This window comes from Streptomyces sp. cg40 (assembly GCF_050320165.1).
In the GTDB taxonomy this organism is placed as follows: domain Bacteria; phylum Actinomycetota; class Actinomycetes; order Streptomycetales; family Streptomycetaceae; genus Streptomyces; species Streptomyces hokutonensis.
Genome location: NZ_CP190128.1, coordinates 10176792 through 10231488 on the forward strand (window position 1 = coordinate 10176792; position 54697 = coordinate 10231488).

55 protein-coding genes and 2 pseudogenes (2 of these 57 only partly in view) are annotated in these 54697 nt (G+C 70.9%); 29 read left to right on the forward strand and 28 right to left on the reverse strand.

Going from position 1 to position 54697, the window contains the following annotated elements; genetic code table 11:
- The 4 genes in view from ACQHII_RS45825 to ACQHII_RS45840 are tightly spaced (at most 28 nt apart) and all read right to left on the reverse strand, a layout consistent with a single transcriptional unit that may run on beyond the window.
- A protein-coding gene (locus ACQHII_RS45825; protein ID WP_427924854.1) for an acetoacetate--CoA ligase crosses the window boundary here: on the reverse strand, positions 1-1429 show its 5' portion. 554 nt of this gene lie to the left of the window's left edge; 1429 of the gene's 1983 nt are visible here — the first part of the coding sequence; it begins with the start codon at positions 1427-1429; its stop codon lies off the left edge, out of view.
- Positions 1426-3030: a bifunctional 3-(3-hydroxy-phenyl)propionate/3-hydroxycinnamic acid hydroxylase gene (locus ACQHII_RS45830; protein ID WP_427924855.1), complete on the reverse strand. Its 1605-nt coding sequence runs from the start codon at positions 3028-3030 to the stop codon at positions 1426-1428. Before ACQHII_RS45830 ends, ACQHII_RS45825 begins: the two co-directional genes overlap by 4 nt.
- A 21-nt stretch (positions 3031-3051) precedes the next feature.
- A complete protein-coding gene (locus ACQHII_RS45835; protein WP_427924856.1) occupies positions 3052-3990 on the reverse strand; it encodes a fumarylacetoacetate hydrolase family protein in 939 nt (312 codons plus the stop codon).
- 28 nt (positions 3991-4018) lie between these two features.
- On the reverse strand, positions 4019-5140 hold the full coding sequence (locus ACQHII_RS45840) for a VOC family protein (RefSeq protein WP_427924857.1): 1122 nt from the start codon (positions 5138-5140) through the stop codon (positions 4019-4021).
- Between the two features lie 144 nt (positions 5141-5284).
- Here ACQHII_RS45840 and ACQHII_RS45845 point away from each other — a divergent pair, with 144 nt between their 5' ends.
- The gene (locus tag ACQHII_RS45845) at positions 5285-5920 is read left to right on the forward strand and encodes a TetR/AcrR family transcriptional regulator (RefSeq protein ID WP_427924858.1); all 636 of its coding nucleotides are present in this window, start codon (positions 5285-5287) and stop codon (positions 5918-5920) included.
- 74 nt (positions 5921-5994) lie between these two features.
- Here ACQHII_RS45845 and ACQHII_RS45850 read toward each other — a convergent pair whose 3' ends face one another.
- A complete protein-coding gene (locus ACQHII_RS45850; RefSeq protein ID WP_427924859.1) occupies positions 5995-6528 on the reverse strand; it encodes a hypothetical protein in 534 nt (177 codons plus the stop codon).
- 148 nt (positions 6529-6676) lie between these two features.
- Here ACQHII_RS45850 and ACQHII_RS45855 point away from each other — a divergent pair, with 148 nt between their 5' ends.
- Positions 6677-7600, forward strand: a complete 924-nt coding sequence (locus ACQHII_RS45855; RefSeq protein ID WP_427924860.1) for an expansin EXLX1 family cellulose-binding protein — start codon at positions 6677-6679, stop codon at positions 7598-7600.
- 12 nt (positions 7601-7612) lie between these two features.
- On the opposite strand, the gene ACQHII_RS45860 is transcribed toward ACQHII_RS45855, so the two are convergent.
- Genes ACQHII_RS45860 through ACQHII_RS45870 form a run of 3 tightly spaced genes read right to left on the reverse strand, consistent with a single transcriptional unit; the run spans position 7613 to position 10239 of the window.
- A complete protein-coding gene (locus ACQHII_RS45860) occupies positions 7613-8263 on the reverse strand; it encodes a hypothetical protein (protein WP_427924861.1) in 651 nt (216 codons plus the stop codon).
- Positions 8260-9300 carry a rod shape-determining protein gene (locus tag ACQHII_RS45865; protein ID WP_427924862.1) on the reverse strand — a complete coding sequence of 347 codons (1041 nt, stop codon included), beginning with the start codon at positions 9298-9300 and terminating at the stop codon, positions 8260-8262. Before ACQHII_RS45865 ends, ACQHII_RS45860 begins: the two co-directional genes overlap by 4 nt.
- A gap of 36 nt (positions 9301-9336) precedes the next feature.
- A complete protein-coding gene (locus ACQHII_RS45870; protein WP_427924863.1) occupies positions 9337-10239 on the reverse strand; it encodes a helix-turn-helix transcriptional regulator in 903 nt (300 codons plus the stop codon).
- An 88-nt stretch (positions 10240-10327) separates the two neighbouring features.
- Here ACQHII_RS45870 and ACQHII_RS45875 point away from each other — a divergent pair, with 88 nt between their 5' ends.
- A complete protein-coding gene (locus ACQHII_RS45875) occupies positions 10328-11026 on the forward strand; it encodes an SDR family NAD(P)-dependent oxidoreductase (RefSeq protein WP_427924864.1) in 699 nt (232 codons plus the stop codon).
- A 135-nt stretch (positions 11027-11161) separates the two neighbouring features.
- Entirely contained in the window at positions 11162-12943 is a 1782-nt protein-coding gene (locus ACQHII_RS45880; RefSeq protein WP_427924865.1) for an FAD-binding dehydrogenase, read from the forward strand.
- Positions 12944-13005: 62 nt separating this feature from the next.
- On the opposite strand, the pseudogene ACQHII_RS45885 reads toward ACQHII_RS45880, so the two are convergent.
- Both ACQHII_RS45885 and ACQHII_RS45890 read right to left on the reverse strand, forming a co-directional pair.
- Positions 13006-13664, reverse strand: a pseudogene (locus ACQHII_RS45885) (maleylpyruvate isomerase N-terminal domain-containing protein).
- 96 nt (positions 13665-13760) lie between these two features.
- Positions 13761-14549: a GlxA family transcriptional regulator gene (locus tag ACQHII_RS45890; RefSeq protein ID WP_427924866.1), complete on the reverse strand. Its 789-nt coding sequence runs from the start codon at positions 14547-14549 to the stop codon at positions 13761-13763.
- 292 nt (positions 14550-14841) lie between these two features.
- Here ACQHII_RS45890 and ACQHII_RS45895 point away from each other — a divergent pair, with 292 nt between their 5' ends.
- Entirely contained in the window at positions 14842-15135 is a 294-nt protein-coding gene (locus ACQHII_RS45895) for a putative quinol monooxygenase (protein ID WP_427924867.1), read from the forward strand.
- Positions 15136-15139: 4 nt separating this feature from the next.
- Here the strand turns inward: ACQHII_RS45895 and eno are convergent, their stop codons facing one another.
- Positions 15140-16423 carry a phosphopyruvate hydratase gene (gene eno / locus ACQHII_RS45900; protein ID WP_427924868.1) on the reverse strand — a complete coding sequence of 428 codons (1284 nt, stop codon included), beginning with the start codon at positions 16421-16423 and terminating at the stop codon, positions 15140-15142.
- 100 nt (positions 16424-16523) lie between these two features.
- Between eno and ACQHII_RS45905 the strand changes: the two genes are divergently transcribed.
- The gene (locus ACQHII_RS45905) at positions 16524-17387 is read left to right on the forward strand and encodes a winged helix-turn-helix transcriptional regulator (RefSeq protein ID WP_427924869.1); all 864 of its coding nucleotides are present in this window, start codon (positions 16524-16526) and stop codon (positions 17385-17387) included.
- A gap of 6 nt (positions 17388-17393) precedes the next feature.
- Here the strand turns inward: ACQHII_RS45905 and ACQHII_RS45910 are convergent, their stop codons facing one another.
- Positions 17394-18170: an SDR family oxidoreductase gene (locus ACQHII_RS45910; RefSeq protein WP_427924870.1), complete on the reverse strand. Its 777-nt coding sequence runs from the start codon at positions 18168-18170 to the stop codon at positions 17394-17396.
- Positions 18167-18970, reverse strand: a complete 804-nt coding sequence (locus tag ACQHII_RS45915) for a MerR family transcriptional regulator (RefSeq protein ID WP_427924871.1) — start codon at positions 18968-18970, stop codon at positions 18167-18169. Before ACQHII_RS45915 ends, ACQHII_RS45910 begins: the two co-directional genes overlap by 4 nt.
- 47 nt (positions 18971-19017) lie before the next feature.
- On the opposite strand from ACQHII_RS45915, the gene ACQHII_RS45920 reads away from it, so the two are divergent.
- The 4 genes from ACQHII_RS45920 to ACQHII_RS45935 all read left to right on the forward strand — a co-directional run bounded on the left by ACQHII_RS45920 (position 19018) and on the right by ACQHII_RS45935 (position 21919).
- Positions 19018-19470: a DUF6194 family protein gene (locus tag ACQHII_RS45920; RefSeq protein WP_427925552.1), complete on the forward strand. Its 453-nt coding sequence runs from the start codon at positions 19018-19020 to the stop codon at positions 19468-19470.
- A 73-nt stretch (positions 19471-19543) separates the two neighbouring features.
- Positions 19544-20269 carry a metal-dependent hydrolase gene (locus tag ACQHII_RS45925; protein WP_427924872.1) on the forward strand — a complete coding sequence of 242 codons (726 nt, stop codon included), beginning with the start codon at positions 19544-19546 and terminating at the stop codon, positions 20267-20269.
- Positions 20266-20841: a helix-turn-helix domain-containing protein gene (locus tag ACQHII_RS45930; protein ID WP_427924873.1), complete on the forward strand. Its 576-nt coding sequence runs from the start codon at positions 20266-20268 to the stop codon at positions 20839-20841. The genes ACQHII_RS45925 and ACQHII_RS45930 overlap by 4 nt, the downstream gene beginning before the upstream one ends.
- A gap of 19 nt (positions 20842-20860) precedes the next feature.
- Positions 20861-21919, forward strand: a complete 1059-nt coding sequence (locus tag ACQHII_RS45935; RefSeq protein WP_427924874.1) for a threonine aldolase family protein — start codon at positions 20861-20863, stop codon at positions 21917-21919.
- 47 nt (positions 21920-21966) lie between these two features.
- Here ACQHII_RS45935 and ACQHII_RS45940 read toward each other — a convergent pair.
- Positions 21967-23367: pseudogene (locus ACQHII_RS45940) on the reverse strand (glutamate decarboxylase).
- Between the two features lie 81 nt (positions 23368-23448).
- On the reverse strand, positions 23449-24039 hold the full coding sequence (locus ACQHII_RS45945; protein WP_427924875.1) for a CGNR zinc finger domain-containing protein: 591 nt from the start codon (positions 24037-24039) through the stop codon (positions 23449-23451).
- A gap of 26 nt (positions 24040-24065) precedes the next feature.
- Between ACQHII_RS45945 and ACQHII_RS45950 the strand changes: the two genes are divergently transcribed.
- Positions 24066-24563 carry a GNAT family N-acetyltransferase gene (locus ACQHII_RS45950; protein WP_427924876.1) on the forward strand — a complete coding sequence of 166 codons (498 nt, stop codon included), beginning with the start codon at positions 24066-24068 and terminating at the stop codon, positions 24561-24563.
- A 414-nt stretch (positions 24564-24977) separates the two neighbouring features.
- Here the strand turns inward: ACQHII_RS45950 and ACQHII_RS45955 are convergent, their stop codons facing one another.
- Positions 24978-25622 (reverse strand): TMEM175 family protein, encoded by a 645-nt coding sequence (locus ACQHII_RS45955; RefSeq protein ID WP_427924877.1) that lies wholly within the window; start codon positions 25620-25622, stop codon positions 24978-24980.
- Between the two features lie 197 nt (positions 25623-25819).
- Here ACQHII_RS45955 and ACQHII_RS45960 point away from each other — a divergent pair, with 197 nt between their 5' ends.
- The 3 genes from ACQHII_RS45960 to ACQHII_RS45970 all read left to right on the forward strand — a co-directional run bounded on the left by ACQHII_RS45960 (position 25820) and on the right by ACQHII_RS45970 (position 28191).
- Complete coding sequence (locus ACQHII_RS45960) at positions 25820-26287, forward strand: cupin domain-containing protein (protein WP_427924878.1); 468 nt, start codon at positions 25820-25822, stop codon at positions 26285-26287.
- Between the two features lie 49 nt (positions 26288-26336).
- A complete protein-coding gene (locus tag ACQHII_RS45965) occupies positions 26337-27257 on the forward strand; it encodes an alpha/beta hydrolase (RefSeq protein ID WP_427924879.1) in 921 nt (306 codons plus the stop codon).
- 64 nt (positions 27258-27321) lie between these two features.
- A complete protein-coding gene (locus ACQHII_RS45970) occupies positions 27322-28191 on the forward strand; it encodes a helix-turn-helix transcriptional regulator (protein ID WP_427924880.1) in 870 nt (289 codons plus the stop codon).
- A 13-nt stretch (positions 28192-28204) separates the two neighbouring features.
- On the opposite strand, the gene ACQHII_RS45975 is transcribed toward ACQHII_RS45970, so the two are convergent.
- Both ACQHII_RS45975 and ACQHII_RS45980 read right to left on the reverse strand, forming a co-directional pair.
- Positions 28205-28741: a hypothetical protein gene (locus tag ACQHII_RS45975; protein ID WP_427924881.1), complete on the reverse strand. Its 537-nt coding sequence runs from the start codon at positions 28739-28741 to the stop codon at positions 28205-28207.
- 99 nt (positions 28742-28840) lie between these two features.
- Positions 28841-29434, reverse strand: coding sequence for a TetR/AcrR family transcriptional regulator (locus ACQHII_RS45980; RefSeq protein WP_427924882.1), 594 nt, complete (start codon positions 29432-29434; stop codon positions 28841-28843).
- 87 nt (positions 29435-29521) lie between these two features.
- Here ACQHII_RS45980 and ACQHII_RS45985 point away from each other — a divergent pair, with 87 nt between their 5' ends.
- On the forward strand, positions 29522-30013 hold the full coding sequence (locus ACQHII_RS45985; protein WP_427924883.1) for an FBP domain-containing protein: 492 nt from the start codon (positions 29522-29524) through the stop codon (positions 30011-30013).
- Here ACQHII_RS45985 and ACQHII_RS45990 read toward each other — a convergent pair.
- Positions 29991-30743, reverse strand: coding sequence for an aminoglycoside phosphotransferase family protein (locus ACQHII_RS45990; RefSeq protein ID WP_427924884.1), 753 nt, complete (start codon positions 30741-30743; stop codon positions 29991-29993). The two genes, ACQHII_RS45985 and ACQHII_RS45990, sit on opposite strands and share 23 nt — an antisense overlap.
- 317 nt (positions 30744-31060) lie before the next feature.
- On the opposite strand from ACQHII_RS45990, the gene ACQHII_RS45995 reads away from it, so the two are divergent.
- From ACQHII_RS45995 to ACQHII_RS46005, 3 genes are read left to right on the forward strand one after another with little or no spacing between them, the layout of a single operon-like run.
- Positions 31061-32122 (forward strand): FecCD family ABC transporter permease, encoded by a 1062-nt coding sequence (locus ACQHII_RS45995; RefSeq protein WP_427924885.1) that lies wholly within the window; start codon positions 31061-31063, stop codon positions 32120-32122.
- Positions 32122-32889 carry an ABC transporter ATP-binding protein gene (locus ACQHII_RS46000; RefSeq protein WP_427924886.1) on the forward strand — a complete coding sequence of 256 codons (768 nt, stop codon included), beginning with the start codon at positions 32122-32124 and terminating at the stop codon, positions 32887-32889. Before ACQHII_RS45995 ends, ACQHII_RS46000 begins: the two co-directional genes overlap by 1 nt.
- 8 nt (positions 32890-32897) lie before the next feature.
- Positions 32898-33905 carry an ABC transporter substrate-binding protein gene (locus ACQHII_RS46005; protein WP_427924887.1) on the forward strand — a complete coding sequence of 336 codons (1008 nt, stop codon included), beginning with the start codon at positions 32898-32900 and terminating at the stop codon, positions 33903-33905.
- A gap of 25 nt (positions 33906-33930) precedes the next feature.
- Here the strand turns inward: ACQHII_RS46005 and ACQHII_RS46010 are convergent, their stop codons facing one another.
- The 7 genes from ACQHII_RS46010 to ACQHII_RS46040 form a co-directional block, all read right to left on the reverse strand.
- Complete coding sequence (locus tag ACQHII_RS46010; protein WP_427924888.1) at positions 33931-34413, reverse strand: WapI family immunity protein; 483 nt, start codon at positions 34411-34413, stop codon at positions 33931-33933.
- A 36-nt stretch (positions 34414-34449) separates the two neighbouring features.
- Positions 34450-36648, reverse strand: a complete 2199-nt coding sequence (locus ACQHII_RS46015; RefSeq protein WP_427924889.1) for a bifunctional serine/threonine-protein kinase/ABC transporter substrate-binding protein — start codon at positions 36646-36648, stop codon at positions 34450-34452.
- A 42-nt stretch (positions 36649-36690) separates the two neighbouring features.
- Complete coding sequence (locus tag ACQHII_RS46020) at positions 36691-38865, reverse strand: bifunctional serine/threonine-protein kinase/ABC transporter substrate-binding protein (protein ID WP_427924890.1); 2175 nt, start codon at positions 38863-38865, stop codon at positions 36691-36693.
- Entirely contained in the window at positions 38865-39689 is an 825-nt protein-coding gene (locus ACQHII_RS46025) for a hypothetical protein (RefSeq protein WP_427924891.1), read from the reverse strand. The genes ACQHII_RS46020 and ACQHII_RS46025 overlap by 1 nt, the downstream gene beginning before the upstream one ends.
- A gap of 192 nt (positions 39690-39881) precedes the next feature.
- Complete coding sequence (locus ACQHII_RS46030) at positions 39882-40748, reverse strand: RNA polymerase sigma-70 factor (protein ID WP_427924892.1); 867 nt, start codon at positions 40746-40748, stop codon at positions 39882-39884.
- Positions 40745-41311 carry a carboxymuconolactone decarboxylase family protein gene (locus ACQHII_RS46035; RefSeq protein ID WP_427924893.1) on the reverse strand — a complete coding sequence of 189 codons (567 nt, stop codon included), beginning with the start codon at positions 41309-41311 and terminating at the stop codon, positions 40745-40747. Before ACQHII_RS46035 ends, ACQHII_RS46030 begins: the two co-directional genes overlap by 4 nt.
- Positions 41312-41460: 149 nt before the next feature.
- Positions 41461-42102 (reverse strand): DUF4142 domain-containing protein, encoded by a 642-nt coding sequence (locus ACQHII_RS46040; RefSeq protein WP_427924894.1) that lies wholly within the window; start codon positions 42100-42102, stop codon positions 41461-41463.
- 661 nt (positions 42103-42763) lie between these two features.
- Here ACQHII_RS46040 and ACQHII_RS46045 point away from each other — a divergent pair.
- The 7 genes from ACQHII_RS46045 to ACQHII_RS46075 all read left to right on the forward strand — a co-directional run bounded on the left by ACQHII_RS46045 (position 42764) and on the right by ACQHII_RS46075 (position 50840).
- Entirely contained in the window at positions 42764-45085 is a 2322-nt protein-coding gene (locus ACQHII_RS46045) for a SpoIIE family protein phosphatase (protein WP_427924895.1), read from the forward strand.
- A 229-nt stretch (positions 45086-45314) separates the two neighbouring features.
- Positions 45315-45563 (forward strand): WD40 repeat domain-containing protein, encoded by a 249-nt coding sequence (locus ACQHII_RS46050; protein WP_427924896.1) that lies wholly within the window; start codon positions 45315-45317, stop codon positions 45561-45563.
- Between the two features lie 149 nt (positions 45564-45712).
- Positions 45713-46732, forward strand: coding sequence for a Ppx/GppA family phosphatase (locus ACQHII_RS46055; RefSeq protein WP_427924897.1), 1020 nt, complete (start codon positions 45713-45715; stop codon positions 46730-46732).
- Positions 46733-46986: 254 nt separating this feature from the next.
- A complete protein-coding gene (locus ACQHII_RS46060) occupies positions 46987-48234 on the forward strand; it encodes a PP2C family protein-serine/threonine phosphatase (protein WP_427924898.1) in 1248 nt (415 codons plus the stop codon).
- A 65-nt stretch (positions 48235-48299) separates the two neighbouring features.
- Positions 48300-49913, forward strand: coding sequence for a sensor histidine kinase (locus ACQHII_RS46065; protein WP_427924899.1), 1614 nt, complete (start codon positions 48300-48302; stop codon positions 49911-49913).
- Positions 49910-50359 (forward strand): response regulator, encoded by a 450-nt coding sequence (locus tag ACQHII_RS46070; RefSeq protein ID WP_427924900.1) that lies wholly within the window; start codon positions 49910-49912, stop codon positions 50357-50359. The genes ACQHII_RS46065 and ACQHII_RS46070 overlap by 4 nt, the downstream gene beginning before the upstream one ends.
- A 13-nt stretch (positions 50360-50372) precedes the next feature.
- Positions 50373-50840, forward strand: a complete 468-nt coding sequence (locus ACQHII_RS46075) for a MarR family winged helix-turn-helix transcriptional regulator (RefSeq protein ID WP_427924901.1) — start codon at positions 50373-50375, stop codon at positions 50838-50840.
- Here ACQHII_RS46075 and ACQHII_RS46080 read toward each other — a convergent pair whose 3' ends face one another.
- Positions 50841-52007, reverse strand: coding sequence for a PP2C family protein-serine/threonine phosphatase (locus ACQHII_RS46080; protein WP_427925553.1), 1167 nt, complete (start codon positions 52005-52007; stop codon positions 50841-50843).
- A 98-nt stretch (positions 52008-52105) separates the two neighbouring features.
- On the opposite strand from ACQHII_RS46080, the gene ACQHII_RS46085 reads away from it, so the two are divergent.
- Positions 52106-52591 (forward strand): MarR family transcriptional regulator, encoded by a 486-nt coding sequence (locus ACQHII_RS46085; RefSeq protein WP_427924902.1) that lies wholly within the window; start codon positions 52106-52108, stop codon positions 52589-52591.
- A 222-nt stretch (positions 52592-52813) separates the two neighbouring features.
- The gene (locus ACQHII_RS46090) at positions 52814-53557 is read left to right on the forward strand and encodes a class I SAM-dependent methyltransferase (protein ID WP_427924903.1); all 744 of its coding nucleotides are present in this window, start codon (positions 52814-52816) and stop codon (positions 53555-53557) included.
- A gap of 10 nt (positions 53558-53567) precedes the next feature.
- Here ACQHII_RS46090 and ACQHII_RS46095 read toward each other — a convergent pair whose 3' ends face one another.
- Entirely contained in the window at positions 53568-54065 is a 498-nt protein-coding gene (locus ACQHII_RS46095) for an ATP-binding protein (protein ID WP_427924904.1), read from the reverse strand.
- Between the two features lie 170 nt (positions 54066-54235).
- Here ACQHII_RS46095 and ACQHII_RS46100 point away from each other — a divergent pair, with 170 nt between their 5' ends.
- The gene (locus tag ACQHII_RS46100; RefSeq protein ID WP_427924905.1) at positions 54236-54598 is read left to right on the forward strand and encodes an STAS domain-containing protein; all 363 of its coding nucleotides are present in this window, start codon (positions 54236-54238) and stop codon (positions 54596-54598) included.
- Between the two features lie 86 nt (positions 54599-54684).
- A protein-coding gene (locus ACQHII_RS46105) for a maleylpyruvate isomerase family mycothiol-dependent enzyme (protein ID WP_427924906.1) crosses the window boundary here: on the forward strand, positions 54685-54697 show its 5' portion. 761 nt of this gene lie beyond the right edge of the window; the window shows 13 of its 774 coding nt (coding positions 1-13); the start codon lies at positions 54685-54687; its stop codon lies beyond the right edge, outside the window.

Genomic DNA, 54697 nt, shown 5'->3' on the forward strand with positions numbered 1-54697 from the left:
GCGGCATCGACGGCATGGGCCGGGTGACGACGAGCTCGCCGACCTCGTCCCGCACAGGGAAACCCTCGGGGTCGTGGGCGGCGAGCGCCACACCCAGGTGGGGTGCGGACAACTCACCCGCCCAGACAGGGGTGTTGGGCGCGCTGCCGGCGAACCCGGAGACGATGTCGGTGCCGCCGCTGATGGAGGCGAGCAGGGCGTGCCCGGCGACGTGGTCGCGGACCCACGGGTAGGCGGAGGCGGGCAGGGCGGAGCCGGTGCAGCCGACGACGCGGATCGAGGAGAGGTCGTGCGCGGCGGCGGGATCGATGCCGAACTTGGCCATGCCCAGGAGGAATTGGGGGCTGGTGCCGAAGACGGTCACGCGGTGCCGGGCGGCGAGTTCCCACAGGACGTCCGGTCGGGCGAGCGGTGCGGGGCTGCCGTCGTAGGTGCAGGTGGTCGCGCCGGTGAGGAGGGTGGAGGCGACCAGGTTCCACATCATCCAGTGGGTGGTGGTGTACCAGAGCAGCCGGTCGCCGGGGCCGAGGTCGGAGTGGAGTTCCAGGGTCTTGAGGTGTTCCAGCAGGACACCGCCGTGCCCGTGGACGATGCCCTTGGGGAGGCCGGTGGTGCCGGAGGAGAACACGACCCACAGCGGGTGGTCGAACGGCACGGCCGTACAGGTGAGTTGCTCGGTACGTGTGGAGGCGTCCTCCCAGGAAAAGACCGGCGACGGGTAGTTCCGCGCGGGCCACGACAGGCCCACGTGGTCCACGAGCAGAGTGGCCTTCAACGTCGGTAGCCTGCCGGCGAGTTCGAGGGCGGCGTCGCGGCGGTCGTGCGTGGTGCCGTTGAAGAGGTAGCCGTCGGCGGCGATCAGGACGGTGGGTTCGAGCTGGGCGAAACGGTTGGCGGCGGCCGTCGGCGCGTAGTCCTGCCCGCACACCGACCACACGGCACCCAGGCTCGCGGTGGCGAGGAACGCGACGATCGCGTGGGGGGTGTTGGGGAGGTAGCCGACGACTCGGTCGCCCGTGCCGACGCCCAGGTCGCGCAGGGTGGCGGCCACCGAGGCGACCTGATAGCGCAGCTGCTTCCCGGTCACCTGGTAGCCGGAGCCGGTCTCGTCGAGGGCGATGATCGCCACGTCGTCGTCCGCGAGGTTGCGCAGGGCGTGGTGGGCGTAGTTGAGGGTGGCGCCGGTGAACCAGCGGGCGCCCGGCATGATCTCCTCGGCCAGTACCTCCTCGTACGGCGTGTCCGCGTCGATGCCGAAGTACTCCCACACGGCACCCCAGAAGCCGGCCAGGTCGGTCACCGACCAGCGGTGCAGGGCGGCGTAGTCCGAACCATCCATTCCGACGCCGCGCGCGAAGTCCGCGATGCGACTGCCGGCGGCGACCTCGGTGTCGGGAGTGAAGAAGGGTTCCGGGTGGGACGTGGTCATCGTGTCGTGCTCCTCAACAGGATTGTCCGGGTGGTCCGTTGGGCGGGGAGCGGCCTTCGGGAGGTGTGCAGCAGGGACGCCCAGCCGGCCGTCCCCGTGAAGTCGTGGCCGCCGGTCGGGACGACGTCCATCACGACGCGGTCCGGGCGCAGCAGCACGGCGTCAGCCCGTCCCTCGCGTAGCCACGTGGCGAGGCCTCCGTCGTCGTCGAGGTCGGTCAAGGACAGGATGCGGGCGCCGAGGCCGTCGGCGACCGCCGTCACAGTGGGCGGCGGAGGCGCGAGGGCCAGTACGGCGAAGGAGTCGCCGAGCAGTTCGTCGAGGCGGGTCGGCCGACCGCCGACGTTCACCCAGGGCTGTGGGCAGAAGCCGCCGACCGGACCGCGTGGGCCGAGGCGTGACGGGCGTCGGACGAGCGGTCCCGCGGTCAGGGGCGGGGTGAGGTCGCGTGCCGCCGCCGTGCTGAGCCCGGGTATGCGGACGGCCGCGTTGAGTGCGCCGCGGCGGAGGGCGGCGGCGCCGTCCTGGCCGCCGGTCATGGCCCAGCCCATCGCGACCGCGAGGCGGATCATGCGGCGGGCGTGGGGCCTGCGTTCGCTTTCGTAGGTCTCCAACAGCCTTTTCTCTGCGCCCTGTTGAAGGACCCGGGCCAGTTTCCAGCTCAGGTTGTGGGCGTCGCGCAGGCCGGCGCACAGTCCCTGGCCGATGAACGGCGGCGTGAGGTGGGCGGCGTCACCGAGGAGGAAGACACGGCCACTGCGCCAGCGGTCGGCCGTGCGGGCCCGGAAGGTGTACTGCGCCTGCCGCACCACTTCGAAGTCGGCGCCGGTGGAGAGGTCCACCCAGGGCGCGACCAGCTCCCGCAGCCGTTCGTGATCCAGTTGTGCGTCGTCCGGCAGCCGGAACTCCCAGCGGTAGCGGTCCTCGCCGATCCGCATGAACGTCGCCGGGCGCGCCGGGTCGCAGACCTGGTCCACGCCCTCCCAGCAGCGGACCGGGAGGCTGGTGCGCACGTCGACGACCGTCCAGCGCTCTTCGAAGCGCAGGTCCTCCCATCGCGAGCCGACGGCGGCGCGGGTGACGCTGCCCGCCCCGTCGCAGCCGAGTACGGCGTCCGCGAGCAGCACGTGGTCGCCCTCGGCCCCGCGGTACGTCACTTGGACCGGTCCCGTGCCGTCCTGCTCGACGCCGGTGACCTCCGCCCCCGCCCGCAGCTCGCATTCCGGGGCGCGTGCCAGCGCGGCGCGCAACACGCGTTCCAGCGCGGGCTGGTCGAACATGCTGGTCTGCGGGAAGCCGTGCGCGCCCTGTGCGGCGCGGGGGAACTCGGCCATCACGCGGTGCCGGGCGTCCAGCAGCCGCAGCCCGCGCGCGGGCCGGGCGATGGCGTCGAACTCCTCGTCCACGCCCGCGGCTTGGAGGATCCGGCGTACCTCGTCGTCCGCGGCGACGGCGCGCGGCAGCGGGTAGACGTCCTGATGGCGTTCCAGGACGACGCTCCGGACGCCGTGCCGGGCGAGCAGGAGGGCGGCGGTCACGCCCACGGGCCCGGCTCCGACGATCACCACGGGTATCTCCGCCGAGTCGGTCTCGACAGTCATGTGCGGCTCACTTCAAGGGTTTCAGGTCGCGTCGGTCACGGGGGTGTGCTGCTCGCCCAGGTCGATGCGTCCGTCCGGGGTGGCGATGGTGGCGGTGATCCGGTCGCCGTGCCGCAGGTAGTGCGGGTTCTTCGCCTGGCTCTTGAAGAACGCCTTCCACTTCACCGCCGGCGGCAACAGCGCGCCGAGCTTCTCCACGGCCTTCGGCGGGGCCTTCAGCGCGGTGCCTCCCGGGGTGCCGGTCAGCAGCAGATCGCCGGGCTCCAGTGTCTGGAACCGGGCCAGCAGCGTCAGCGCACGTGCCGGACGCACGATCATGTCGGCGAGCGTGCGGTCCTGCCGCAGCTCCCCGTTGACGCTCAACTTCAGCCGCAGGTCGTGGAGATGGCCGAAGTCCTCGGGTTCCAGCAGGCTGAGGTAGGGCCCGGTCGGCGTGAACGTGGGATACGACTTGCTCTCGTAGAACTGCGTCTTCGTCAGCTGTACGTCCCGCGCGCTGACGTCGTTGGTGGCGACGAGCCCGGCGACGTACGACGGCAGGTCCCGCTCCTCCACCACGGTGCCCACGGGCAGCGATGCCCCCATGACGAGGCCGAGTTCGATCTCGTAGTCGAGGAAGTTCACGTGGGAGGGGCGGACGATCGCGTCGTCGGGGCCGCTGACCGAGCCGGACGCCTTGCGGAAGAAGGTGGCTGGGATGTCGCCGGTGAAGCCCGAATCGCGGGCGTGGCTGCGGTAGTTGACCATCTGGGCGACGACCCGGCAGGGCGTGGTGACGGGGGAGAGGGCCACGAGGTCGGCCACCGGGGTGCCCGTCTCCGTGCTCGCGGCGGTCTCTCGTACGGCGTCGCGGTCGGCGAGCAGTTCGGCGGTGGTGACGGCCTTGGTGTCGATGCGGACGGCGCGTGAGTCGCGCACCACCCACCAGCCGTCGGCGGTGCGCAGGACGTTGGTGCTCATGTCGGTGCCTCTGTCAGGGGGTCGGGGGTCAGGAGTTGGCGGCCCTGAGCAGGCCCAGCAGGCGGGCCGGGTCCATCTCGTTGTCGCCGCGCAGGGCCTGGACCACCTCGCGGACCCGTCGCGGGGAAGGGTTCGCGCCGAGGAAGTCGCGGGTGGCCGGCGGTCCCCACTGGGCGAGGCCGCTGGTGGACATGGGGGCCCAGCCGGGTTCCAGGTCGTGGGAGAAGAGGTCGCCGTCGGCGAAGTGCTCCAGCATGAAGTGGTCCGGGTCGCGCCAGTAGTCGAAGAGCTGGCTGCCCTGGATGTGCCGTCCGATGCCCCAACTCCGTTTGTAGCCGCGTTCGTTGAGGTATTCGCCGCCGGTCGCGATGGAGTCCAGGTCGGTGACCTGGTAGGCGGAGTGGACATAGCCGTTGCCCGGGCCGAGGTGCATGGCCAGGGTGTGGTGGTCGGCGGGCACGCTGCCCAGGTCGCAGCGGATGAACGCCATGGTGGGGCCACGGTCGCGCTGCCCGTCCAGGAACAGGAAGTCGGACACGATCATGCCGAGTGTGTCCAGGTACCAGTCCAGCGCGCGGCCGAACACCCTTGTCTCCAGGACCACATGACCCAGGCGCTGGATGCGGGACGGTTCTCGGGGCGGGCGCTGTGTGACGTTCGTGCGACGGTGGTCGGTGCCGAAGTTGAGGAGCAGCGGCCGCTGTTCGGGGAGTGCGGGCAGCGATTCGGCGCAGTGCACGACACGGACCGGGAAGCCCGAGGGGTCGAGGAGACTCACGGACCCGCCTCCGCCGGGGACGTCGGTGTCCCGTACGTCCGTGCCCGTCGCCCGGGCCAGCCGGTCCAGGTCGGCACGCTCGGCGGCGCGGAACGCCGGGCCGACGAAACGGGACGTACGGCCGCGCCGGATCACCATGCAGGGGGAGCCCGCGAAGGTGCCGCGCAGCCACAGCTCGTCCGGGGTGCGGGCGGCGACGCCGAAGCCGAAGTCGCGGGCGAAGACCTCGGCGCGGTCCAGGTCGGGTTTCTCGAACTCCAGCCAGGCGAGGTCCGCCACCCTGATCACGGGGTCCCGGGAGCGCCCGGGGTGCTCGCCGCGCAGGGCGCCCCGCGCGCTGTGGAGGTCCTGGTGGGCCGTCCTGACGTCCATGGTTCTCCTCCGGGCCTCCGGCTCGCCTCACTGATTGATGAAATCATCAGCTTTGATCCATCGGTCGTCAATAGTTTGGCCCGAGTAAATTGATGGATTCATCAGAACTGTGGGATGCGGGCCCCCGTTGCTAAGCTCTCGCGTATGCCGACGTCAGCCCTGCCCCGCAACCGCTTCGAACGCCGTCGCGCCGAGACCCGCCAGGCCCTGATCAGGGCGGCCCGGCAGATCCTCGCCGAGACCGGGGACACCAGCGCGAGCATCCAGACCATCGCGGAACGCGCGGACGTCGGCTTCGGCTCCTTCTACAACCACTTCGAGTCGAAGATGGAACTGTTCGACGCGGCCGTCGTCGACGCCCTCGACGAGCTCGGCCAGGCCTTCGACGAACACCTCCAGGACATCGACGACCCCGCGGAACTCGTGGCCGCCGGCTTCCGCCTCAGCGCGCGCCTGGCCGACTCCCGCCCGGAACTGATGCAGGTCCTGCGCCACCGCGGCCTCGGCCACATCCACTCCGACTCCGGCCTCGCTCCGCGTGCCGTGCGTGACCTGGAGGTCGGCATCGCCTCGGGCCGGTTCACCATCACCGACCCGACCGTCGCCCTGACCGCGCTGGGCGGTTCACTGCTGGCCCTGGTGGAGCTGCGATTCGCCCGCCCCGATCTCGACGGGGACGAGGCCGCCTCCCAGCTGGCCGAGATGCTGCTGCGCATGCTCGGTGTCCCCCCGGAGGACGCCCGCGTCGTCGCCCGGCGCCCGTTGCCCGATCTCGGCTGAAACCCGGCACGGTCCTGGAGGAGAACACCTCCGGACCGACCGACTGCGTCCGGCCGCCCGACAGTACCGCTCGCTCACGAACTGGTTCTCCAGCGCGGGGCGTCGATCTCGGGCTCGTCGGGGCTGGCGAAGTGGAACGGCACGCCGAACCGTTCGGCCAGCGCACGGCCGACCGTCTCCGCCTCCCGCGCTTCCGGCCACGGCGGGACCGTGCCGTTGAACAGCCGCAGGTCACCGCCGTGCCGGATGAAGGCGAGTCGGTGCTCGGCGACCGGAGCGTCCGTGTGGGCCATCAGGTCCACGCACCAGCCGTCGCTGTCGCCGTCCCACAGCGCCTCGATGGCCACGGTCCGGCCGGGCAGCGCCTCGACCCGCTCCGTGAGCGCCGCCAGGTCCAGGGGCGGGGTCGGACGCCGCTCGAAGCTCATGCCCAACTCCCGGTAGCGCTCAGCCACCACGTCCAGCGTGTCGTACAGCCCCGGCCTGGATTCGGCCGGGAAGGCCTCACGCATGCGGACGACTGCCGGGAGGCGGTGGTCCCGCCGGATCAGCTCGTCCACGGCGGAACGTTCGGCAGCCGACAGCGCGGCCCAGATCGGGGAGTCCATGGCCGTATTCAATCCACATCCGCCACTCCACTCGACACCCGCCCCAACTGCGCATCCGCAGAAAGGGCTTGCCGCCCTCCCCCCGGGGCTGGCACGATCGCCTCCTCCATCTCTCCGGGCAACGGAGGATGGCCGTCGAGGAGGTCCGGTGTCCAAGCGGTGGCTGTTTCTGTCGGCGGCCGCGGTGCTCGTCGTCGTGTCGCTCGCCCTGGTGCTGCTGCCCGGCGACAAGAGCGGCGAGGACGTGAAGACCGAGGCGGGACACGCCTCCACCGCACCCGCCGCCACCGGATCCGCGACGAACTCACCGTCCGCGACCGGTACTTCGACCGCCTCCGCGTCGCCGTCCGCGCATGCGACCGACGCGTCCAGGAAACCGTCGGCGACACCGTCCGCCCACGCGGCCACCCCGTCGGCCACGAAGGTCCGCCAACAGGCCTCCGGTACCGCCTCGTTGGCGGGTCGCATCCGGCCCGGCGTCACCTACCGAGGCGTCGCCACCTTCTACGACGCGGACGGCGGCGGCGGTGCCTGTCTCTACGACCCGGGCGACGAAGTCCTGACCGGTGCGATGAACACCGCCGACTACGAGTCGTCCAAGGCCTGCGGGGCGTATGTGCTCGTCCACGCAGCCGGCGGCGCCACCGTCACCGTCCGGATCACCAATGAGTGCCCGGGGGCCTGCGCGCCGGGCCAGATCGACCTCAGCGCGCAGGCCTTCGCCAAGCTCGCCAGCCCTTCGGCCGGCCGGATCCCGATCACCTGGAACCTGGTGAGCCCCAGCATCTCGGACACGATCTCGATCCGCTACAAGACCGGGTCCAGCCGCTACTGGTGCGGTATCCAGGCGATCGGCCACCGCAATCCGCTGGCCCGCCTGGAGGTCCTCGCGGGCGGCACCTGGCGTCAACTGCCGCGCGCCGGCTACAACTACTTCCTCTCCGAGAGCGGCAGCGGCTGCGGCGGCTCGATCAGGCTCACTGACATCTACGGCGAGCAACTCACCGTCCCCGCGCTGGCGGTGCGCCCCGACGTCGTACAGTCCACCCGGCTCCAGTTCGCCCAGCACTGACGGGTCCACCGATCACCCGGCCCGCCGGGCGGAGCGCTCTCGCTCCCTGGCCGCGCCAAAACCGAGCGAGGCGGTGAACAGGGCCTGAACCGCGGCGATCGCGGCGGAGAGGTCCCACAGCCATCCGGGAGCGGCGGGCGGCGGACCGGCGCTGACGCCGTACCTGCCCCGTGGATCGACCGTGACGGTGAGACGGTCACCGACCGCGAGGTGCCCCGCGCCGATGACGCCGAGCCGTCGATGGTCAGCGGCGTCGGCCAGGACCGCATTCGTTCCGGCGTCGTACACGCCGGTGCTGGGCCGCAGGTCCGTCACGACCGCCCGGACGGCCCGGCCACGCTCGTGCAGCTCCTGATCCTTCAGCGCGAGCCAGCACACCAGCATGGTCGCGGCGACGCAGGCGACCACCGCGGTCTCCCGTACCGGGATCACCCAGCCGCGGGTGTCGCCCCGAATGTCGTACAGGACGAACGCCAGCCCGCCCAGAGCACCGGCCAGCACCAAGGCGCCGAAGCCCAGGACCATCGGGTTCCGCCATCCGACGGGCGTCAGCGACGCACCGTAGACGATGCCGAAGGCCATACCCGTCAGCACCGCGCTCACCGGCACCGCGAGTGCCGTCCACAGCAGGCGCACGGCCCATCTCCGCCCGGTGGCGCTCACCGGGCGTCGGTGTTCGGACGACCCGGCAGCAGGCGGAGCGCCTCCAGCAGTGCCAACTCCTCCGGCGTGTAGGCATCTTGATCCCCGACCGAGGCGGAGGCCCAGTCCTCGATGACGCGGCGGAACCGCCCGGCGCGGTCCTCGATGACAGGGGTCGGCGGATTCTCGGCGAGCAGACGGGCCACCCCGTCGCGGAGGACCTGAGGGTGTGCGAACCCGTTTCCCGGTTCGGCGACCCGGCGCGCGGGCAGCCCGGTGCGTTCCGCCAGGTGGTCCTCCGCTCCGGGCGGATGCGGGCCGGTGAGCAGCAGTCCGCCGGTGGTCTCCCGCGGTGCGTCACGCAGTACCTGCGCCACGAGGTCCGCTACAGGCTCATAGACAGGGGCTACGACGACACGCAGTTCGGTCGGCGACAACGTGACCTCGGCCTGCTGCCGGGGGCGGGGGCCGTCGTCGGTGAGCGGTGATCCGTGGACGGACAGAGGGCCGGGCACCGTCGGCGACGGCGTGAACGCGCCGCCGTGGACGACGGCGGACCACGCCACCTCCAGGCCGAGGCCGAGGCCGTGCCGCTCGCGCACATGCCCGATCACCGCGTCGGCCAGACCTCGCGCGCCACCGGTGGCCAGCCCGCTCGCGACCGCCTCACGCCCGGCGACGAGGGCGACCGAGGTGTGCACCGCGTCCAGGTGCACCACGACACACGCGGTCGGCTCCGGATCCAGGTTCGCGCCGGTCAGGGCGGCCACCGTCTCGTCCACCACCCTGACTTCCGCCGCCGGCCACTGCTCGCGGACCGTGTCCACGGCCGGTTGCACCCCCGGGTGCGCGTCGGCTCCGGGTGCGACGAGAACCACCGACCCGATCGGCGGCCACAGCTGCGACGCCTTCGGCACGCCGACCGCCAGAAGTTCCGCCGCGAGCGACGGGTCCGAGTCCGGGCCCGGATTCCAGGCCAGCTCCAACACCAGCTCCGTGTACGGGGCGTCGCGCCCCGTCCGCCGCAGTCGTATCTCTTCCAGAGCCCACCAGAGCACGCCGCCCACCCCGCACCGTTGTCCTGTGCGGCGATCTTAGGTGATTGACGACATACCGGCAGTCGTGCCCGTGCGGTCGGGCAGGGGTGCGGTGACGGCCCGCCGTAGCCTCGCCTCGTCCGAACTGCCGGACGCAGCCGTCAAGATGACGATCTTCAGGTCCGAGTCGCCGTCCGTCAGGACGTCGCAGTCCACGTCCACGGACCCGACCACGGGATGCCGTACGGTCTTGCGGTCCTCGCGGTGCGCGGCCACCGTGCCGCTCGCCCACAGCCGGGCGAACGTCGCGTTGCCCGCGGTGAGTTGACGGATCAGGTCGGCAAGGCGTGCGTCGTGCGGGTAGCGGCCGGTGGCGCGGCGCAGGTCGGACACGACGGCCAGGTCCGAGTTGTCGCCGTCGCGCACCAGCACCGGCCAGGAGGCGATGCGTACGTCGTCGCCGGAGCCGATCGGGAAGCGCTCACGGGCGAAGTTGCGGAGTTCGGGCGGCTTGGTCGACGGGTCGCCCAGCAACGCCGCCCACCCCGGGTTCCACCAGATCAGCTGCCAGTCGGCGGCGAACACGGCGATCGCGACCTCGCCGAGCCGGTTCAGCACACGGTGCACGCCCGGCGGGAGATGGTCCGGGATCGGCGCATGGTCCGGCGGGACCAACCCGGCCATCCGGTAGAGGTGTTCGCGCTCGGTGTCGCTCAACCGCAGGGCCAGAGCAAGGGAGTTGACGACCTGTGCCGAAGGCGCCGTCGACCGCCCCTGTTCCAGGCGCACCACATAGTCGACCGACACACCTGCGCGCTCGGCGAGTTCCTCGCGGCGCAGGCCGGCCGCCCGCCGGGACCGGCCGGACGGCAGCCCCACCGCCGACGGCGGCAACCGCTCCCGCCAGGCTCGGATCGTCGCGCCCAGCCCGAGTCCCTCGTTCACTGCCATGCCCTCCATCCTGCCTCCAACTCGCCATCCTGGTAATGCCGTTCCTACGGTCGTGCCGTCCCTGGCACAGCACGGGCGCCGCGCGGACGATCGACGCATGACCACCACGTTCATCACCGGAGCCAACAAGGGCCTCGGCCACGAGACCGCCCGCCGCCTGCTCGCCCTCGGCCACACCGTGATCCTCGGGGCCCGCGACGAGGAGCGGGGTGCCGCTGCCGCCGCCGAGCTGGGCGCGCGGTTCGTCCGCATCGACGTCACCGACGACGCCTCCGTGGCCGCCGCGGCGGCCGATGTCGCCGTACACGAAGGCGTGTTGGACGTTCTGATCAACAACGCCGGAGTGCACGGCCCGCACGGGGATCCCGCCGAACTGACGGGAGCCGACGCGCTCGCCGTCTTCGACGTCAACGTCTTCGGCGCGGTCCGCACGACCACCGCCTTCCTGCCGCTGCTTCGCCGCTCGGCCGACCCGGTCGTCGTCAACGTCAGCAGCGGCATGGGGTCCCTCGCCATCACGCACGACCCGTCGCGGATCGAGTCCTCCGTCGTCGCGCCGCTCTACACCGCGTCCAAGGCGGCCCTCACCATGCTGACCACTCAATACGCCAAGGCCCTCAAGGACGTTCGGGTCAACGCCGCCGATCCCGGCTACACGGCGACCGACCTCAACGGCCACAGCGGCCCGCAGACCGTCACCGAGGGAACCGACGCGATCGTCCGGCTCGCCACCGAGGGACCGGGCGCGGGCTCCGGCCGCTTCGTCGACCGCGAAGGACCGCTCGACATGGCGTGACCCGGGCTCCCGCAACACGGCCGACACAGCTTGGTTTCCTTAGGTGCTACCGGCGGTAACAACAGAGGTGTCGCGGCACGCGCCACGTGTCGCGCACACCTCCCGCACCTCCCGTACTCGTTCGGAAGGCACCTCATGGAGAACCTGGCGTCCCCCACGGCGATCAGCAGACGAAGAGCCCTGACGGTGGTCGGCGGCGTCGCTGCCGGCGCTGCCCTCGCGGCGCACGCGGTACCGGCGTTCGCGGCCGGCACCTCGGACGCCGACGCCATCGTCGTCGGCCACGGCCTGGCCGGGCTGGTCGCGACGGCCGAACTGGTCGCTGCCGGAAAGAAAGTGCTGCTCCTGGACCAGGAGCCCGAGTCCAACCTCGGCGGCCAGGCGTTCTGGTCCTTCGGCGGACTGTTCCTGATCAACTCGGACGAACAGCGGCTCATGGGCATCAAGGACTCCCAGGAGCTGGCCTGGCAGGACTGGCTGGGCACGGCCGGCTTCGACCGCGGCATCGACGACCCGACCGGCCAGGACTACTGGGCCCACAAGTGGGCCGAGGCGTATGTGGACTTCGCCGCCAACGAGAAGCGGTCCTGGCTCTACGGCCTCGGCATCCGCTGGTTCCCGATCGTCGGCTGGGCCGAGCGCGGCGGCGGCCTCGCCGACGGACACGGCAACTCGGTGCCCCGCTTCCACGTCACCTGGGGCACAGGACCGGCCGTGGTTGAGCCCTTCGAGAAGCAGGTGCGAGTAGGGGTCGCCAGTGGCAAGGTGGTCTTCAAGTTCCGCCACCAGGTCAACGAGATCGTCCGCACTGGCGGCGCCGTGACCGGCGTCCGCGGCTCGGTCCTCGAACCCAGCACCGCCCAGCGCGGCAAGGCCACCTCCCGCACCGTGGTGGGCGACTTCGACCTCAAGGCCCCCGTCGTGATCGTCACTTCGGGCGGCATAGGCGCCAACCACGATCTCGTACGGCAGAACTGGCCGGCCCGGCTCGGCACCCCGCCCAAGAACATGATCACCGGTGTGCCCGCCTACGTGGACGGCCGGATGCTGGGCATCACCGCGGCGGCGGGCGGCCGGATCGTCAATCCGGACCGGATGTGGCACTACACCGAGGGCCTCAAGAACTACGACCCGATCTGGCCCAACCACGGCATCCGCATCCTCCCGGGCCCGTCCTCGATGTGGTTCGACGCCAAGGGCAAGCGCTTCTCCGCCCCCGACATGCCGGGCTACGACACCCTGCACACCCTGGGCTCGATCACCGCGAGCGGCTACGACTACTCGTGGTTCGTCACCACGAGCAAGATCATCGCGAAGGAGTTCGCGCTGTCGGGGTCCGAACAGAACCCGGACCTCACCAACAAGGACATCCTGATGCTGCTCTCGCGCATCTGGCAGACGCCGGAGCCGATCGAGAAGTTCAGGAAGAACGGCGTCGACTTCGTCACCGCCTCCAGCCTCTCCGAACTGGTCCTCGGCATGAACAGGCTGACCGGCGACGGTCTGATCCAACTGGCCGATCTCCAGCGGCAGATCGAGGCCCGCGACCGGGAGATCGACAACCCGTACTCGAAGGACGCCCAAGTGATGGGCATCCGCAACGCCCTTTCCTACACCGGCGATTCACTCAGCCGTACCGCCGCGATCCACAAGATCCTGGACCCGGCCGCCGGTCCGCTGATCGCCGTCCGCCTCAACATCCTCACCCGCAAGACCCTCGGCGGCCTCCAGACCGACCTCTCCGGACGTGTTCTGGACACCACCGGCGCGCCGATTCCCGGTCTGTACGCGGCCGGTGAGGTGTCCGGCTTCGGCGGCGGGGGAGTGCACGGCTACCGCTCGATGGAGGGCACCTTCCTCGGCGGCTGTCTGTTCTCCGGCCGCCAGGCGGGCCGCGCGGCGGCGGCAGCGATCTGAGCGCTACGGCCGCTCGCCTCAGGTCGGCAACTCGGGTGCGCCCGCCCCGAGTTGCCGACAGGTCAGCCGAGACGGAGCGGCAACTCCGCCGACAGTGTGCCGAGGTGCCGCGTCTCCACATCCGTCGGCGTACGGCGCCCGGTGCCGACGAGCAGCGCGTCCCGATCGGAGAAGGATGCGGGGAACGCGGCCCCGGCGATCCTCTCCAGCAACTCGCGTGCCCCGGCGAGTGATTCGGCGGGCGGCTCCGGCGCGTCCGGGAGATGGGCGACCAGGTCGAGGTGGTGCAGCGTCCACTCCAGGACGTACGCGGAGAGATAGTCGCCCGCGGTCAGCACCTGGTCCTGAGTGCACACCCGCAGACCTGGATCGGCGAGCCGGGCGGCACGGCCGGCGGCCGAACCGACGTCGTCCAGATGGAACTTTTGAGCAGCCGGGGCTCCTCTTACGCGGCGGCCAGCCGGACGATCAGCGCGTCGAGCGGGTCGTCACCGGTGGGCGGCGTCGGGCTGACGGCCCAATAGGTCACCGCGTCGCGGGTCGGTTCGGTCTCGGCGGGTGTCACGAGGGTGATCAGCACGTCCTGGGCATTGATGACCAGATGACAGACCAGGTCCCGCACCAGCCACCCGGCACACCCCGACGGCCGGGCGAAATCAGGGTCCTTGAGGTCGGCGACCGCCGCGAGCAGAGCTGTCCAGGAGCGTGAGAAGAGAACCACCTCGGCACGCTACGGCGCCCGGACGGACCGTGTCACGTGATCCGGCGGTGGATGTCCGCCAGCGACGTCATCCCCTGAACTGCGCCTGTACCGGCGTCACTTGCTGTCGCGGAGCGCCGAGGTGGTCTTCGCGGTGCGTTCGCGCAGCAGCACGCGCAGGGTGTTGGGGTGCTCGTAGCCGACCTTCCTGGAGATGGTCTCCAGGGAGAGGTCGGTGGTGCGCAGCAGATGGGAGGCGCGTTCGATCCGCAGGTGCTGGACGAACCGGATGGGAGACGTCCCGGCGGTGCGCCGCACGGCGCGCTGCAACGTCCGCTCGCTGACCTCGATGGCCCTGGCCGCTTCGGGGATGCCGATGGGCTCGGCCAGATGCTCGCGGGTCCAGAGTTCGAAGGCCGCGACGGTTGGATCGCTCTGGGCCAGGGCGCTGGGAATGGTGTACCCGGCCTGCGAGGGGCGTTCGTCGACCACGAGGTAGCGGGCGACCAGGTCGGCGAGCGCGGGGCCGGCCGCCCGGACGATCGCCGGCGCGAGATCGACATCACCGAACGCCGCGCCGGCGGTGATGACGCCCTCGCAGCTGATCACCATCCGGCTGTGATCCAGTTCGACCTCGGGATACCTGTCCCGGAACGCGGGCGACAGCCACCAGGAGGTCGTGGCCCGCAGCCCGTCCAGCACTCGGGCCTCCGCCAGCAGGAAGGTACCCGCGCACGCCGAGGCGATGGTCGTCCCCCGTGCCCGGGTCCGCGTGATCAAGTCCCGTACGGGCCCGGACACTTCGCCGCCGACATGGTCGAGCAGCGCGGAGGGATCGCTCTCCCCGAGTGCCGGTACGACCAGGAGGTCCGTCGTGTCGGCGAGTTCGAGCGGCTCGGGCGCCACGAGGAGTCCTGCCCTGGTCCGCACCTTCGAGCCGGGGCCGACCAGGGTGACGTCCCAGCTGGGCGGACGACTCGTGGAGCTGCCCGCCCAGCGCGTTGGCGTTGCTCAGCACGTCCAGGACGGCCGCGAGCCCCGAGTCGAACGCCCCGTCGTAGACGACGACCGCCACCTTCATGGCGGGAACGCTGTCAACCGTGTCGTTTCCGCCGCTGATGTGATCACCGACCCTCGCCATAGTTTCGAGGTGCGCCGGACATCCGGCGCCCTGGACGCCCGCACAAGGAGTGGTGACATGAAGGTCGGTCTGCTGGTCCGCATCGAGGCCGAGCCGGAGCACGCCGACGAGGTGGAGGCCCTGCTCCGCGGCGCTCAGGAACTCGCCGAACTGGAGCAGGGCACGGTGACGTGGTTCGCGTTCCGAGAGAACGCCACCACCTTCGGGGTGTTCGACACCTTCGAGGACGAGCAGGGACGGCAGGCACACCTGACCGGCCGGATCGCCGCCGCCCTGGGGGAGATCGCGAAGACGAAGCTCAGCGTGCCGCCGGTCATCGCCCCGGTCGACCTGCTGGGCGCGAAGGCCTGACGCGTCAGACGCGCAGGCCCAGAGCGTCCCGCCCGGCGTACCGTGCCTGGGTGCCCAAGTCCTCCTCGATACGGATGAGTTGGTTGTACTTGGCGGTGCGGTCGGCGCGGGACAGCGACCCGGTCTTGATCTGTCCGCAGCCGGTGGCGACGGCGAGATCAGCGATGGTGGTGTCCTCGGTCTCGCCGGAGCGGTGCGACATCACGACGGTGTAGCCGGCCCGGTGGGCGGTGGCGACGGTGGCCAGGGTCTCGGTGAGCGTCCCGATCTGATTCACCTTCACCAGAATGGAGTTGGCGATCCCGTCCCGGATTCCGGCGCTGAGCAGTGTCTCGTTGGTGCAGAAGACGTCGTCACCGGTGAGCTGGCAGCGCTCGCCGAGCCGGGCGGTCAGGTCGCTCCAGCCGTCGTGGTCGTCCTCGGCCATCGGGTCCTCGATCGATGCGATCGGGTAGCGGTCGACCAACTCGGCGAGGTAGTCGGCGTGTTCGGCGGGGGTACGGCGCACGCCCTCGCCCGTGTAGTCGTAGACACCGTCGCGGAAGAACTCCGACGTCGCCGGGTCCATGACGAGGGTGATGTCGGTGCCGGGCTTGTAGCCGGTGCGTTCGATGGCGTGCAGGACGAAGTCGAGGGCCTCGTCGGCGGTGCGCAGGTCGGGGGCGAAGCCGCCCTCGTCGCCGACGTTGGCGCTGTGGCCGGCGGCGATCAGGTCGCGGCGCAGGGTGTGGAAGACCTCGGAGCCCATGCGGACGGCCTGGGCGAAAGTGGCCGCGCCGATCGGGGCGATCATGAACTCCTGGAAGTCCAGCGGGTTGTCGGCGTGGGCGCCGCCGTTGACGATGTTCATCATCGGCACCGGCAGCAGGCGGGCGTCAACGCCGCCGATGTAGCGATAGAGCGGGAGCCGGTGGGCGGCCGCGGCGGCCTTGGCGGTGGCCAGGGAGACCCCGAGCAGGGCGTTGGCGCCGAGCCGCGACTTGGTGTCGGTGCCGTCGAGTTCGATCATCGTGTGGTCGACGGTCGCCTGGTTCTCGGCGTCGAGTCCGGTCACGGCGTCCGCGATGGTCTCGTTGACGGCGTCCACGGCGCGCCGAACTCCCTTGCCGTGGAAGCGGGTTGGATCGCCGTCCCGAAGTTCGACCGCTTCCCTGGCACCGGTGGAGGCGCCCGAGGGCACGGCGGCGCGGCCGAGCGAGCCGTCCTTGAGCTCCACGTCCACCTCGACGGTCGGGTTGCCCCGGCTGTCGATGATCTCGCGTGCGACGACCCGGCTGATGGCGGTCACGGTGCAACTCCTCACGCAGGGCCCGCGTCCCGGACGTCGGCGGGCGGTAAGTTCCATCATGAAACAAAGTGAGTCCTGAAAGAGAACCTACTATGGGTGCATGAGGATGCACAACGCCGACGAGACCTGCGGCATCGCCCAGGCCGCCGTGGTCCTGGGGGACTGGTGGAACGTTCTGGTCCTGCGGGAGATCGCCCGCGGCCACGTCCGTTTCGACGCGCTGGCCGCCGGGATCGGCCTGTCCCGCAACGTCCTGACCGAACGACTGGGCCGGCTCGTCGCGAGCGGGGTGCTGCACCGCCGCCTCTACCAACGGCGGCCGGTGCGCTACGAGTACGTGCTCACCGATGCCGGGCTGGCCCTGCTGCCCGTGCTCGTGGCGATGCAGGACTGGGGCGACCGCTGGATGCTGGGCGACGGCACCCTCACCGCGACCACGGCCGAGGACAGCGCCGAACACGCCCGCGTGCACGCCCTGCCCGGCACGCGTCTGCCCGACGACCTCCAACTCCCCGGAATTCAGGGCACGGACCAGCCCGTCGTCTCACCGGACGCCGCCGCGACCGTGCTGTTCACCTACCCGGGCACGGGCATCGAGTGGGGCGAGCCGCCGATCCCCGGCGCCGAGGGCTGCACGTTGGAGAACCGCCTCTTCCGCGACGCCTGGCCCGAATTCCGCCGGGCGGGCGTGGACGTGCGCGGCATCAGCACACAACTCCCGCACGAGCAAGCGGAGTTCATCGGAGCCGAGGAGATCCCGTACCTCCTCTTGTCCGACGCCCATCACCAACTCGCCGCCGCCCTGCGCCTGCCGACGTTCCGTGCGGCGGGCCGACCGCGACACAAACGGCTGATCCTGATCATCGACGCCGAACGGACCGTACGGCACACGCTGTTCCCGATCGACGACATCCCGCACGCCGTCGAGGAGAGCCTGCGCCTGGCCGCGGACTGCGCCAGGTGAGAGCCGCTACGCGAACCCCCCATTGCTCAGCAGCAGTTGGCCGTTGATCCACTGACCCTCCGGTGAGCAGAGGAAGTCGACGAGGTGGGCGGTGTCCTGTGGAGTGCCGAGACGGTTGAGCGGTGTCTGCCGCAGGACCTCCACCCGTCCCTCCTCGGTCATCCAACCGGTGTCCACCGGGCCCGGGTTGATGACGTTGGCGGTGATCCCGAGGTGGGCGAACTCGTGGGCGGCGGCCAGGGTGATGCGGTCCAGGGCGCCCTTGCTCGCGCCGTAGGGGAGGTTGTTCACGGTGTGGTCGCTCGTGAGGGCGATGATCCGGCCGCTGCCGGGAGTTGCGGCGAACCGTCGGCCGAACTCGCGGATCAGCAGCCAGGAGGCGCGCGCGTTGACCGCGAAGTGCCGGTCGAAACTCTCGACGGTCGTGTCGAGCAGACCGGAGTCGACGGACTCGCAGTGGCACATCACCAAGGCGGTGACACCGCCCGGCCCGCGTCCGGCCTCGTCGAAAACGCGCGCCGGAGCGTCCGGATCGGACAGGTCCGCTTCGACGGCCGTGGTCGCGGCGCCGTGTTCCTTGAGCGCGTCGGTGATGGCCGAGGCGGCGCCTGACTCGACACCCCAGGACATGCGCTCGTCGTAGGGAGTCCAGTAGGTGAAGGCGATGTCCCACCCCGAGGCCGCCAGGCGGCGGGCGATGCCCGCGCCGATACCGACGGTGCGCCCCACTCCGGTGACGAGCGCGAGCGGGCGGGCGGAGGGGTGGTCGGTGCTCGTCGTCATGGTCCGAGATCGTTCAGGACGGACACGGGATCGGCAACTGCCTTTTCGCGGGAGCCGGTTGGCGGAGTGGGGACGGCTGTGACGACGGCCGCCAGGTCCGCGCCCGCCTGGAGGAGTCCCACGGTGCGTACGGCGATCCGGTCGAGCCGTTCGCGCAGGATGCGCCGGGCCTCTCCCCGGCCGTCGAGCCGGTGCAGGGAGCCCATGATCTCCCGTACCGCCGGGACGCCGTAGCCGGTGGCGCGGAGGGCCGTGACGATGCGGGCCGCTCTGATGGCCGACAGGTCGTAGCGCCGGGCTCGCCGTGAGGTCACGCGTTCGGGGGTGACGAGCCCTTCCTGCTCCCAGAACCGCAGGGTCGAGGGGCGTACCCCGAGGGCTCTGGAGAGTTCGGTGATCGTCATCGCGTCACCGTCCTCCTCCACGTCCGATCCGTTCACCTCGTCCTGGATCGCACGCAACGCCTGCTGGGCACGCAGGGTCTCCTCGCGTTCCTGCGCCAGCCCGACATGCACCTCGTTGATCACCGAGGCCGCCTCTACGAGCGTCTTCGTCCGCAGCTCCGCGAGCATCCGCCGGGCCACGACCGGGCCTACGGCGCCCGCGAGCCCTCGATAGGCGCGCAGTGCCCGCACATGCGAAGGCGTGTAGGAGCGGTAACCGTTGTCCGACCGGGCGGCCGGCGGAATGACTCCCAACCGCTCCAGATCACGCACCTGTTGCAGCGAGTACCCCGACTCGCGTGCCACATCTGCGGTCCTCAGCGTCTCCCGCCGCGCACCGCTCACCGGCCGGCCCATCGCCCAACCTCACATGAGCACTTGAAGATGATGCTTGAACCATGAGTATGGAACAGATCATCGCAGCCGTACGAGAATTCCCCGGCGTCCTCGTGCTCGCACCGGAGCCGGGCGGCGACTTCCCCGAACTCGCCTGGGGGGACGCGTTCTTCTACTACGCCCCCGACGGCCGACCGCCGCAGAACACCCAGCCGTACGGCACCGTCGTCACCAAGAACCTCCCGGGCGACACCACGTCCGACCTCGACCCTCCGGGCCGCTGGCGCGTCAACATCCATGTCGGCCGTACGGCGGTCGGTGGACTCACAGGGGAGGAACCACATGATCACGCCGTCGCCGACACGGTGCTGCCGCACCCGGTGTACGGAGCCCAGGGCTGGGTCTGCGTCGTCAATCCCGGTCAGAGGACGACGGACACGGTCTTACGGCTGTTGCGTGGCGCCCATGACGGTGCCTGCGCCCGGTTCGTGCGTCGTCATGGGCGGGGTGGTGGGGGTTGAACGGGTGGCTGTCGGCGTTTAGTAAAATGAACGCGGCGTTCAACGTTCCTCCCGAGTTCGGTATAGTGAACGCATGGTTCATTCAATCGCGGTTCCTCGGGATTGCGCGCAGATCAGCGCCTACCTGGACGACACGTACTTGGAGCAGGTCGACACGACGGTCATCGCGGTCGGCGAGAGGGACGGGACGCCCTGGGTCGCCGTAGCGGACTGTCTGTTTCATCCGCAGGGTGGGGGACAGCCCGCCGACCGGGGATGGCTGGAGGATCGGGAGATCGTCCCGGTCCGGGACCAGGACTCGGGGCTGGTCGTGGCGACAGCGGCCGTGGGCGGCGGGCTTCCTCCCCTTGCGGTGGGGGAGCGGGTGCGGGCGCGGATCGATCTTGAGGTTCGGATGCTGCACGCCGCGCTGCACACCGCCGGGCACCTCGTCGAGGCGGTCGGGCGGGCGCAGGGATGGGAGATGGCCGGCAGCATCCACTTTCCCGGGCAGGCCCGCATCGAGTTCCACGCGCCGGACGGGGACGCGCGGCTGGCTGATCCGGACGGGCGGGAGGAGGTGACCGCCGTGCTCCGCGAAGGGGTGGTGGCTGCCGTCGCCGACGACCCGCCGGTGTCCGCCCGGTATCTGCCCGACGGGCGGCGCGTGGTGCACCTCGGCGCACTGCACTCCGCGCCGTGCGGCGGCACGCATGTGCGTGGCCTCGGGGACCTCGCCGAGCTGGTGCTGTCGACGCTGAAGGTCAAGAAGGGCCGTATCCGCGTGTCCTACTCCGCGACCCACCGGAGCCCGCGATGACGCCCCCGTCGGCCGGCCGGCGGCCGGTGAGCAGTACCGCCGCCGCGGTCGGCGCGAAGATCCGGCTGCGCCGCCAGCAGCGCGGGATGAGCGCGGCGGAGATGGCCCGGCGGGCCGGGCTGAGCAAGGCCACGCTGTCGCAGCTGGAGGCCGGGAACGGCAATCCGACGATCGACACTCTGGACGCCATCGCGATCGCCCTGCGCATCCCGATCGCCGACCTCCTGGCGCGGGACGCCGACACCGGGCCGGTGTTCCGGCCGGCCACGGACGTCGAACCGGGCGAGGTCTCAAGGGAGTTGCTGCGCCGGATCAGCAGCGGCAACAGCCTGGAGATCTGGCGGCTGCGCATTCCGCCGGAGACGGAGCTGGCCGGTGTGCCGCATGCCACCGGCACGATCGAGCACCTGCTCGTCGCCACCGGGTACGTCACCGCCGGTCCTGTCGACGCCCCGCAGGATCTCGGCCCCGGCGACATGCTCGCCTTCGCCGGAGACGCCCCGCACTTCTACCGCACGGGCGCGGACGAGGTCGACATCACCGTCGTCTTCGCGTCCCCCATCAGCACCTGACACCGAGGAACCCCCGTTCATGAGCGCCATCGCCACCACCCCCTCCGGCCGTGCCTTCATCAGCGACAACATGGCCGGAGCCTCGCCGGAGATAGCCCGGGCCGTCGCCGACGCGGCGGCCGGACAGGTGCTGCCGTACGGCAACGACCCCTGCACCGAGCGGGCCCGCCGCAGGTTCGGCGAGATCTTCGAGCGGGACGTCGACGTCTTCCCGGTCTCCACCGGGTCCGCCGCCAACGGTCTGAGCCTGGCCGCCCTCGCCCCGCCGTGGGGCAGCGTGCTCTCGCACCCGGAGAGCCACATCAACACCGACGAGTGCGGGGCGCCGGAGTTCTTCACCGACGGTGCCAAACTCGTCGGCGTCCCCGGCCCGGACAGCAAGATCGACCCCGAGGCGCTGCGGGTGGCGGTGCGGCGCCGGGCCGGTGACGTGCACAGCGTGCAACCGTCCGTGGTGAGTATCAGCCAGGCCACCGAGAGCGGCAGCGTGTACACACTGGAGGAGATCCGGCGGCTGTCGGGCATCGCCAAGGACGCCGGACTGCGCGTCCACATGGACGGCGCGCGCTTCGCCAACGCACTGGACCAACTCGGCGCCACCGCCGCCGAGATGACGTGGAAGGCCGGCGTCGACGTCCTGTCCTTCGGCGCCACCAAGAACGGCGCCATGACCGCCGACGCCATCGTCTCCTTCGACTCCGCCCTCGCCGGTGAACTCGCCTTCCGCGCCAAGCGCGCGGGCCAACTCACCTCCAAGATGCGGTTCCAGACGGCCCAGCTCGACGCGTACCTCACCGACGGTCTGTGGCTGCGCAACGCCCGCCGGGCCAACGAGATGGCCGCCCGGCTCGGCGACGGCCTCAAGTCCATCGCCGGCGCGGGCCTGTTGGCCACCCCGCAGGCCAACATCCTCTTCTGCCGCCTGCCCCAGCACGTCACCGAAGGACTCCTCGCCGAGGGCTACGCCTTCTACCACGACCGCTGGGAGCCGGGCATCGTCCGCTTCGTCACCGCCTTCTCGCACAGCCCCGACGACATCGACCAGCTCCTCGACGCGGTCCGCCGCCACACCCGCTGAGCCTCGGCGGCGGGACCGGTGAACTCCGTTTCCCTCAGGGCGACTTGTCAGGCGGTGACGAGAGGCTGGAGCGGCGGTGCGAGTGTCGGCACGACGGTGTGCAGGTTCCGGGTGACCTCGGTCAGGTCGGCGATGAACATGCCGGCGAGTTCCGCCGTGAACCCGGTGCGCACCACCAGCCGTAGAACGGAGACGTCCTGGCACGGGGCGGGGAAGCTGTACGCGGGCAGGTGCTAGCCGCGGGCGCGCATGCCGTGCGAGACGTCGAACACCGTGAAGCCCTGCGTGCCGGGGGTCAACCGGAAGGCGAACGCCGGGAGTTCGGAGCCGTCCGTGATCAACTCGTAGGGGGCGATGGTGCGGATGCGCGCGGCGAGGGCGCGGGCGGTGGTCCGGCTCTGGGACGCCAGATCACGCAGCCCCTCGAAGCCGTAGCGGAGGAAGCTGTAGTACTGCGCGACGACATGCGCCCCCGGCCGGGAGAAGTTGAGCGTGAAGCTGGGGGAACTGCCGCCTAGGTAGTCGACCTCGAACACCAGGTCGTCCGGGAGGGCTTCGGCGTCGCGCCACAACGCCCAGCCCAGGCCGGGGAATACGTGCCCGTACTTGTGCCCCGAGGTGTTGATGGACGCGACCCGCTCCAGCTGGAAGTCCCACATGAGGTCCGGGTCGAGGAACGGGGCGACCATGGAGCCGGACGCGCCGTCGACATGCACGGGGATGTCGGTGCCCGTGGCTGCCTGGTAGCCGTCCAGAGCCATGCAGATGTCCGCGACGGGCTCGTAGGAACCGTCGAAGGTGGAGCCGAGGATCGCCACGACGCCGATGGTGTTGTCGTCGCAGTACGCGGTGAGCGCGTCGGCGGTGAGGTGGTAGCGGCCCGGCTCCATCGGGACGTAACGCGGCTCCACCTCGAAGTAGTTGGCGAACTTCTTCCAGCACACCTGGACGTTCGCGCCCATGACCAGGTTCGGTCGCGCGGTGTCCTTGCCCTGGGCGCGCCGGCGTTCCTGCCAGCGTCGCTTGAGCGCGAGTCCGCCGAGCATCGCGGCCTCGCTGGAACCGGTGGTCGAGCAGCCGCGGACCTGCTCCGGGTGCGGTGCGTGCCAGAGCCGGGCGAGCATCCGTACGCAGCGCTCCTCCATGGCGGTGATCTGCGGGTACTCGGCGCGGTCGGCGAGGTTCTTCTCGGCGGTCTCCGCCATCAACTCCCTTGCCTGCGGCTCCATCCACGTCGTCACGAAGGTGGCGAGATTGAGGCGTGCGTTGCCGTCGAGCATCAGCTCGTCGCGTACGCGGCGGCAGATCAGGTCGGGCGAGGACGAGGTCTCGGGCAGTTCGTCGACCGGCAGCAGAAGGTCGGCGGCGGCCGCCTGTCCGGCGCGGCGGGAGACGGTCCGGGTGTCGAACTCGGCTTCGGGCATGACGGCGGTATGCGGGATGGGCATGAGTGTGGGAATGCCTTTCTGGTCCGTGCGGCCCCGTGCATTCCGACGCTAGATCGCCGAGCGGTGCGACGTATGTGCCGATTACACCGATCCAGTGATCGATTTGCGCACTGATGAACTGGATTTTCCCTTGTACATACTGGATGCCTCATTTTCCTGACCCCGGGCCCGGTGGCGGCGCACCGCGTCGCGGTTGGCGCAGAGTTGGGAGCAGTAGCGCTGCCGCCCCGTGCGGGAGGTGTCGGCGAAGACCTTGTCGCACTCGGCCACCGCGCAGCGCCGCAGGCGGTGCATTCCGCGTCCGGCCAGATGCAGCGCCGTACCCACCGCGATCAGCGAGAACAGCACATCGCCGAGCGGCTTCCGCTCGTCGCGGTAGTGGAGGTGCCAGCCGCTGCCCGCGTGGTCGGTCATCCGCGGATAGGCGGCGGCCTCCTCCAGCATCCGGTTGACCAGCGCGGCGCGCTCCTGCTCGTCGCTCGCGTCGACGACCTTCTCCCACGACTCCAGCGCGTACCGGGCGCGGTCGAGGTCCTCGGCGGTCGTCGGCCGCTCCAGCACCAGGCCGGCGGCGCGACAGCGGTCCCCGAGTTCCCCGGCGTCGGCGGCGGGCCGGTTGACCAGATCCGCGGCCAGGTTCACGGCATCCTCGCCGTAAGGGTTGAGGTGCATAAGACCATTACAGCAGTCTGATCACCATGCGACAACGCGACAACAGTGACCCGTCCCGGGTGCGGCAGGCCGTGGAGTACGACCTCGTGGAGCTCGTACGGCTACGGGCGCTGCTCTTCGAGGACTTGGGCGGCGACTTCTTCAACCCCGCGTCGGCGGACGGCGATTGGCTGGACGCCCTGGCCGTCGTCCTCAAGGAACAGCTGACGGCGGACACCGTGCGCATCCTCGTCGTGGACGCCGACGACGGCACCCTCGCGGCCTGCGGCATCGGCACGGTCGAGCAGCGCCTGCCCGGACCGCACCTGCGCAACGGCCGGATCGGGCAGGTCCTCGGCGTGGTCACCGACCCCGCCCACCGACGACGCGGACACAGCCGCGCGATCATGCGGGGCCTGCTCGACTGGTTCCGGGACAGCGGCGTCTCCCGGGCCGACCTCCACGCCTCCGCCGAGGGCGAGCCGCTGTACCGCGACCTCGGGTTCACCGAACACCCCGATCCCTCACTGTACTGGCGCCCGTGATCCGTCACGACGACAACTGCCCGGGAACCGGAGCCACTTCATGCCCAAGCTGATCCCCGACAGCCGACCGCAGCGGGTGCTCGACTGTGGGCGGAGCAGGTGGGGTTGGGCCTCGGCATCGCCGGACTAGCCACCGCCGGTTTCGTACTGGCCGACGGCTTCTGGTCGTTCGTCCTCGTGATCGGCCTGGCCGCCGCGGCGAAGGCGGCGGGACCCGCCGCCGGCACCCTCGCGTACGGGCCGGCCGCGGTGTCGACTCTCCTGTCGGGCGGGCGTAGCCTTCCTGATCGCCCGCGCGCTGAACCCGTTCTCGGCGGGGACTCCGGCGTGGGCCGCCACAGCACTGCTCATCACGGCGGTCGAGGGGAGAGGCGGGGCTGACCGGCCGGATTCGGTTCAGCCGGCCAAGGACCCTTACCCAGAGTGCCTCCGGCGCCGCGCGGCGATCGTGTCGGCGACCGGCACCACGATCCAGCAGAGGTAGGCCCAGTGGGTGAGGAGTGAGACCGGGATCGACACCAGGAAGCCCGCCGCCACCATGCCGAGGCCTCGGATCGTTCGGGAGAACAGGTCGGGCGGGGTGCCGTTGCGGTAGAGCCCGTCGCGGCGGACTTCGTTGGCCATCAGTATGAACAGGAGACAGGCCGCGAACTGCACGACGGCGTAGAAGACGAACCGGGCCTGGAACGCCCCGTGCCCGCCGATCACGTCGGTCGCGAACGGGGTGATCACCAGCATGAGCAGCCAGTACATGGTGAAGGCCGTCAACTTGCCGTTGGACGCCGTGACATAGCGGAACACCCGGTGGTGGGCGCGCCAGTGCGCGGCGATCACCACGAAGCTGATCATGAACGCGAGATAGCTCTCGCGGTGGTCCGAAGCCGAGTGCCACAGCTCGGAGTTGGTCGTGCCCTCCGGTACCGGCAGCTCCAGGGCCAGCAGTGTCAGCGCGATGGCGACCACCGCGTCCCCGAAGAACGTGAGGCGCTCCGCGGAGACCGCCCGGATCTCCATGTCCTCGTTCTCGGACGGCAGTTCTTGATCAGTCGAGACGTTCATGGCAGCAGAGGATGCCACACGACGATGACCGTCCCGGACGCGTGTGAAGCCCCGGGGCGGACGTGGGGGAGTGGTACTGCTGGTCCTACCCGGATGTCTGGCGGCCGGGGCGGAGTCAAGAGGATCATCGAAGCGACCGAGTCATCCCCGTGACCGCGTGGCACCGGACGCGGCGCGGACGCCGAACGGACACCGTCATGACCCTGGCCTACCTCGCACAGCCCGAGCAGCAGCAGCGACTGGAATGGCTCGACGGCGGTGAGTTCGCCGTACTTCTGGACGCGGCGGCCACCGGCGGACAGCTGACCGTGGGACGGTTCTCCGTCGCCAGGGGCGAGGCGCCGCCCTACCACATGCACACGCGTGAGGACGAGGTCTTCATGCTGATCAAGGGCAGTGCGCTGCTGTGGTGCGACGACGAGGAGATGGAGCTGTCGGAGGGCGGAATCGTCTTCCTTCCGCGCAACGTCCCGCACGGCTACCGGATCACCTCGGACACGGCGGATCTCCTCATGATCTGCACACCGGGCGGCATCGAGGGCATGTTCCGCCACGCGGGACGCGACCTGACGACCCCGCGCCCCGAGGGCTTCGAGATCTCCCCGGACCGTATGGCGGAGGCCGCCGACAAGTTCGGCCAGATCATCGTCGGCCCACCGCGCTGACCCGCGGCCCCCCCCCACGACTTTCACCGGAACCACGAAAGGCACAGCCATGTCCCGGCAACAGCGCCAGGCCCTCGACGAACTGCTGCGGCACGGTCCGCTCGACCTCGGCGGCGATGTCGCCGAACAGCGCGCCGTCTTCAGCGAGTTGATGGCCTCCATCCCGGTGCCGCCCGACGTCTCGACCACGGCGGGCGAACTGGGCGGCGTACCGGTCGTCACCGTCGAGACCCCGGCGAGCGACCCCGCGACCGTGGTCCTCTACCTGCACGGCGGCGCCTACGCCATCGGCTCGGCGGCAGACGCCGTAGGCCTGGCCGCCGAGATCGTACGGCGCACCGACGCGCGCGCCGTCTGCGTCGACTACCGGCTGGCCCCCGAACACCCCTTCCCCGCGGCCGTCGACGACGCCCTGGCCGTCTACCGGGCCCTCCTCGACGACGGAGTGCCCAGCTCCGCGATCGCCTTCGTCGGCGAGTCCGCGGGCGGCGGTCTGGTCGCCGCGACCCTGGTCGCCGCCAAGGACGCGGGGCTGCCCCGGCCCGCGTCGGCCGCGGTGTTCTCCCCGTGGGCCGACCTCGGCGTGTCCGGCGCGAGCGTGGTGAGCAAGGCGGCCGTCGATCCCGCGCTGACCCCGGAGGGACTGCGCAGGCGGGCTCGCGACTATCTCCGCGACACGGACCCCTCCACGCCCTACGCCAGCCCCGTCTTCGCGGACCTGACCGGCCTGCCGCCGCTGCTCGTCCAGGTCGGTTCGCACGAGATCCTGCTGGACGACGCCGTACGACTGGCGGCCCGCGCCGCCGAGTGCGACGTACGGGTCGATCTACAGGTCTGGTCCCAAGTCCCGCACGTCTTCCAGGGGTTCGCGGTGATGCTCGACGAGGGCGCCGAAGCGCTCGACGCCGCCGCCGCGTTCACACGGGCCCACTGGACGGACGTCACCGAAGACGTCGAGGCGGTCGGGTAAAGAATCCGTAGTGCGGAGGCCGAAGCTCCGTGTGCCGTACGGCGGGTCGACGACGATGTCGTGCATGGCTGCGACGAACCACTTCGGCATCGCTCTGCGGGGGTGGCGAGAGCGGGTGTCTCCACAGGACAGCGGGCTGGAGCCGGGCGGGGAGCGGCGCATCCCCGGACTGCGCCGGGAGGAACTGGCGCGGCTGGCGGGCCTGTCGGTCGACTACGTGGTGCGGCTGGAGCAGGGCCGCGCCCGCAACCCGTCGGCCCAGGTGGTCACCGCGCTGGCCAGGGCGCTGCGCCTCGAACCGTCCGAACGCGACCACCTGTTCCGCTGCGCCCACCTCGCGCCGCCCGCGACCGGGAACGTGTCCAGGCACATGCCCGCGAGGGTGCACCGGCTCGTGGGGCAACTGGCCGACAATCCCACGGCGGTGTTCGCCGCCGACTGGACCCTCATCGGCTGGAACGACATGTGGTCCGCCGCGGTCGGCGATCCCCGCACCTACGGCTGGGACGAACACAACCTCGTGGCCGGGATGTTCCGGCCGGGCGGCGGAACCGCGCGGGCGCCGATCGCGGGCTGGCCCGTGCGGTCCTGGGCGGGCGACGAGGTCGAGGAGGAGGATCTCGTCGCCGACCTGAGGGTCACGGCCGCCGCCCATCCCCATGACGCACGGCTCGTCGCCTTCGTCGACCGCATGCTGCGCGACAGCCCGCGCTTCGCCCGCCTGTGGTCCAACGGCACGGCCCGCACCCACGTCGGCGACCGAAAGACCGTAGAGCACCCACGAGTTGGAGACATCGACCTCGACCTCGACGTGGTGATGGCCGCCGGCACCGACCTCAGGATCGTCACGTACACGGCGGCGGCCGGGACGGACGACGCGGAGAAGCTGGACGATCTGCGCGCGGCCCGCCCCCTGCCGGCCCGCGTTCCGTGAAGGCCGCGGTATGTCAGTCCTCGTCCGCGCGCGACAGCGCGTCGGTGATCAGACGGGTCGCGGAGTCGGGGTCCTCGGTGATGCGGTTGATGTGTTCCGCGAGCAGGAAGGCGGTGGCCTCCAGCGGGGTCATCTCCTCCTTGGTCCAGTCCCCGTACTGCTCGCGCCACAGATTGGGGCTCAGCCCGATGCCCGCCGCGACGACCAGGCCCGCCATGGTGGGGATGGCCTCGGGCGGCACGCTCTTGGGCATCATGCGCAGCGTGCCCACGAGGGTGGGCACCACGTACTCGATGACGTCCTTGCCCTGACTCTCGTGCGCCTTCCGCAGCCAGGTCATGAAGATGTAGATGAGGGTGCACGTGCCGTCCAGCACGTCGCCGACTCCCTCCGGACCCAGCGACGCGATGAACTGCTCCATCAGCGCCTGCTGTTCGGGATCGGACCCCGTCCTGCCGTCGTGGACGGACTTGAGCCGGGAGTCGACGATCATGAGCGCCGCGCCCACGTCGCCGACGGGAGCGTGCTGGGGGTCGAGGGGCGATGACACGGGTTCCTCCTCGGGTGGCCGCGACTGACAGCGCGTCGTGTCCGTGCGTATCCGTAGAGTATTCGGCCGAGGGGGTGCCGGACGGCGGTTCGCCATCTTCTACGGTCGTGATCCGGGCGCTCCGGGCCAGGTGCGCAGCAGGGCGTCCAGCGCGTCGAGGATCTCGGTCCAACTCGCCTGGGCGTCGGGGGCGCTGTGGTCGAAGCCGCCGGCGGACTCCAGGCCGACGAAGCCGCTGAAGACGCTGCCCAGGAGCCGTACCGCGTGCGTCTGATGCGGTTCGGCCAGGTCGTAGCCGCGCAGGATCGCCCGGGTCATCTGTGCGTGCCGTACGCCCGCGCTGGCGGCGGCCGTCTCCGCGTCGAGCCGGAAGCGGGCCGCGACGAAGCGCCCCGGGTGCTTGAGCGCGTAGTCGCGGTAGGCGTTCGCGAAGGCGGTCAGGGCGTCCTTGCCGGCCCGTCCGGCGACCGCCGCGGAGACCTGGTCGGCCAGTTCCTCCAGGGCCAGCAGGGCGATCCTGGTCTTGAGGTCGTGGGCGTTCCTCACATGCGAGTACAGGCTCGCGGTCCTGACGCCGAATCGCCGGGCGAGCTCCGCGGGGGTCGCCTGCTCGAAGCCGATCTCGTCGGCCAGGTCCGCGCCCGCCCGGACCAGGCGCTCCGTGGTCAGTCCCACACGTCCGGTACTCGCCATGGTCGCGTCCTCCGCATCGATTCCGTCACCCCGCCTTCGAAGATTATGCATTTGCCTAACTTGATTAGGCAAATTAGCGTGTCCGTTATGAAGCCGCTGACCGAGCAAGAGATCCGCACCGCGTTCGTGAACTGCACCAAGGGCGAGGCCAAACGCCTGTCCGTCCCCCGTGACCTGGCCGAACGATCCTGGGACGACCTGGACTTCCTGGGCTGGCGAGATCCCCAGGCCCCCGACCGGGCCTACGTCGTGACCGAGCTGGACGGCCGCCCGGTCGGCGTCCAGCTGCGCACCTCCGGCGCCGGCTCCTGGCAGCAGCGCCGCAGCATGTGCTCGGTCTGCCTGACCACCCACACCGGAGGCGTCTCCCTGATGGTCGCCCCCAGGTCGGGGAAGGCCGGCCAGCAGGGCAACTCCGTCGGCGTCTACATGTGCAGCGACCTCGCCTGCTCCCTCTACGTACGCGGCAAGAAGGACACGGGCATCGGCGCCCGCCTCCACGAGTCCCTCACCCTGGAGGAGAAGATCCGACGCACCGTGACGAACCTGGCGACGTTCATCGCGAGAGTGGGCGCGTGACGAGGAGCGCCCGCTCGAACGTGGAGCGATGCGCGGAGGTGTACGCGTACTCCCGCTCGGACCACTCGATCCGGGAGCCGATCAACTCGGCGTCCTGGGAAGGGAGGTCAAGGCGCTTCCGCCACCAACTCGCGTTGCGGATCTGCCGGTCGAGCATCGCGTCGACCAACTCGCCACGGGCGCGGGCTTCGAGACCGTAGGCGTCCGCGAGGATCCGCGCCTGGGCCGCCTGCGCCGCGGCCGGCGGAGCGGTGGCGCGGGAGGAGACGCACCATGTCCAGGCCGCGTATCCGACGTCTTCGAGGGGATCGCCGGGTGCTGCCGTGTCGAAGTCGATGAAGGCGTAGGGCAGACCGTCGCGGAACACGGCGTTGTTCGGGCCGGGGTCGTGGTGGCAGACGACGGGGCTCGCCCCGGCGAGCGCGCAGCCGCGGGTCGCGTCGTGCAGGGACCGGAGCAGCGCACCGGCCGCCGTGACCTGGGTGTCGGTCCAGTGCCGGAACCTGGCGGGCACCTGGCCAGGCAGATAGCTGAACGTGTCGCGTCCTGCGTCGTCGACGCCGAGGTGACGTGGGGCACCGGCGAAACCGCGCCGTTCGAGATGGCCGAGGAGCCGCGCCACGAAGGGTGACGCCTCCGTGACCGGTCGGCGCACCGTGTCCCCGACACGCACCACGCCGGGGGTCACGCGCCCGCCGCGCAGGGGTACTTCGCCGGTCTGATCCCGCATCTACGACCGCTCCGTTCATCGTGTCGAGGGCGAGCCGGGGTTCGGGCTGGGCTTGGGCGCCCCCGACCTGCTCGTCCCCGTTTGTTAGGCTCCCCTAGCCTCCCGCGGGGGAAGTCCGGTGAGAATCCGGCGCTGACCCGCAACGGTGTGCGTGGCGACCCCGTGGCCGTCGCGTGAGTCCGATCGCCCGTGGGTGGTGCGACCCGTTGACTGCTCGCCGTGGACTGCGAGAGGGGATCCGAGCGGCCGGCGCGGTCGTACGGGCTGTCTCCTCGATCGAGGCTCACCAGGCGGCCCCAGGTGAAGGACCGCCGATCGTGCGCCGACCCCCGAGCTCCGGCCCGGCCCGAACACCTCAGCCGCTGCTGATACTTGGGCTGCTGCTCCTGCTCTGCGTCTCCCTCGTGTGCGGTGTCGCACTGGGGGCGGCCGGCATCGGACCGGCGGACGTGTTCCGCTTCCTGTGGGCCGGAGTCAGCGGCGGGACCATACACGCCGACAACGCCGCCGACTACACCATCGTCTGGGAGATCCGGCTCCCGAGAGTCGTCCTCGCGGCCGTCGTCGGTGCCGGGCTCGCGGCCGTCGGCGTGGCCGTCCAGGCCATGGTCCGCAACGCGCTCGCCGACCCGTTCGTGCTCGGCATCTCCTCCGGCGCGGCGGTCGGCGCCAACGCCGTCATCCTGCTGGGCGCGTTCGCCGGCCTCGGTGTCTGGGCGCTGTCCGCGTCCGCGTTCGCCTCGGCGCTCGCGGCCATGGTCCTCGTGTACGCCGTGGCCCGCTCGCCGCACGGCCTCACCCCGCTGCGGCTGATCCTCACCGGGACCGCGCTGGCCTACGGCTTCGAAGCCGTCACCACCGTGATGGTGTTCGGCGCGGCCCGTGGCGAGGCGGCCCGCTCGGCGATGATGTGGCTGCTCGGAAGCCTGGGTGGCGCGACCTGGGCACAGGTCCCGCTGGCCGCCGGCACCGTGACGGCCGGCTGGGCGTGGCTGCGGTGGCGGGCGGAATCGCTCAACGCCCTCGCGATGGGGGACGAGACCTCCGCCGCGCTAGGCGTCCAACCCGCCCGCCTGCGCCGGGAGTTGTTCCTCGTCACCGCGGCCGTGACCGGAACGGTGGTGGCGGTCAGCGGCGCCATCGGCTTCGTCGGGCTCATGGTGCCGCACCTCGTACGGATGCTCGTCGGCGCCGATCACCGCAGGGTTCTCGCGGTCGCACCCCTGGTCGGCGCGGTCCTGCTGGTGTGGGCCGACGTCCTGTCCCGGCTGCTGCTCGCGCCCGCCGAACTCCCGGTCGGCGTCATCACCGCCGTCGTGGGAGTGCCCGCCTTCCTGCTGCTGATGCGGCGCGGCGGCCATGCGTTCGGGGGGCGTTGATGCGACTCGACATCGAGGGGCTGTCGGTCGACGCGGGCGCGGTACGGCTGGTCGACGACATCAAGCTCAAGGTGGACTCAGGGGCCTTCGTCGGACTCGTCGGCCCCAACGGCAGTGGTAAATCGACCCTGTTGAGGTGCGTGTACCGAGCGCTGCGGCCGGCCGGAGGCGTGATCCGGCTCGACGGGGACGACGTGCACGCGATGGAACCACGGGCCGCTGCCCGCGTGTTGGCCGCGCTGCCGCAGGAGTCGTCGGCTGAGTTCGACTTCACCGTCACCGAAGTGGTCGCCATGGGACGGCTGCCGCACCGGGACCGGACCGCCGCGTCGGACCGGGAGATCTGCGCCGAAGCCATGGAACGCACCGGTGTCGCCCACCTTGCCGACCGAGGGTTCCTCGCCCTGTCCGGCGGTGAGAGGCAGCGCGTCCTGATCGCCCGCGCACTGGCCCAGCGCCCACGTGTCCTCGTCCTCGACGAACCCACCAACCACCTCGACATCGCCCACCAGTTGGACGTGCTGTCCATGGTCCGCCGCAGCGGCCTCACCGTACTCGCGGCCCTGCACGACCTCAACCTCGCCGCCGCGCACTGCGACCTGCTGTACGTGATCGCGGACGGCCGGATCGTCGCGTCCGGCGCACCGCACGACGTACTCCAACCCACCCTGCTCGCCGGTGTGTTCGGAGTCCGAGCGCACCCGGTCCGACACCCGGAGACCGGCGCGGTCCAGCTCCTTTTCGACCTGCTCCCGCCCACTGCCTAAGGACCTACATGCGCAAGCTGCTTGCCGCCGTACTCTGCCTCGCCGCGACCGCCACCGGTTGCGGTGCGAGCGTCGATTCGACCGCGGACACCCGCTCCACCGAGGCGGTCACCCTCACCAACTGCGGTCGGAAGGTGACGTACAAGACCGTCCCGAAGCGCGTCGTCACCAACGACGTCGGCATCACCGAGCTGATGTTCGCCCTCGGACTGGAGAACCGCATGGCCGGGTTCGCCATGCCCGACGACAAGGGCGATCTGACCGACGTGCCCTGGAAGGACGGCTACCAGAAGGTCAAGTGGCTCTCCAAGGACCAACTCACCAAGGAGAACGTCCTCGACGCCGGCGCCGACCTCGTCTTCGCCGGCTGGAACTACGGCTTCCGCGACGACAGCGGCTTCACCCCCGACGCCCTGAAGAAGCTCGGCATCCCCTCGTACATCCTCACCGAGTCCTGCCGCAACGGCCGCACCGACACCTCACGCGGCATCATGCCGCCCCTCGACGCCCTCTACACCGACCTCACCAACCTCGGAAAACTCTTCGGCGTGGAGAAGCGCGCGGCCACCCTGATCGCCGACTTCAAGAAGCAGACAGCCGCTGTCCACAGCGAGGCCCCCGCCAAGAGCCCGACGGTCTTCCTCTACGACAGCGGCCAGGACGCCCCGTTCACCTCGGGCCGCTACGCCGCCCCCGACCAGATCATCAGCGAGGCTGGCGGGGTCAACGTCATGCACGACGTCAACGACTCCTGGACCACGGTCGGTTGGGAAACCGTCGTCAAGCGCGACCCCGATGTCATCGTGATCTGCAACTACGGCGACGTGAGCGCGGAACAGAAGAAGAAGTTCCTCCTCTCCTACGCCCCGCTGCGCAACGTCTCCGCCGTCAAGCACCGCCGGATCTTCGTCCTCGACTACGTCGACCTCGTCGAAAGCCCCCGCAACCCGTCGGCCATCGCCCGCCTCGGCGCGTATCTCCGGACGGTGGCGGCGGGGCAGGGCGCTGCGCGGTGAAAGGGCCCGCTGGGACCGACACCGCTCAGCGGGCGGGGAAGGAAGCCAGGGCGTGCTCCCACTCGTCGGCCGCGTGGAGCAGCGCGGCCGTATCCACCCGTATCTCCAGGGAATACTGGTAGATGTCCGGTCTGGCGTCGCCCTCCAGCCATGGAGGTGTCGCCTCCAGGGACAGGTGAACGCGGACCAACGCCCCGGCCCCGCCTCGTTCGGCGAGGCTGAAGGCCAGCACCGGTTCGGTGAACCAGGTGTCCGGGTCCAAGTAGCCGGTGGCGTCGGGCAGGGTCACATCCACCGTGCCCGTGGCCGCCCCGCGCAGCCAGGCGGTGACCTCGTGGGCCTCGGAGTTCAGCAGCGCGGGGTCGGCGAAGGCCCAACTGCCCTCGGCCGTCGTCACCTTGGCGCCGATCACCAGCCAGTTGTCGTCGTAGCGGTTGCCGCGAGCCGTGGCGAACTGATGGCGCAGGGGCCGGAGTTCGACACTGGTCGCGTGGTCACTGAGGCGCACCGGCACAGGATGGCAGGAGATCCTCCGGCGGTGTAACTAGGTTTTCACCGCCCGGGCCTGGTCGTAGCGCCCCAGGAAGCGGAACACGCCGCCGCTGGCCTGGTACAGGAACGCGGTGTTCTCCAGGGCCATCGTGTGGGTGGTGCCCTGGACGAAACGGATCGGCTTGGCCAGCCCGTCGTACGCGAGGTGGAAGAGGCCCTCGGCGACCTGTGCGGGCTCGATGGTGGTCGTGGTTCCGAGTGCGTCGAGGGCTCGGGCGATGAGGCCGACGGCGTCGTACGCCTCGGCGGACCACCGGCCGGGTGCCGCGCCGAAGCGCGCCCGGTAGGCCGCGGTGAACGCCTTCGCGGCTGGGGTGCCGACCGACTGCGCCTGGGTGTAGGGCGCTTCGAAGACCCAGCCCTCGGCGGCCTGACCGGCGGCGGTGAGGAAGGCGCCGCGCATGACCGGCTCGAAGCCGGCCACCGCGCCCGTGAAGTGTGCTGCCGCGAGGGCCCGGGCGCAGGCCGCGGCCCGGCCCGGTGATGTGCCCGCGTAGACGACCGCCTGCGGGCGGGTGGCCAGGGCGTGGGCGACGGCCGGGCCGAAGTCGGTTGATTCGGCGGCTACTTGGTGGACGGTGATGGTGCCGTCGCTGGGCGGTGTCTCCACCAGGTTCCGGGTGATGTCGACGGCCGTCTCGCCCGCCGCCCGGTCCTGGACGACCGCGGTGCGGTGGGTGGGGCGGGTCCTGGTCAGGTAGGAGAGCAGCGGCAAGGTCTGCGAACTGTCGGAGGCACGGGTCACGCACAGGGTGCGCAGGGTCGTGGTGGAGAGTCCGGCGGTCCCGTCGTCGACCGACACCAGCACCACCGGCATGGACGCGGCGGCGTAGAGCGGTGCGGCGGCACGGGCGCCGGCCGTCGTGGTGGGGCCGATGACGGCGCTCACGGACCGCGTAGCGAGCACACGCCGGGCCGTGTCCCGTGCTCGCGCGGCGTCGCCCCCGTCGTCGTACGAGGACAGGCCGAGGCGGTAGGAGACGTTCGCGCGGGCGTTGTGCGCTGTGACGGCGAGAAGTGCGCCGCGCTCCTGCGCCTTGCCCAGAGTCTTCTGAGTACCCGTCAGATCGGCGTGCAGGGCAATGGTGTGTGTGGGGATGTCGCGGCGCGCACCGGTCGTCGGCAGGTGGCCGCGGGCGAGGAGGACGGACGCGGCCGTCCCGGACGCGGCCAGTACGGCGGCTGCCGAGCCCCCGATCGTCAGCACGCGGCGGCGTGAAAACCCTTGCGCTGTAAGCGTGTTGGGCTGCTCGGGGGCGATCGGTCCTGCCGTGCGTGGCGGTGGGTCGAGGGCGCGGGCCGAACGCTCGGCGATCAGCCGTAGTACGGCGGGTGGCAGCCAGCCGGTGCCCGGGGCGGGGCCTTCTTCCGGGGGATCGTCATGTGCCATCGCGGAGTGGACCTCGGCCGCTGTCGGTCGGAGCGCGGGGTCCTTGGCTAGGCAGCCGTCGATCACCGCCCGTAGTGGAGGCGGGAGTTGAGCGAGGCCGGTGCGGTCCGGTGGCTCATGCACCGTGCGGTACAGGACCACGGGCGCGTCACCGGTGCCGAACGGCCGCCGTCCGGTAGCCGCGTACGCCAGCACGCAGCCGAGGGAGAACAGGTCGCTGGCCGGGCCGACCTTGCCGCCGTGCGTCCGGGCCTGTTCGGGGGAGAGGTAGCCGGGGGTGCCGATGACCGCGTCGGGGGCGGTGAGCGCGGTCGCGCCCGCGCCCTTGGCGATGCCGAAGTCGATGAGGCGGGGGCCGTCGGGGACGAGCAGGATGTTGCCGGGTTTGACGTCCCGGTGCACCAGGTCCACCGCGTGCAACTCGCCCAGCGCCCGGGCCAGTCGGGCGCCGAGCACGACGACCGACTCCGGGGGCAGCGGCCCCAGCCCGTCCACTGCCTCGGCCAGCGACGGGCCGGGGACGAACGCGGTGGCCAGCCACGGTTCACGCGCCTCGGTGTCCGCGGCCGTCACCGCGACCACCCAGCGGCCGGTGAGACCGGTGGCCAGCCGCACCTCACGCCGGAAGCGGGCACGGAAGGCGGGGTCGGCCGCGTACTCGGCCCGGATCACCTTCAGCGCGACCGGCGTCCCGTCGGCGGAACGGGCCAGATACACCACGCCCATTCCGCCCGCACCGAGCCGCGCCAGCAGCCGGTGGCCGCCCAGCTCCTCCGGGTCCTCGGCCCGCAATGCCCGCATTCCACGGCTCCCGTTGCTGCTCGGTGACGGCTTCTCCAGCGGTCAGGAAGACAGGCCCACCGGGCCGGCATAGGTGAAACGGCCGTCCTTGAGTTGATAGTGCTGGACCTGCCGCGTGACGAGCTGGTGGTCGGCGTCGAACGTGTAGGTCGTGACCAGCCCCTTGAATGTGGACTTGGCGAGCGCGCCCGTGACTTGGGCCCGCGTGGGGCGGTGTGGTGCGCTCGCGCCGGTTGCCCTGCTCCCCCTGCTCCCGGCGAGCGCCGTGAGCCGGTCGGCCAGCAGGCGGGTGACGTCGTAGGCCTCGGCGGCCCAGTCGCCCGGCGCGGTGCCGTAGCGCCTGCGGTAGGCGGTGGCGAACGGTCGTACGGCCGCGGCGGCCGGGTCGATGTACAGGGCCAGGACCTGCCAGCCCTCGCCCGCCGGGCCCGCCGCCGAGACGAAGGCCGGTGTGGCCGACGGAGTGTCCAGGAAGCGCGGGCCGGTGAAGTTCCGCGCGGCCAGGGCGCGGGCGAGCGGGGCGGCGCGCTCGGGAGTGCCGGTGTAGTAGAAGCCGTCCACGCCGTGGGCGAGCATGTCGGCGACGACGGTCGACACGTCGGGCGCGAGCGCGGGCACGACCCGGGCGTAGAGGGCGATGCCGGCCGCGTGGGTCGAGCTGTGGACGACGTTGACGGACTCCATGCCGGTGATGCCGCCCGCCCGGTCGACCAGAAGTCCCGGGCGGCGGGATCCCTGCGCGGTGAGCGCGGTGACGGTGGCGTACGCGGAGTACGCGGCCAGCGGAGCGGCCCGGAAGTAGCTCTTCGGCTTGGCCAGCAGCGCCGACTGGACGGCGGAGACCGAGAGTTCGGACACGGTCACCAGGGGCAGCCCGGCACTCTCGTACACCTCCACGGCGCTCTGCGCGGAGGCGTATCCGGTCGGTCCGAGCACGGCGAACACGTCGCTGTCGCTCGTCAGTCGGCGTGCCACTGCCTGTGCCCGGGCCGGGTCACCCCGGTCGTCCAGCACTCGCAGAGTGAGCGTGAACGGCTTGTCCTTGCGGGAGTTGAACTGCTCCACGGCGAGCCGTGCGGCCCGCTCCTGTGCTGTCCCCGCCGCCTTGAGCGGTCCGCTCAGATCGGCCTGGACGCCGATGGTCCAGTCGCGGCCGGTGCCCGAACTCGTCGGTCCCGTACGGTCGTTGTCGCGCAGGGCCGCCCACAGTGCCGTCCCGCCACCGGCCGCGAGCAGCGCCGTACCGCCTGCGGCGAGGGCAAGTACGCGGCGACGGCTCGGACTTGGGGGAGCGGGTGCGTCGGGGACCTCGGTCGGGTCGATCCCGGGCAGCGCCAGCATCACCGCCGACCGCTCGGCCACCATCCGGACCACCGGGTCCGGCAGCCAGCCGATGGAACCCGCCGGCGCGTCCTCCACCAACTCGGCGTCGATCTCGGCGACGTGGGGCCGTTCCTCGGGTTGCTTGGCGAGACAGCGGGCCAGCAGGGAACGGAGTTCGACGTCCTCGACGCCGTCCAGGTCCGGGGTGTCGTGCACGGTCCGGTACAGAAGGGCGTCCGCAGCGCCCGTACCGAACGGCAGCCGCCCGGTCGCCGTGTACGCCAGCACACAGCCGAGCGAGAACACATCGCTCGCCGGACCCACCGGCAACGCCCGTGCCTGCTCTGGGGAGAGGAACCCGGGAGTGCCCACCACCATGCTGTCCGAGGTCAGTTCGGTCTCCTCGGCCGCCGTGGGCCGGGCGATACCGAAGTCGATCAGCCGGGGTCCGTCCAGCGCGAGCAGCACATTGCCCGGCTTGACGTCCCGGTGCACCAGACCCGCCCGGTGTACGGCGTCCAGGGCGCGCGCCAGGACCTTGCCCAGCACCCGCACCACCCGCGCGGGCAACGGCCCGCACTCGGCCACCGCCTCGGCCAGCGAGGGCCCCGGCACGAACCCGGTCGCCAGCCACGGCGCGGGCCCCTCCGTGTCCGCGCCCAGCACCGGCACCACCCACGGGCTGTCCACCCCGCGCGCGGAGTCGGCCTCACGCCTGAACCGGGCCCGGAACTCCGCCTGTTGGGCGAACTCGGGCTGGATCACCTTCACCGCCGCGAGTTCCCCGGCCGTACCGCGCGCCACGTAGACCACGCCCATCCCGCCCGCGCCGAGCCGCCCCAACAGCCGGTATCCGCCGAGCCGGGACGGATCCGAGGGAAGCAGTCGCTCCATCACGACCCACCACCCTTCGTGCTGGGCGTGGGCGTGGACCCGGTGGAGCGGCCGATCTCCTGCTGCACCCGCAGCAGCATCCTCGGAAGGACCTCCGCCACAAGGGAGTTGAGCTCCTGTTCGCTACGCCCGCGTCCGCCGCACACGGAGGTACCGGCCACCACCGAGACCAGTACCGCCTGTTGCCACCAGTAGGGATAGGGCCCGCCCCGCGTGTCACTGACACACTGCCCGGTCTCCAGCAGCAGATCGTCGCCACTGGTGTTGCCGCCCTCGCCCCGCGCGAACGACAGCGACTGCAGGCCCGTCAGCCGTTCACCCGGCCGCTGGGTCTGCTCCGTGCAGTCGAGGTCCTCCTCCAGCATCCGGGCCTGCTCCCACGACGCGTCGAGCGCCGTGCGGTGCACGGTGACCGTGGCGGACAGCCGCACGGCACCCTTCCCGCCCGCCGCGGGTACCTCGAAGTGCCGGGTCAGCGTGGCCAGCGCGTCCCCGGGCAACGGCTCCAGCCGCCACACGCAGTCGTCCCCCAGCACCGCCCACTGCCCGGGTTCACTCTCGTACGGAGTCGCCCGCTTCACGCCGGTTCCGAACAACTCCGGCCCAGAGATGACCCGTTCGATCAGTGTTTGAGCCTGCGTCGCGGTCTTCGGTTCCCGGGCCGGGTCCATCTCGGGGGTGGCGGAGGCGGCAGCGCTCCGCGCCGTCCCGGACGCGGTCGGCGGCGACGCGGAACCGCCCCCGCCGCCACCCGTGCACCCCAGCAGCAGACCCCCGCAGGCCGCCACCGCCCCACCGACCCGCAGTGCTCTGGCATACGCCATGACGTCGCCCCCTCTACGGCCTGCCGTACGGCCGACCCCATGCACCTACCGATGCACAGCGGTCGCGGCGCGGTTCCCCGCCCTCCGCTTCTGTTTCCGGCTTCGCACAGGATTCGTACAGACGGGTCGATGGTAGTGCCGATGCCTCCTCAACTCGGGCTGTACAGACGGCAGTTCGGTGTCGATGCGGACTCACCTGGCGAGTTCGGTCGGCTCGTCCAGCTGCGTCAGCTTCCGCGGATTGCGCACCACATAGATCCGGGTGACTTGGCCGTCCTCCACGACGAGACTGATCGCGGACGGCTCACCGTCGACGTCCATGCGGCCCGCGGGTTCGCCGTTGAGCCACAGGGGCGTGGTGTCGAACGCGGCCACCAGCGTGTTCGCGCGGGCGAGGACCGGTGCGACCAGCTCGACCCCGTGGATCGGGGCGAGCGCGGCCGGGACGACCCCGCCGCCGTCGGTCACCAGCACCACGTCCGGTGCCATCACCTCCATCAACTCCCGCAAATGGCCGGTCCGCAGGGCGTGCAGGAACCGTTCCACCACGGCCGCCTGCTCCGACCGGCTCACCTTCACCCGGGGCCGCCGGGCCGCCACATGCTCCCGTGCCCGCCGGGCGACCTGCCGCACCGTCGCCGCGGACTTCCCGACGACCTCCGCGATCTCGCCGTACGACAGCTCGAAGACCTCGCGCAGCACGAACACCGCGCGCTCGGTGGGCCCGAGGGTCTCCAGCACGGTCAGCGTCGCGATCGACACGCTCTCCGCGAGCTCGACGTCCTCGGCGACATCGGGGCTGGTGAGCAGCGGTTCCGGCAGCCACTCGCCCACGTACTCCTCACGCCGGCGCGACAGGGTGCGCAGCCGGTTGAGCGCCTGCCGGGTGACGGTCCGGATCAGGTACGACCGCGGGTCCCGCACCTGTGACCGGTCGACGTCGGCCCACCGCAGCCAGGACTCCTGCAACACGTCCTCCGCGTCGGCGGCCGAGCCGAGCATCTCGTAGGCGACGGTGAACAGCAGGCCGCGGTGGGTGACGAAGGGGTCCTCGGTCATGCCGACATCTTCCCCGACCGCGGGGCCAGCGGGATCTCGCAGGCGTCCGAGTAGCCCTGCGAGGTGATGCCGTGGGCGGTGTTGCACCGGGCGGCCATGTTGGCGAAGCCGATGAACACGGTGAGTTCGACCAGCGCGGCGGGGCCGAGCTGCTTCAGCAGGCGCTGCGACAACTCGTCGGTGACGCTGGTCGGCGTGGTCGTCATGGCCTCCGCGTACTCCAGCACGTCCCGCTCCAGCGGCGAGAACACGTCCGCCTGCCGCCAGCGCGGCACCTGGCTCGCCTTCGCCAGGTCCAGGTTCTGGTTCAGCGCGAAGAAGTAGTTGACGTCGAGGCACCAACCGCACCCCACCTGCGCCGCCACGGCCATGTGCGCGAACGTCTTCAGCCCCGCGTCCGCCGCGTGCCACGTGCTCACCTTGGCGGTGAACTCCTGGTTGGCCGCGGCCAGTTCGGGGTGGTTCCACAGCACTTCGACGGGCTCGGGTACGGCGCCGAGCTGCCTGACCATGTTCTCCCGAAGCTCGACGGGAACCTCGGCCTTCGGAACGCGAACCGTCACGGTGTCCTCCTCTTACGTGTGCCTGACCGGGCCAGTACGTGTGTCTGTCCGGTTGTTCGGCATGAAGACACCGAGGGCCTCACGGATGTGACATCGGGACGACGCGCAACGGTCGTACAGGCTCGGCAGTGCGCTGCCGGGCCCGCCCCTCACCCCGCCGACGGACTCGGTGAGAGCGTGCTGGTCGCCGGCGGGGTGAGGACGACCTGGGGCTGGCCCGGGACCGGGGGCGGCGGGGTCACCTCCTGAGGAGCGAGTTTGGACGCGGTGGTCTCCTGGACGAGGACCTGGCCGAAGTCGACCAGGCCGGTCTTCTCCAGGACATCGACGTGGTCCAGGACGATGTCGTTGACCTGGTCGGCCAAGGCACGGACCAGCGAGTTCCTCGTGGTGGTGCGGACGCTCGCGATCGTGGAGAGGAACGGGCCGTCCGTCGCGCGCAGAATGGTGGCCATGTCGGTGTCGAACCGTTTGCCGCTGTCCGTTTTCAACGTGGTCACGAAGCCCTGCTGTTGTGGCGATGGCTGGTTCGGCAGCGTGATGTCCAACCGCCCCGCGACATTGCGGGACGCGGCGTCCAGCGAGGCCTGCCCGTCGACCAGGTGCTCTCCGGCAAGCTTGACCGCCTTCGTCGTGCCTTTCCGTAGGGCCAGCCGGCCGACCGGGTACTCCCACAGCCCGGCGGAGCGCACTTCGACCACGAAGTCCCGGTCGGCTTCGGTCAGGGGTCCGGTCGCCGGGGTGGCGATGACCCGCTCGGGCGCGCTGCTGACCTTCTGGACTCCGAGCATGGCGGGGTAGAGAAGTGATCCGACGGTGGTGATGAGCGCACCACCTAAGAAAAGGGTTCCTGCCGCCTTCCTCGAAACGAGCACTGTGTCTCCTGTCCTGTTCGGAAACCGCACGTACAGAGGTACGGATGCGGGATCTGGCGAAGCCGCTCGGGCTCGCAATGGGTTCGCAGAGTGGATCGGTGTCCAACACCCCGGCCGCGCACGTGCCGACCTCGGTCCGTTTCGGGAGCCGACCGGGAAGTGCCAGGTGGGCATTGCCTCCGGGGGAACTACGTGATCTCCCCGACCCGCAGTGCGAGCCGGTTGGTCGACGCCGTGGCCGCCACAGTCGCGACATGTGCGCGCCCATGGATCATGGTCTTCAAACCTCCGCGATGGCTGCCGGCCTGCTCCGACGCAGGCACGGTGTGGATCGCCACGGTCTCGTAGTCGTGGGGCCCCGGCACAGGGCCGTTCGGCCCTATCTGTCGACGGTGAACGGCTCACTCGGGCCGACCCGCCTGCTTGCGACCGAGTGCCGGCATCGGTGGCCGGCACTCGGTCGCAAGCAGGCGGGTTGGGTCATGGTGGAGCCAGTAAGCGACACATGAGGGTGGATGCGGCCGGGATGCGGTGGGATTGCCCGATTCACCACAGCAGCCAGCCGGTTGGGGCCGATATGGGCGACACGTTCACAGCAGCAGTCTCCGACGGGGCCGGAACCGACAGGTGCTCGCACCACAACTGTGCGGTACGGCCTGTCGAGAACGAGTCGCCTCGCGTCGAGGACCGGTTCCGGGGGCTGTTGGAAGCGGCCCCGGACGCCATGGTGATCGTCGACGGGAGCGGGACGATCAGACTGGTCAACGCGCAGACGGAGACGCTCTTCGGTTACCGGCGGCCCGAACTGCTCGGGCATCCGGTGGAGATGCTCATTCCCGGCCGGTTCCGTGCGCAGCACGGCGCGCACCGTGCCGGTTATGTCGCGACCCGGCAGGTGCGCCCGATGGGTGCCGGGCTGGAGTTGCACGGGTTGCGCAAGGACGGCAGTGAGTTTCCCGTCGAGATCAGCCTCAGTCCTCTGGAGACCGCCGACGGCCTCCTCGTCTCCGCCGCAGTCCGCGACGTCAGCGAACGCAAGGCCGCCGAGGAAAGGTTCCGCAGCCTCCTCGAAGCCGCCCCGGACGCCATGGTGATCGTGGACGACAATGGGACGATCAAGCTGGTCAACGCCCAGACCGAGACTCTCTTCGGCTACCCGCGCAAGGAACTCCTGGGCCACCCCGTCGAGTTGCTGGTGCCCGAACGGTTCCGCTCACACCACATGCTGCACCGGGCCGGCTACGCCACCACCAATCGGCAGGTGCGGCCGATGGGCGCGGGGCTGGAGTTGCACGGGTTGCGCAAGGACGGCAGTGAGTTTCCCGTCGAGATCAGCCTCAGTCCTCTGGAGACCGCCGACGGCCTCCTCGTCTCCGCCGCCGTCCGCGATGTGAGCGAACGCAAGGCCGCCGAGGCCCGTATCAACGAACTCGCGGCGCTGGTCGAGTCCTCCCAGGACGCGATTCTCGCCAAGACCCTCGACGGTCGCATCACCTACTGGAACGCCGCGGCGCAGCGCTTGTACGGCTATACGGCCGAGGAGGCCATCGGCCGGCACGTGTCGATGCTGGCGCCGCCGGAACGCAAGGACGAGATCAACCTGCTGATGGCGGAGTTGCGCAAGGGCGAGAAGATCGAGCACTTCGAGACGCTCCGCGTCACCAGCACCGGCGCCATGCTCGACGTCGACGTCACGCTGTGGCCCACACCGGACACGAGCGGCACGGTCATCGGCGCCTGCGCCATCGTCCGCGACATCAGCGACCGCAAGCGCGCCGAGGCCGAACTGACCGCGCTGTACCAGCAGCAGAAGCACATCGCCCTCACCCTGCAACGCAGTCTGATGGGCACCCCGCCCGCCATCCCCGGTCTGGCCACGGCCAGCCGCTACCGGCCGGCCACCCAGGGTGCCGGGGTGGGCGGCGACTGGTTCGACCTCATCCCGCTCGGTGCCGGCCGGGTCGGCATCGTCATCGGCGACGTCATGGGCCGCGGCCTCGAAGCGGCCTCCGTGATGGGACAGCTGCGCTCCGCCGCCCACGCCCTGGCCAAGACCGGGATGCAGCCCCGCCAGCTCATGCAGGCCCTGGACGCGGTCGTCGCCGACCTCGACGTTCCCGACCAACTGGTCACCTGCTGCTACCTGGTCATCGCGCCCGAGACAGGCTCCGTGACCACCTGCTCCGCCGGTCATCTGCCCACCCTCGTCGCCGGCCCCGGCGAGGGCGCCCGCAGGCTTCCCCAGCACATCAACGCGCCGCTCGGCGTGGGCGACGTGCTCTATCAGCAGTCGTCCGTCGAGATACCACCCGGCGCCATCCTCGTCCTGTACACCGACGGCATGGTTGAGACACCCGGCAGCGACATCGAGTTCCAGATCGACGAACTGACCGCGGCCCTCAGCGACGCGTTCATGTCGGGCGCCGGTCTGGAAGCCGCCGCCGACCACGTCCTCGCCACGCTGCTGCCCGACGCCGACGGCCACAACGACGACGTCACCCTGTTGCTGACCCGGTTCCCCGCCGCCCCGCTGGCCACCGCCGGCATGGAACTCCCGGCCACGGCAACCGCGGTGGCCGAGGGCCGCTCCTTCGTGGTCAAGACCCTCGCCGCCTGGGACTGCACCGACAAGGTCGACGACGCCAGACTCCTGGTCTCCGAGGTGCTCACCAACGCGGTCCAGCACGCGGAGGGCCCCCTCGTCCTCCATCTGCGCCGTACCGTCACCGAACTCGCCGTGGAAATCTGCGACTTGAGCCCACACCTGCCGCAGCCGCGTCTGGCCGCCGAGGACGAGGAGTCCGGACGGGGCCTCATCCTCGTGGACACCCTCGCCGACAACTGGGGCGTCCGCCCCACCGACCAGGGGAAGACCACCTGGTTCACCCTCAGGTTGTGAGTGACGACGCCGGCGAGCCCAGGGTGAACTCGCCTAGACGGTAAGGCTGTTCCTCGATCACGCTCCTTGTCGCCGACCTACGGACCACGCCCTGCTCGCGGACGGCACCACAGTGTCTATCCGTCCCGTAGAGTCCGGCGACCACGACCAACTGCACGGGCTCTACCCGGAGATGTCCCCGGAGAGCCTGCTCTGCGTCTTTTAGGGGGCTCTGTGGAAGAACTCCGCCGTGCCCGGTCACAATGACGCCGTGACCGCGGTGGCGTTCGCCTCGGACGGCCGTGAACTGCCTACCGGGAGTGCGGACTTCACGGTCCGGCTGTGGGACGTGACCGCTCCGCGCCACGTCCGCACTCACCGGGCACGCCGGCGACGAACGCGCCCGCGGTCATGCCGGGCCACACCAGCGAAACCACTCCGAACACAACCGCGAGGACGCCGCGCCGCAACAGTGCGTTGGGTGAGCCGAGCATGGTGATCACCTCCCTTCCGGCCTGCGGGATGGGCCGATCGCCGCTTTCCCGGGCCCGAGGCCAGGGCTTGGCACTTCGTGGCCCATCCGTCATTACCCCTGACCACTCCCGCAGATCACGACTGGCGGCGCTCACCCTGGGTACTCACCGGCTCATGCGGATGAGTGTGGTTGACGTGGGATCGAACACGGTTCGGCTCGTGGTGGCGGATGTCGGAGACGGTGTGCCGTTGCCGGTGCACACGGCCAAGTGGAAGCTGCGGCTCTCCGAACGCGTCGGGCCGCAGGGGGAGATCCCCGAGGAGGCCGTACGCCAGCTCGTGAAGGCGGTGTCGGCCGCCGAGGAGACCGCCCGGCACTGGGGCGCGGCCGGGCCGCTCGCCTTCGCGACGGCGGTCGTGCGTGGCGCGCCCAACCGGCTCGACGTGCTGCGCTCGGTGCATGAGGAGACAGGGATACGACTGTCCACGCTGCCGGGGGAGTTGGAGGGCGAGCTCACGTTTCTCGGCGCCCGCCGCTGGATGGGCTGGCGGGCCGGGCCGCTCGCCCTGTTCGACATCGGGGGCGGCTCCTTCGAGGCCGCGTTCGGACGCGGCCGGCTGCCGGACTTCGTGGCGTCGCTCCCGCTCGGCGCGGGCCGGCTGACCCGGGACTTCCTCCCCGCCCAGGACCGGCCGACCGAGCAGACGGTCAAGGCGATGCGCCGCGAGGTACGGCACCAACTGCGGGACGTGGCGGCGCGGATCCGCTGGGAAGGGCCACGGACCACGGTGGTGACATCACGCACTTTTCAGCAGCTCGCCCGACTCTGCGGTGCCGCGCCCGGTCGTCAAGGTCCCTTCGTGGAACGGAGGTTGGTGCGGTCGGAGCTGCGCGTGGGCCTCGACAGGCTGGCCGCCCTCGCGGCGTCCGAACGGGCCCTGCTCCCCGGTGTCTCGGCGCCACGCGCCGCGCAGAGCCTGGCCGGAGCCGTGGTCGGGCACACGGTGATGAAGCTGACGGGCATCAAGTCCGTCACCGTCTGCCCCTGGGGCATCCGCGAGGGAATTCTGCTGCGGTACATCGAGGACGGCGGTGCGTGGTGGACCGAGCTGACCCGCCGTAGCGCCGACGCGGAACCAGTGGGACGGGCCGCCCTGCGTATCGCACCGGGGCCGACGACCGCGGACGGCTGACGGCCCGAACTCCGTTGGCCCGACCGCCGCTTGGTGCCGATCCGCGTACGGTTCGGCGACGAAGGAGGCGGTTCCGCGCCGATTTCCGGCGGCTGGTCGTACCCTCAGCAGCGCTGGACGCGGGGTGCGTTGGACGGTTCCGGTCCCGGCCCCGCCCACCGTGTACGGGACGTCCCGGCGTACCGCTATGCTCTCGACTGTTGTCTTATGGCAACTAAGTTCGCGGGAGTCGACGCGGTGGGGAGGGCAGGGCCATGGTGGTGCCACGGCCACGGGCCGACGACCTGCTGTCGGTGGGCGGCGAAGGGGCCGGGCCCGAGGCCTGGGTGGCCTGGCAGCCCTCCGTCCTGCTGGTCGAGGACGACGCGGGTGACGCGCTGCTGGTGGAGGAACTGGTCGCCGACAGCGCGCTGAAGATACGGCTGCGGTGGGTGCGGTCCATGGCCGAGGCCGCCGAGGCGCTCGCGGCCGACGTACCCGACTGCGTCCTGCTGGATCTCCATCTGCCGGACGCCCACGGGCTGGAGGCACTCTCCCGGGTACGGGCGGGCGCCGAACGCGCCGCTGTCGTGGTCCTCACCGGACTCGCCGAGGAGGAGACCGGACTCGCCGCCGTCGCCGCCGGCGCGCAGGACTACCTGCTCAAGGGCCGCGTCGAACCGGGCCTGTTCGGACGCGCGGTGCGCTACGCGATCCAGCGCAAGCAGGCCGAGCGGGCGGCCGTCGCCCTCCAGTCCAGCCGTATGCAGGCCCAGGAGAACGCCCGCCTGGAGCGTGGGCTGCTGCCCAGGCCCCTGCTGCGCGGCGAGGGCGTGGAAGCGGTCGCCCGGTACCGCCCCGGACGTGCGCAGGCGCTGCTCGGCGGCGACTTCTACGACATCGTGCAGAGCGTCGACGGCACGGTCCACGCGGTGGTCGGTGATGTCTCCGGGCACGGCCCCGACGAGGCCGCCCTCGGTGTCGCGCTGCGGATCGCCTGGCGCACGCTGGTGCTCAGCGGTGTCACGGGCGCCGAACAGGTGGCCCGGCTGGAGGAACTCCTCGTCGCCGAGCGCGTCCGCGGCGAGGTCTTCGCCACCCTCGTCTGTCTCACCGCCGCGCCCGGCGAGCGCACGGCCCGGGTGGTGCGGGCCGGGCACCACGGACTGCTGATGCGGGACGGCGGCGGTGTGGAGTGGGTGGAGGTGCCCGGCGGTCCGGCACTGGGCGTGCTGCCCGGACTCGCGGACTGGCCGGTCGCGGACCTCTCCGTACCGGCGGGCGCGGCCGTGGTCCTGTTCACCGACGGACTCTTCGAGGGGCACGTCGGCCGGGGCTCCGAGCGCCTGGGGGAGGACGGACTGCTGCGACTCGCCCGGGAGCGGGCCGCACTGGCCCCGGAGCCGTTCGTCGACGAACTGATCGCCCGCGCCGAGGCCCTGGCCGAGACCCGGGGCGGCCTGGCGGACGACGTGGCCGTGCTGCACCTGCACTGGACATGGGACAACCCGCCCCGGAAGTGATTCACCGCGCCGGAAACGAGCAGGTGGGACGAGAGGGTGCCGCGACGAGACGAACGGTGAGGGACATGGCGGGCGGAACAGGGATCGGGCGCCGGCTCACGGTGCAGGGGTGGTTCTTCCTCGCGCTGTCGCTCATGGTGCTGCTGGTGGTGATCGGCACCGCGATCGGCGCGAACCTGCTGAGCCGCACGGCCGACGTCACCGACGACCTGCTCCAGCGGGTGCAGCCCGCCCAGACCGAGGCGTACCGGCTACAGGCCGCCCTGGTCAACCAGGAGACCGGCATCCGCGGCTACGCGATCGCCGCCGACAAGCAGTTCCTCGCCCCGTACACCACAGGCAAGCATGACGAGGCACACTCGGCGGCCAGGCTGCGCGAACAGCTCCGCGACCGGCCCCGACTGCTCGCCGATCTGCGGGCGGTGGAGCGCGGGGCGGCCGACTGGCGGCGGACCTACGCCGAACCCCTGGCCGCCGCCGTCACCCCCGGCCGCCCGCACGCCGTCGACCAGAGCACCCTCGACGGCGGCAAGCACCGGTTCGACCGGCTGCGCACCCTCTGGGCGACCCAGAACACCGATCTCGCGCGGGCCGTGAAGGAGGGCCGGGCCCACCTCGCCCACCAGCGGACGGTGCGCGACACCGTCCTGAGCGGCATGGTCGCCGCCTTCCTGCTCACCGGCGTCGCCCTCGCCGTCCTCGTACGACTGCTGGTGACCCGGCCCATGGAGGCGCTGAGCACGGCGTCGGAACGGGTCGCGGCCGGAGACTTCGCGCACCGCATCACCGGGGACGGGCCCGCCGACCTCACAGCGGTGGCCGGAGCCGTCGAGGGCATGCGCAGACGGATCGTCGCCGCACTCGACGCCTCCCGCGAGAAGGAGGAGGTACTCGGCCGCCAGGCCGACGAGCTGGACGCCCAGGCCGTCGAACTGCGCCGGTCCAACGCCGAGTTGGAGCAGTTCGCCTATGTCGCCTCGCACGATCTGCAGGAGCCGCTGCGCAAGGTCGCCTCGTTCTGCCAGCTGCTGGAGAAGCGGTACGGGGACAAGCTGGACGAACGAGGGCTCCAGTACATCGACTTCGCCGTCGACGGCGCCAAACGCATGCAGGTGCTCATCAACGACCTGCTCACCTTCTCCCGCGTCGGGCGCCTCGACGACACCCGGGAGAAGGCCGGTCTCGACCCGGCGCTGGACAAGGCGCTGCGGAACCTCGCGGCGGCCGTCGAGGAGTCGGACGCCCGGATCGACCGGCCCGAGACCCTGCCCGAGACCGTCGGCGACCCGACGCTGCTGACCATGCTCTGGCAGAACCTCGTGGGCAACGCCCTCAAGTTCCGCCACCCGGACCGCGCCCCGCACGTGACCGTCACCTGTGACACCGACCCGGAGGACCCCGAGATGTGGCGCCTGTGCGTCACCGACAACGGCATCGGCATCCCCGAGGAGTTCACCGACAAGGTCTTCGTCATCTTCCAGCGGCTGCACAGCCGCGACGCCTACGGCGGCACCGGCATCGGACTCGCCCTGTGCAAGAAGATCGTCGAACACCACGGCGGCCGGATCTGGATCGACAGCACGGTCGGCGAGGGCACCCGCTTCTGCTTCACACTCCCCTCCGCCGAGGAAACCACCCCCATGGACACCTCCACCGACGACCAGAAGGCCCTGACATGACCCTCCCCGACGCCACCCCGATCGACGTCCTCCTCGTCGAGGACGATCCGGGCGACGAGCTGATGACCCGGGAAGCCTTCGAGGACAACAAGATCGGCAACACCCTCCACGTCGTCCGGGACGGCGAGGAGGCCCTCGACTTCCTCTACCGGCGCGGCGCGCACACCGGTGCCCCGCAGCCCGACCTCATCCTGCTCGACCTCAACCTGCCGAAGTACGACGGCCGTCAGGTCCTGGAGAAGATCAAGTCGGATCCGGAGCTGGCGCACATCCCCGTCGTCGTCCTGACCACCTCATCGGCCGAGGAGGACATCCTCCGCAGCTACAAGCTGCACGCCAACGCCTATGTCACCAAGCCGGTCGACCTGGACCAGTTCATCGCCGCGGTCCGGCAGATCGACGACTTCTTCGTGCAGGTGGTCCGCCTGCCCCAGCGCCCCGGCTGAGACGCCGGGACCGGTGTCGACGCAGAGGGAGCCGGACGGCACGGGCCCGGTCGCGGGCCGGGTCACCGATGCCGTGGACGGCCTGACCGAACTGTGGACCACGGCGGCAGCCGAGGCGTCGGTACGTCTCTCGCCGTATCAACTGCGCGCTCTGCACGCCCTGGAGGACACACCGGGCGCGAACCTGACCGCGCTGGCGGACCGGCTCGACGCCGGACTGCCCACGGTGAGCCGGCTCTGCGACCGGCTTGAGGCGGCCGGCCTGCTGCTCAGGGACACGGCACCCCACGACCGCCGGGAAGTACGGCTGGGTCTCACCGCGTACGGACGCGACATCCTCGCGGAGGTCGCCGCACTCAGGTCCCGGGCGCTGGCATCGGTCGTGGAGGCCATGGAGCCGGACGACCGCGCGGGGCTGGAGCGCGGCCTGCGGGCGTTCGCCCTGGCACAACAGAACCGGCCTCCCGCTGACGGCCGTTGATCACGATGCCGCGGGCTCGCGTCCCCGCCAGTCCAGGCACACCACCAAGGCATCGTCGTCGGGGGTCGGCGTGCCACGGTGACCGGTCAGTTCGCGCAGTACGGCCCTGGGCACGTCCGCGGCGGGCAGCAGCCTCGTGCGCTGGATCGCCCGCGCCAGCGCCGCGTCCCCGTACGCCTCACCCCCGGGCGAGGCGACGGCGTGCACCCCGTCGCTGACGAAGAGGATCCGGTCCCCGGGCTCGACCCCGAAGTCCTGCTCGACGTAGTCGGTCTCCTCGAACATGCCCAGCGGCAACTGCTCGTCGAAGACGATCCGTTCCACCACCCCGTCGCGCAGCCGCAGCGTCCGCGGCGATCCGGCGTCCACCACCCGCGCCCGCCCGGTGGTGAGTTCGAAGTCGAACATCAACACGGACATGTGGCTACGCCCCCGGTAGTGGGCGTACACCGCCTGGTCCGCGAGGGCCGCCTGATCGGCGAGCGGGATGCCCGCCCGGCGGGCGTTGCGCAGGGCGTTGACCGTCAGGTTCGTCAGCAGCGAGGCCTCGATGCCCTCGCCCATGCCGTTCGAGACGTAGAGCGCGAGGCGGTCGGCCGTGGCGGACCAGTCGAAGTTGTCGCCGTGGATCGCGTAGGCGGGCTCCAGCTGCGCCCCGAGGTCGAACTCGGCGCGGGAGCACGAGCGGCCGGGCAGCAACTGCCACTGCATCTCCGCGGCCAGCGTGAGCCGGTCCTTGCGCCGGGCCCGCAGATACAGGTCCGTGTCGCGCTCGGCCACCAGCACCTCGTGCCCCAACACCTCGGCCAGCTCCGTCAGTTCGGGCAGACACGCGCGTACGTGCTCGCCGCCGGGCATGGTCACCGAGAGTACGCCGAGACGGTCCCCGCGCACACTGACCGGAAGATGGACACACACGCTGCCGTCCCCGAAGTTCCCCTCCACGAAGGGCTCCTGCGCTCCGAAGGCGCGGCCCGCGGGGGTGTTGTGCACGGAGACCGGCGGCAGGGTGTGCGGCAGGTCGGTGACGCGTTGCAGCACGGTCAGGCCGTAGTCGGCCACGAGCAGGTCCACGGAGTCCGCCGCGTACCGCCGGACCAGTTCCCGGCCGACCACGTCGGGAAGTTCGTGGGGAGCCGCCGTACGCAGCGCCCGCTCGACGGCCATGAGTCTGTTCTCGATCACGGATATGCCGATCTCTCCTTCGAAGAATGCCTCGGACAGGCCCCTAGTACGCTGGCTCCCGTCCCTGTGCCTGCGAGAGTGTGACCGTGACGTCCATCCACCCCCGCCCCGAACCCGCCGAGGTCGCACGCGTCACCTCCACGGCCGCGGAACTGCTGGAAGTCCTGTGGGGACGCGCCTCGACCGCGCCCGCGTCCGCCTCGCAGCTACGAGTCCTGTTCATCCTGGAACACCACGAGGGCATCAACCTGCGCACCCTCGCCGACCACCTCGCCTCGACCCCGCCGTCGACCAGCCGCCTCTGCGACCGGTTGCAGGCCGCCGGGTTCGTCGACCGCGAGGTGAGTCCCACGGACCGGCGCGAGGTGCGCCTGTACCTCAGCGGTCCGGGGCGGGCCTTCCTGTTGGACCTGCGAGCCCGACGGGAACAGGCGCTGGGCGCGGTGCTGGCACAGATGCCGGCCGCCGGGCGCGACGCGCTGCTCACCGGTCTTGAGGCGTTCTGCGCGGTGGCGTCGGTGCGGATCCACGACCACGACGAGCCCGCGGACAGCCGCACCGCGTGACCGGGCCGCCGGATTCTCGATCTCCTCGGGCATGGCTCACCTCAGGTCGTCGGGCGGAGCGTACGGTTCCTTGCCTGCTCACGGGTGCCCGCGTCCGGCGAAGCCAGACATCTCGTCCCTGAGGGATACGTCACGCTGCGCGACGGCGACGCCATCCGCCGCCGGCGAAGGCGAGGAGGAATTCGTTGGACAACTCGGCCTCCGGAAGCGAGCGTTGGCGGAATGCAGCAGGAGAAGATCTGGGACGCGGACACCGCCGGGCGGTACGACACCCCCGGCACCGGCATGTTCGCCCCCGAGACGCTGGGGCCGACCGTGGAGCGACTCGCGCGACTCGCGGGGGAGGGCGCGGCACTCGAGTTCGCCATCGGCACCGGCCGGGTCGCCGTGCCGCTCGCCGAGCGCGGAGTCCCCGTCACCGGCATCGAGTTGTCACGCCCGATGGTGGAGCGGCTGCGGACCAAGGCGGACGAGGCGACGATCCCCGTGACGATCGGCGACATGACGACCACGGTCGTCCCCGGGACGTACAGCCTGGTCTACCTCGTCTACAACACCGTCTCGAACCTGCTCACCCAGGCCGAGCAGGTCGAGTGCTTCCGCAACGCCGCCCGCCACCTCGCGCCGGGCGGCCGGTTCGTGATCGAGCTCTGGGTACCCGAGCTGCGCAAACTGCCGCCGGGCCAGCGCGCCACCGTCTGGCGGACCGACCCCGACTACATCGCCCTGGACACCTACGACGTCCTCAACCAGCACGTCGTGTCGCACCACTTCCGGCTGGACGGGGCCGGGCAGGCACGGCTCGCGCTCAGCCCGCACCGCTACATCTGGCCGGCCGAACTCGACCTCATGGCCCAACTGGCGGGCTTCGAACTGGAGTCGAGACACGCGGACTGGGAGGAGTCCGAGTTCACCGCCGAGTCGACGTCTCATGTCTCCGTCTACCGGGTCCCGGCCACGCCCTGACTTTCCCGGCTCAGGTGCGGAGCGGGCCGCCGCCGGTGCCGTCCGGGTCCGCGCCGTCCGTCAGCGCGATGCGCGCGGTGATGCGCTTGCCCACCGGTTCGCGCCGCGCTTCGAAGCCGCGCGCGACGGCCCGTACGATCTCCAGACCGTGCTGGCCCACCCGTTGGGCGTCGGCGGCACGGGCGACCGGCAGCACCGGATCGGAGTCCCAGACCTGCACCTCGACCAGGGCGTCGACGATCCGCAGATCCATCAGCACCGGGCCGGGCGCGTACTTGCGGGCGTTGGTGACCAGCTCGCTGACCACCAGCTGCGTGAGATCCATGGCGCGGGCCGACACCGGGAGTCCGTACTCGGTCCGTGCCCGCACGAGGAACATCGCGGCCAGCTGCCGGGCCTCGGCGATGCAGGAGCCGTCCCCGTCCAGTGTCACGGTGGACCGTATGGGCAGAGTCCCGGCCCTGGCCTGCGGCGCCGTGTCGTCGTCCTCCGAAGAGTCTGGTTCCATCCGGATCGTTTCACCGCCTTCTGCGTGCCCCGCGCATACCCCGTGAGGCACCACCCACTCCGTGGATTTCCGTCGGCTCCACCGGACGCGGGCATCAACCGTACGATGCGGGGCAGCACTTCGGATGGCATCCTGTTCCGCAGCGCTCGACGACTCGTGTATGAGGACAGATGGTGGACACCGAACAGCCGGGCCAGCCAGGGCAGTTGACGGTCAGGACCGAGGTCGTCGACGGCAGCTTCGTCGTGACCCTGGCCGGAGAGATCGACCACCAGACGGCCGGTTCGCTGAGGGAGGCGCTGGACCTGCCGGACGGGGTCGCACCGCACGTCGTCCTCGACCTGCGCCAGGTCACCTTCATGGACTCCAGCGGCATCAACATCCTCCTCGCCGTCCACCAGACGCTCGCCGAGGCGGGCGGCTGGCTGCGACTGGCCGGGACCGCCCCCTCCGTGCTGCGTGTCATCCAACTCGTCGGCATCGACGGAGTCGTCGACTGCTACCCGACGGTCCAACAGGCCCTCGCGCACTGAGCGTCGGGGCAGCACTGCGCGCCTCTCCGCAGGTGGGCCGGGATAATCGTTGGCCTGCCGGCGGAGCGCGGTGATAGACATCCGGCGTGACGAAGACTC

Coding starts and splice junctions, on each gene's coding strand:
- ACQHII_RS45830 (WP_427924855.1), bottom strand. CDS start 3,030: ATGACTGTCGAGACCGACTCGGCGGAGATACCCGTGGTGATCGTCGGA.
- ACQHII_RS45835 (WP_427924856.1), bottom strand. CDS start 3,990: ATGAGCACCAACGTCCTGCGCACCGCCGACGGCTGGTGGGTGGTGCGC.
- ACQHII_RS45840 (WP_427924857.1), bottom strand. CDS start 5,140: ATGGACGTCAGGACGGCCCACCAGGACCTCCACAGCGCGCGGGGCGCC.
- ACQHII_RS45845 (WP_427924858.1), top strand. CDS start 5,285: ATGCCGACGTCAGCCCTGCCCCGCAACCGCTTCGAACGCCGTCGCGCC.
- ACQHII_RS45850 (WP_427924859.1), bottom strand. CDS start 6,528: ATGGACTCCCCGATCTGGGCCGCGCTGTCGGCTGCCGAACGTTCCGCC.
- ACQHII_RS45870 (WP_427924863.1), bottom strand. CDS start 10,239: ATGGAGGGCATGGCAGTGAACGAGGGACTCGGGCTGGGCGCGACGATC.
- ACQHII_RS45875 (WP_427924864.1), top strand. CDS start 10,328: ATGACCACCACGTTCATCACCGGAGCCAACAAGGGCCTCGGCCACGAG.
- ACQHII_RS45880 (WP_427924865.1), top strand. CDS start 11,162: ATGGAGAACCTGGCGTCCCCCACGGCGATCAGCAGACGAAGAGCCCTG.
- ACQHII_RS45895 (WP_427924867.1), top strand. CDS start 14,842: ATGAAGGTCGGTCTGCTGGTCCGCATCGAGGCCGAGCCGGAGCACGCC.
- ACQHII_RS45905 (WP_427924869.1), top strand. CDS start 16,524: ATGAGGATGCACAACGCCGACGAGACCTGCGGCATCGCCCAGGCCGCC.
- ACQHII_RS45910 (WP_427924870.1), bottom strand. CDS start 18,170: ATGACGACGAGCACCGACCACCCCTCCGCCCGCCCGCTCGCGCTCGTC.
- ACQHII_RS45915 (WP_427924871.1), bottom strand. CDS start 18,970: ATGGGCCGGCCGGTGAGCGGTGCGCGGCGGGAGACGCTGAGGACCGCA.
- ACQHII_RS45920 (WP_427925552.1), top strand. CDS start 19,018: ATGGAACAGATCATCGCAGCCGTACGAGAATTCCCCGGCGTCCTCGTG.
- ACQHII_RS45925 (WP_427924872.1), top strand. CDS start 19,544: ATGGTTCATTCAATCGCGGTTCCTCGGGATTGCGCGCAGATCAGCGCC.
- ACQHII_RS45930 (WP_427924873.1), top strand. CDS start 20,266: ATGACGCCCCCGTCGGCCGGCCGGCGGCCGGTGAGCAGTACCGCCGCC.
- ACQHII_RS45935 (WP_427924874.1), top strand. CDS start 20,861: ATGAGCGCCATCGCCACCACCCCCTCCGGCCGTGCCTTCATCAGCGAC.
- ACQHII_RS45945 (WP_427924875.1), bottom strand. CDS start 24,039: ATGCACCTCAACCCTTACGGCGAGGATGCCGTGAACCTGGCCGCGGAT.
- ACQHII_RS45950 (WP_427924876.1), top strand. CDS start 24,066: ATGCGACAACGCGACAACAGTGACCCGTCCCGGGTGCGGCAGGCCGTG.
- ACQHII_RS45955 (WP_427924877.1), bottom strand. CDS start 25,622: ATGAACGTCTCGACTGATCAAGAACTGCCGTCCGAGAACGAGGACATG.
- ACQHII_RS45960 (WP_427924878.1), top strand. CDS start 25,820: ATGACCCTGGCCTACCTCGCACAGCCCGAGCAGCAGCAGCGACTGGAA.
- ACQHII_RS45965 (WP_427924879.1), top strand. CDS start 26,337: ATGTCCCGGCAACAGCGCCAGGCCCTCGACGAACTGCTGCGGCACGGT.
- ACQHII_RS45970 (WP_427924880.1), top strand. CDS start 27,322: ATGGCTGCGACGAACCACTTCGGCATCGCTCTGCGGGGGTGGCGAGAG.
- ACQHII_RS45980 (WP_427924882.1), bottom strand. CDS start 29,434: ATGGCGAGTACCGGACGTGTGGGACTGACCACGGAGCGCCTGGTCCGG.
- ACQHII_RS45985 (WP_427924883.1), top strand. CDS start 29,522: ATGAAGCCGCTGACCGAGCAAGAGATCCGCACCGCGTTCGTGAACTGC.
- ACQHII_RS45990 (WP_427924884.1), bottom strand. CDS start 30,743: ATGCGGGATCAGACCGGCGAAGTACCCCTGCGCGGCGGGCGCGTGACC.
- ACQHII_RS46000 (WP_427924886.1), top strand. CDS start 32,122: ATGCGACTCGACATCGAGGGGCTGTCGGTCGACGCGGGCGCGGTACGG.
- ACQHII_RS46005 (WP_427924887.1), top strand. CDS start 32,898: ATGCGCAAGCTGCTTGCCGCCGTACTCTGCCTCGCCGCGACCGCCACC.
- ACQHII_RS46015 (WP_427924889.1), bottom strand. CDS start 36,648: ATGCGGGCATTGCGGGCCGAGGACCCGGAGGAGCTGGGCGGCCACCGG.
- ACQHII_RS46020 (WP_427924890.1), bottom strand. CDS start 38,865: ATGGAGCGACTGCTTCCCTCGGATCCGTCCCGGCTCGGCGGATACCGG.
- ACQHII_RS46025 (WP_427924891.1), bottom strand. CDS start 39,689: ATGGCGTATGCCAGAGCACTGCGGGTCGGTGGGGCGGTGGCGGCCTGC.
- ACQHII_RS46030 (WP_427924892.1), bottom strand. CDS start 40,748: ATGACCGAGGACCCCTTCGTCACCCACCGCGGCCTGCTGTTCACCGTC.
- ACQHII_RS46040 (WP_427924894.1), bottom strand. CDS start 42,102: ATGCTCGGAGTCCAGAAGGTCAGCAGCGCGCCCGAGCGGGTCATCGCC.
- ACQHII_RS46045 (WP_427924895.1), top strand. CDS start 42,764: ATGGGCGACACGTTCACAGCAGCAGTCTCCGACGGGGCCGGAACCGAC.
- ACQHII_RS46055 (WP_427924897.1), top strand. CDS start 45,713: ATGCGGATGAGTGTGGTTGACGTGGGATCGAACACGGTTCGGCTCGTG.
- ACQHII_RS46060 (WP_427924898.1), top strand. CDS start 46,987: ATGGTGGTGCCACGGCCACGGGCCGACGACCTGCTGTCGGTGGGCGGC.
- ACQHII_RS46065 (WP_427924899.1), top strand. CDS start 48,300: ATGGCGGGCGGAACAGGGATCGGGCGCCGGCTCACGGTGCAGGGGTGG.
- ACQHII_RS46070 (WP_427924900.1), top strand. CDS start 49,910: ATGACCCTCCCCGACGCCACCCCGATCGACGTCCTCCTCGTCGAGGAC.
- ACQHII_RS46080 (WP_427925553.1), bottom strand. CDS start 52,007: ATGGCCGTCGAGCGGGCGCTGCGTACGGCGGCTCCCCACGAACTTCCC.
- ACQHII_RS46090 (WP_427924903.1), top strand. CDS start 52,814: ATGCAGCAGGAGAAGATCTGGGACGCGGACACCGCCGGGCGGTACGAC.
- ACQHII_RS46095 (WP_427924904.1), bottom strand. CDS start 54,065: ATGGAACCAGACTCTTCGGAGGACGACGACACGGCGCCGCAGGCCAGG.
- ACQHII_RS46100 (WP_427924905.1), top strand. CDS start 54,236: ATGGTGGACACCGAACAGCCGGGCCAGCCAGGGCAGTTGACGGTCAGG.